36 protein-coding genes and 1 other RNA gene are annotated in these 46083 nt (G+C 42.2%); 12 read left to right on the forward strand and 25 right to left on the reverse strand.

Features of this window, described 5'->3' with window-relative positions:
* Window positions 1-161 precede the first annotated feature (161 nt).
* Window positions 162-1772: a cell envelope integrity protein CreD gene (gene creD / locus CXF60_RS09285; protein WP_102091709.1), complete on the forward strand. Its 1611-nt coding sequence runs from the start codon at window positions 162-164 to the stop codon at window positions 1770-1772.
* A 131-nt stretch (window positions 1773-1903) separates the two neighbouring features.
* Here creD and CXF60_RS09290 read toward each other — a convergent pair whose 3' ends face one another.
* Window positions 1904-2587, reverse strand: coding sequence for a DUF421 domain-containing protein (locus CXF60_RS09290; RefSeq protein ID WP_102091710.1), 684 nt, complete (start codon window positions 2585-2587; stop codon window positions 1904-1906).
* Window positions 2588-2907: 320 nt separating this feature from the next.
* On the opposite strand from CXF60_RS09290, the gene CXF60_RS09295 reads away from it, so the two are divergent.
* Window positions 2908-3825, forward strand: coding sequence for a DMT family transporter (locus CXF60_RS09295; protein WP_102091711.1), 918 nt, complete (start codon window positions 2908-2910; stop codon window positions 3823-3825).
* Window positions 3826-3996: 171 nt separating this feature from the next.
* On the opposite strand, the gene CXF60_RS09300 is transcribed toward CXF60_RS09295, so the two are convergent.
* Window positions 3997-4410 (reverse strand): organic hydroperoxide resistance protein, encoded by a 414-nt coding sequence (locus tag CXF60_RS09300; RefSeq protein ID WP_101204365.1) that lies wholly within the window; start codon window positions 4408-4410, stop codon window positions 3997-3999.
* Between the two features lie 166 nt (window positions 4411-4576).
* Here CXF60_RS09300 and CXF60_RS09305 point away from each other — a divergent pair, with 166 nt between their 5' ends.
* Window positions 4577-5428, forward strand: a complete 852-nt coding sequence (locus CXF60_RS09305) for an AraC family transcriptional regulator (protein ID WP_102091712.1) — start codon at window positions 4577-4579, stop codon at window positions 5426-5428.
* Between the two features lie 262 nt (window positions 5429-5690).
* Window positions 5691-6020 carry a hypothetical protein gene (locus CXF60_RS09310; protein ID WP_102091713.1) on the forward strand — a complete coding sequence of 110 codons (330 nt, stop codon included), beginning with the start codon at window positions 5691-5693 and terminating at the stop codon, window positions 6018-6020.
* 98 nt (window positions 6021-6118) lie between these two features.
* On the opposite strand, the gene CXF60_RS09315 is transcribed toward CXF60_RS09310, so the two are convergent.
* From CXF60_RS09315 to CXF60_RS09340, 6 genes are all read right to left on the reverse strand, one after another.
* Complete coding sequence (locus CXF60_RS09315) at window positions 6119-6559, reverse strand: hypothetical protein (RefSeq protein WP_057760321.1); 441 nt, start codon at window positions 6557-6559, stop codon at window positions 6119-6121.
* Between the two features lie 40 nt (window positions 6560-6599).
* Entirely contained in the window at window positions 6600-10832 is a 4233-nt protein-coding gene (gene hrpA / locus CXF60_RS09320) for an ATP-dependent RNA helicase HrpA (RefSeq protein ID WP_228707094.1), read from the reverse strand.
* 159 nt (window positions 10833-10991) lie between these two features.
* Complete coding sequence (locus CXF60_RS09325; protein WP_102091714.1) at window positions 10992-11582, reverse strand: DUF1543 domain-containing protein; 591 nt, start codon at window positions 11580-11582, stop codon at window positions 10992-10994.
* Window positions 11583-11667: 85 nt separating this feature from the next.
* Complete coding sequence (locus tag CXF60_RS09330; protein WP_102091715.1) at window positions 11668-12462, reverse strand: metallophosphoesterase family protein; 795 nt, start codon at window positions 12460-12462, stop codon at window positions 11668-11670.
* Entirely contained in the window at window positions 12455-13453 is a 999-nt protein-coding gene (locus tag CXF60_RS09335; protein ID WP_102091737.1) for an alpha/beta fold hydrolase, read from the reverse strand. The genes CXF60_RS09330 and CXF60_RS09335 overlap by 8 nt, the downstream gene beginning before the upstream one ends.
* A 158-nt stretch (window positions 13454-13611) precedes the next feature.
* On the reverse strand, window positions 13612-15033 hold the full coding sequence (locus CXF60_RS09340; RefSeq protein WP_102091716.1) for an SLC13 family permease: 1422 nt from the start codon (window positions 15031-15033) through the stop codon (window positions 13612-13614).
* A 390-nt stretch (window positions 15034-15423) separates the two neighbouring features.
* Here CXF60_RS09340 and CXF60_RS14460 point away from each other — a divergent pair, with 390 nt between their 5' ends.
* The gene (locus CXF60_RS14460; RefSeq protein ID WP_167669405.1) at window positions 15424-15588 is read left to right on the forward strand and encodes a hypothetical protein; all 165 of its coding nucleotides are present in this window, start codon (window positions 15424-15426) and stop codon (window positions 15586-15588) included.
* Between the two features lie 64 nt (window positions 15589-15652).
* On the opposite strand, the gene CXF60_RS09345 is transcribed toward CXF60_RS14460, so the two are convergent.
* Together CXF60_RS09345 and CXF60_RS09350 are read right to left on the reverse strand one after the other, a co-directional pair.
* Window positions 15653-16351 (reverse strand): YoaK family protein, encoded by a 699-nt coding sequence (locus CXF60_RS09345; protein WP_102091717.1) that lies wholly within the window; start codon window positions 16349-16351, stop codon window positions 15653-15655.
* A 134-nt stretch (window positions 16352-16485) separates the two neighbouring features.
* Entirely contained in the window at window positions 16486-17295 is an 810-nt protein-coding gene (locus tag CXF60_RS09350; protein ID WP_102091718.1) for an enoyl-ACP reductase FabI, read from the reverse strand.
* 445 nt (window positions 17296-17740) lie between these two features.
* Here CXF60_RS09350 and folE point away from each other — a divergent pair, with 445 nt between their 5' ends.
* Entirely contained in the window at window positions 17741-18337 is a 597-nt protein-coding gene (gene folE, locus CXF60_RS09355; RefSeq protein WP_180958127.1) for a GTP cyclohydrolase I FolE, read from the forward strand.
* Window positions 18338-18435: 98 nt separating this feature from the next.
* On the opposite strand, the gene msrB is transcribed toward folE, so the two are convergent.
* The 12 genes from msrB to ffs all read right to left on the reverse strand — a co-directional run bounded on the left by msrB (window position 18436) and on the right by ffs (window position 34903).
* On the reverse strand, window positions 18436-19650 hold the full coding sequence (gene msrB / locus CXF60_RS09360; RefSeq protein WP_102091720.1) for a peptide-methionine (R)-S-oxide reductase MsrB: 1215 nt from the start codon (window positions 19648-19650) through the stop codon (window positions 18436-18438).
* A 279-nt stretch (window positions 19651-19929) separates the two neighbouring features.
* Window positions 19930-21234 carry an iron-containing alcohol dehydrogenase gene (locus tag CXF60_RS09365; RefSeq protein ID WP_102091721.1) on the reverse strand — a complete coding sequence of 435 codons (1305 nt, stop codon included), beginning with the start codon at window positions 21232-21234 and terminating at the stop codon, window positions 19930-19932.
* A gap of 283 nt (window positions 21235-21517) precedes the next feature.
* Window positions 21518-23197 (reverse strand): ABC transporter ATP-binding protein, encoded by a 1680-nt coding sequence (locus tag CXF60_RS09370; protein ID WP_416376873.1) that lies wholly within the window; start codon window positions 23195-23197, stop codon window positions 21518-21520.
* A gap of 1 nt (window position 23198) precedes the next feature.
* Window positions 23199-24248, reverse strand: a complete 1050-nt coding sequence (locus CXF60_RS09375) for an ABC transporter permease (protein WP_102091738.1) — start codon at window positions 24246-24248, stop codon at window positions 23199-23201.
* Window positions 24249-24310: 62 nt separating this feature from the next.
* The gene (locus CXF60_RS09380) at window positions 24311-25381 is read right to left on the reverse strand and encodes a microcin C ABC transporter permease YejB (protein ID WP_102091723.1); all 1071 of its coding nucleotides are present in this window, start codon (window positions 25379-25381) and stop codon (window positions 24311-24313) included.
* A 103-nt stretch (window positions 25382-25484) separates the two neighbouring features.
* Window positions 25485-26264, reverse strand: coding sequence for a hydroxyacylglutathione hydrolase (gene gloB, locus CXF60_RS09385; RefSeq protein ID WP_057760343.1), 780 nt, complete (start codon window positions 26262-26264; stop codon window positions 25485-25487).
* Window positions 26265-26587: 323 nt separating this feature from the next.
* A complete protein-coding gene (locus CXF60_RS09390) occupies window positions 26588-28420 on the reverse strand; it encodes an extracellular solute-binding protein (protein WP_102091739.1) in 1833 nt (610 codons plus the stop codon).
* A gap of 292 nt (window positions 28421-28712) precedes the next feature.
* Window positions 28713-29840, reverse strand: a complete 1128-nt coding sequence (serC, locus tag CXF60_RS09395) for a 3-phosphoserine/phosphohydroxythreonine transaminase (RefSeq protein ID WP_102091724.1) — start codon at window positions 29838-29840, stop codon at window positions 28713-28715.
* 92 nt (window positions 29841-29932) lie between these two features.
* Window positions 29933-30841, reverse strand: coding sequence for a DNA polymerase III subunit psi (locus CXF60_RS09400; RefSeq protein ID WP_102091725.1), 909 nt, complete (start codon window positions 30839-30841; stop codon window positions 29933-29935).
* Window positions 30842-30955: 114 nt separating this feature from the next.
* Window positions 30956-33928, reverse strand: coding sequence for a M48 family metalloprotease (locus CXF60_RS09405; RefSeq protein ID WP_228707095.1), 2973 nt, complete (start codon window positions 33926-33928; stop codon window positions 30956-30958).
* 13 nt (window positions 33929-33941) lie between these two features.
* Window positions 33942-34538 carry a LemA family protein gene (locus tag CXF60_RS09410; protein ID WP_102091727.1) on the reverse strand — a complete coding sequence of 199 codons (597 nt, stop codon included), beginning with the start codon at window positions 34536-34538 and terminating at the stop codon, window positions 33942-33944.
* Window positions 34539-34806: 268 nt separating this feature from the next.
* Window positions 34807-34903, reverse strand: an RNA gene (gene ffs, locus CXF60_RS09415) — signal recognition particle sRNA small type.
* A 308-nt stretch (window positions 34904-35211) separates the two neighbouring features.
* Here ffs and CXF60_RS09420 point away from each other — a divergent pair.
* Window positions 35212-35928: an SIMPL domain-containing protein gene (locus CXF60_RS09420; protein WP_102091728.1), complete on the forward strand. Its 717-nt coding sequence runs from the start codon at window positions 35212-35214 to the stop codon at window positions 35926-35928.
* Window positions 35929-36051: 123 nt separating this feature from the next.
* Here the strand turns inward: CXF60_RS09420 and CXF60_RS09425 are convergent, their stop codons facing one another.
* Window positions 36052-36795, reverse strand: a complete 744-nt coding sequence (locus tag CXF60_RS09425) for a DUF4124 domain-containing protein (RefSeq protein ID WP_102091729.1) — start codon at window positions 36793-36795, stop codon at window positions 36052-36054.
* 201 nt (window positions 36796-36996) lie between these two features.
* The gene (gene glnA, locus CXF60_RS09430) at window positions 36997-38406 is read right to left on the reverse strand and encodes a type I glutamate--ammonia ligase (protein ID WP_057760355.1); all 1410 of its coding nucleotides are present in this window, start codon (window positions 38404-38406) and stop codon (window positions 36997-36999) included.
* An 828-nt stretch (window positions 38407-39234) separates the two neighbouring features.
* On the opposite strand from glnA, the gene CXF60_RS09435 reads away from it, so the two are divergent.
* The 5 genes from CXF60_RS09435 to CXF60_RS09455 all read left to right on the forward strand — a co-directional run bounded on the left by CXF60_RS09435 (window position 39235) and on the right by CXF60_RS09455 (window position 43797).
* Window positions 39235-39858: an anthranilate synthase component II gene (locus tag CXF60_RS09435; RefSeq protein WP_102091730.1), complete on the forward strand. Its 624-nt coding sequence runs from the start codon at window positions 39235-39237 to the stop codon at window positions 39856-39858.
* 98 nt (window positions 39859-39956) lie between these two features.
* Entirely contained in the window at window positions 39957-41078 is a 1122-nt protein-coding gene (gene trpD / locus CXF60_RS09440; protein ID WP_102091731.1) for an anthranilate phosphoribosyltransferase, read from the forward strand.
* Window positions 41079-41248: 170 nt separating this feature from the next.
* On the forward strand, window positions 41249-42118 hold the full coding sequence (trpC, locus tag CXF60_RS09445) for an indole-3-glycerol phosphate synthase TrpC (protein ID WP_102091732.1): 870 nt from the start codon (window positions 41249-41251) through the stop codon (window positions 42116-42118).
* A gap of 107 nt (window positions 42119-42225) precedes the next feature.
* Window positions 42226-42957 carry a Smr/MutS family protein gene (locus CXF60_RS09450; RefSeq protein ID WP_102091733.1) on the forward strand — a complete coding sequence of 244 codons (732 nt, stop codon included), beginning with the start codon at window positions 42226-42228 and terminating at the stop codon, window positions 42955-42957.
* 207 nt (window positions 42958-43164) lie between these two features.
* Entirely contained in the window at window positions 43165-43797 is a 633-nt protein-coding gene (locus CXF60_RS09455) for a DNA-3-methyladenine glycosylase family protein (RefSeq protein WP_102091734.1), read from the forward strand.
* A 61-nt stretch (window positions 43798-43858) separates the two neighbouring features.
* Here CXF60_RS09455 and CXF60_RS09460 read toward each other — a convergent pair whose 3' ends face one another.
* A complete protein-coding gene (locus tag CXF60_RS09460; protein ID WP_416376874.1) occupies window positions 43859-45784 on the reverse strand; it encodes a mechanosensitive ion channel family protein in 1926 nt (641 codons plus the stop codon).
* Window positions 45785-46083 lie beyond the last annotated feature (299 nt).

Raw genomic sequence — 46083 nt, forward strand, 5'->3', positions numbered from 1 at the left:
ATAATCGAAAAATAATTATCTGAGAATATCAACTCTCACCCTTTCACAGTTATTCCATATTTCCTGCACATCTTCTCGTTATGTCCTCTCTATGATGTCTTTTAAAGCCATGGTCTGCTATCTCGGCAGCTGTGGATTAAAGATACTTAGGAGGCGACCACATGCAAAAAACATTATTGACTAAGTTATCCATCATTATAGGACTGTGTATCGTTTTTTCGATTGGTCTCACCATGATTGGCGATATCATATATGAGAGGCAATACTACGCAGAGTCAGTGATAAAAGAAATCAGCGAGCAGCATGTCAATCCACAAGAAATCATTAACCCATTTATCGCCATCCCTACGACAATCACACCTGCATGTCAGTCAGATGCAACAGATACATCAAATATAAAGGGCAAATGCGAACCTTCATACTCGAAAACTGAGACGATATTTGCCACTCAGACGCAAGCTGCACAAACCCTAAAAGTAAACACAGACATTTATAAACGCGGTATCTATAGCGCGACTAGCTATGATGGTCAGCTGACATTCGATCAGAGTTATACGTTTGTAGAGTCTTTAGAAAACTTAGATCAGATTGGAACTACAATTGACAATGATGCAGATAAGACACAACTAGCCAAAACCATTACCCACTGGAATAAAGCAAAACTTATCATTCCTGTATCTGATTTGCGCGGTGTCGCTACCCTGCCTACTGTCACAATTAATCAAAAAACGATTGCAGCAAACTATCCGCAGATACCAATGATAGAGAACTTAACCTATGTCGAAGTAGATATTCCTAAAGACGTATTGGAGCAATTAAAAAATCCTACTAGCCAACATAATAAAGATAGCTTGGCTACCACAGGCTCAATAAATAAAAATCTAGATAAATCAGAAGTAAATAGCCAGTTATCTAATCCTAAAGACAATCAAGCGCTCAATATTGTGATCGACTTGCCATTAGCTGGCATTAGTAATTTAACGACTGTCCCAACTGGGCAGAACTTTACTCTGTCTATGCACAGTGACTGGCAGACACCAAACTTCATCGGTAAAGCATTACCAAATACCAAGAGCATTACCGCTAAAGGATTCAATGCCAGTTGGCAAAATCAGTATCTAACCGTCGCCAACAATCAATACCTCTCTCAATGTCTCAGCGCACCTAACCAGCAATGTACTGTCATAAGTGAATCAACGCTCAATACCGATAGTCATTCGTACAATCCTGATTCGTTTGAGTCATCAAGAGGTTTGACGGCAGACAGTATGGCAGTAGCTGGCAGCAATCAAAGTATTCTGCTAAACAGCTTTGGCGTTAGTTTTGCGAGCCCTAACGATGTCTATCTACAAACTGAAAGAGCCATGAAGTACGCCTTGCTATTAATTTTGGTATCTTTTGGCACTTTCTTTTTATTTGAAGTGCTCAAATCAAGTCGTATCCACCCTATTCAGTATCTGCTCGTCGGCTGCGCACTATTTGTCTTTTATGTCTTATTACTACCACTTGCAGAACAAATCGCATTTTGGCAAGCCTATATGGTAGCGGCCAGTGCTTGTGTTGGGCTTATTGGCTGGTATAGCTATTATGTATTTGGCGGTTTAAAACGGGCAGTAATCTTTACCGCGACACTTGCTGGGCTATATGCTGCGTTTTTCGGTATTTTAAGTACAGAAGATCTCAATCTATTACTGGGTGCGATATTCTGCTTTGTGATACTTGCCTGCGTGATGGTGATGACTCGCAAACTTGACTGGTATAAAGTGACATAAATGATGAGAGCCATGCGCTGTATAAAGCAAGTCAGACAAACTGTCAGTAAATGAGAGGTTTTTATCTGATAATTTGAAAAAAATTGGCTGCCTTAGCTTATTAACTGAGCTAAGGCAGCCAAGTAGTAATATTATTTGACGATATGATTGTTTAACGCCTTAGCCCAGTTATTGCAATTATCCTCACAGCGTGGGCAACAATGATTGGGGTCAGAGATTTCATCGACGTAACCGCAATACATACAAGCATAATAAACCCCTGCTTCTACTTGCTCGACCGGTCGGTATTGCTTAGGGAAAAGCGGCATACCGTAATCTGTCTTTTCAGAGGTATGCAATAAAATACTAAAATTGCCATCAGTCTCGAGCAAACCAGTACGCACTTGACCTAAATGCTCAACCCCTTGTTGGCGCATTTCAGCAAAAAACTCATCATGTGACATTTCACCTTTTTTGATTTTATCAAGCACCAGCATGCCATCTTCTACAATATAAAGTGACTTGCCTTCTAACAGGTCTTCAAAAGGCTGAAATTTCATCATCGCCCAAGTACAAAGCCTATAGAGCGAAATGACGGTACCCATGATTAATACCGCTTGAATGATGGGCAGGTCTTCGGTGAACATGGGATCACCTGCGATAGAGCCTAACGATAAAATGATGGTTAACTCAAAAATAGAAAGCTGACGAACGCCGCGCTTACCAGTGAATCGCAAAAATGTGATAATTAATACAAACATTACAGTGACACGTATTAAAATTTCTACGGCAAACCACCAAGTTGTGTCATAAATAAAAATACTTGCCCAATTCATACTATCTTTCCTATTTATTTATCTAATTATTGTGTTTCATGAGTGTTGTTCTAATAGTTCATTTGACGCGAAGCACATCATCCCTATTTTTAGACCTTATCGTCAATACAACTATCGTTATTCTGATTTAAAAGAGACTTTTTGCCATAAGTACGACAAAATATCCTGTCTTGTGAAACGGCTATAGATTAGATTAATCAGTTATAAATCTATTATCTTTGCTAAGAATAAACGTTCGTTATAACAGCGTATCTTAAGACCTAAAACTAAAATCCTATGTTTGCCTGTTTTGTGCCATTTATTCATTGTAGGAATTACTTTTGAAAGCCACGATTTATACTATTATTGCGTTAATCGCCTTTGCTGCAAATTCTCTGTTTTGCCGAATGGCATTGGCGGAAGGCTACATCGATGCTTGGAGCTTTACCATCATCAGGCTAGTGAGTGCGACGGCCTGTCTAGGTATTATCATGGCTATACATGCTTACAGACTGCGACGCCAAACGTCTAATCATGACGAATCTACTGTCCACGCTATATTAAATGACAAAGGCAGTTGGTTAAGTAGTCTCAGCTTGGTGATTTATGCGCTGTGCTTTTCAATTGCGTATGTAGAGCTGGATACTGGCACTGGGGCATTGATTTTGTTTTCAGCGGTTCAGCTGACGATGATTGGCTGGGGTATCTATAAAAAAGAACAGCTCAGCGCGCTACAATGGTTAGCGTTTGTCGTTGCAGTGGCGGGGTTTGTATATCTGATGTTGCCATCCGCTGCCATACCGTCACCATTGGCTGCAGCGTTAATGGCTATGAGCGGCATAGCTTGGGGAGTATATAGTATACGCGGCAAATCATGTGTCTCACCGCTGCGAGCGACAGGGTTTAATTTTGTGCGTAGTTTAGTCGCTGTGCCTATACTACTACTGGTAGGTATGACGTATCTAGATGACTTAGGTTTGAAAAATATCAATTTGGATGGTATTACCATTGAAGGTGTACTACTCGCCTGTGCATCCGGAGCGATCGCCTCAGGGTTGGGCTATAGTATCTGGTATACAGCGATGCCACTATTGAAAAACACACAAGCCGCTATCGTTCAGCTATGTGTCCCTGTGATTGCTGCGTTGCTAGGTGTGATATTTTTATCTGAGCAGTTAACTATGCCCTTTATTATCGCAAGTACGGTCATTTTGGGCGCGGTCTTGGTGTTTACCTTAAATAAAAAAGTACCGGTATAAAATAATGCTATTAACAACCTATCATTAGCTAAACTGCTCAGAAAAAGTTCCAGCTTATGATTCTACCAGACAACATAAAACGCCCCGACTCTTATAAATCGAGGCGTTTTATATTCGAGTTATTATTTTAATATTGCTAGTCTACGGTCAACAGTCGTTGAACAACAGCATTTAAGCAACAGTAACTTCTAGACGAGTATCGACATTGCCGCGAGTAGCATTAGAATACGGGCACACCTGATGCGTAGCTTCGATCAACTGCTGCGCCTGCGCTTCATCAATACCTGATACTTCTACAGACAGCTCTATCTCTAGGTTGTAGCTACCGTCAGCTTTCATACCGATACCTACTTGCGCAGAGGTTTTTGAAGCGGTAACAGGCAATTTCATGTGCTGTGCTGTCATGCTCAAAGCGCTATCAAAACAAGCCGCGTAACCCATGGCAAAAAGCTGTTCTGGGTTCACGCCTTCTTTATCTTGCTCTTGAAAAGATACCAAGTCAAATCCTAACGACCCATCGTCTAATCCAGTATGGCCAGAACGTCCACCAGTAGCGGTTGCGCGTGTTTTATAAAATATTTTCATGAGTAATTATTCCTTGTTTCATATTATTAGAGGTCGTACTTACGCTGTTGCGATGAAATTATTATAGATTCCTCTGCACTTATACGTTAGAACAAACCTCTATAACTCTTGCCTAATCCTACAAATATTTATACTATCAGGCAATCCTATAAAATAAGCACTCGTGATGAATCAAACGACTATTGCCCAACTTCTTACCGTACTACCTAGAAATAAAACCATTGAATCTGCCGTTTCAGGTTTGTTCTTTTACTGCGCGGACAAACCAAGCAAAGCCGTAAGCTATATTCAAGAGCCAAGTATTTGTATTGTATTGCAGGGAGAACGCGAGATTTATTTGGGTGCTGACTGTCAAAGGTTTGACAATAGTAACTTGATGTTCTGTCCAGTTAATATACCGCTAAGTATGCATATTAAACATGCTTCGATAAAAAACCCTGTCATTGTTTTATCAATGAAATTAGATTTAGCCATGATTAGAGATGTATTAGCGCAGCTACCGACCACACAACCAATGGCAGGCAGCCATTTAGGGATAAAGTGGCACCTAGATGACACCATAATGGACGCGTTTGAGCGATTGATACGCTTGCTTAATTATCCAAACGATATTGATTTTCTGTCTTCTCTAATTCAACAAGAAATATACTATCGCCTACTCTTGGCTGAGCAAGGCAACAAACTTAAACAATTGGTCGTTATCGGTAGCCATACACGCCGCATTGCCCAAGCGACTGACTGGATAAAGGCACATCTAGATGAACCTATCATGGTTGAGAGCTTGGCTAGTAGATGCGGCATGAGTGTCTCAGGGTTTCATCAGCACTTTAAAGAAATAACCCAGCTGAGTCCACTACAGTATCAGAAAAACTTACGTTTAATGGAAGCTAGGCGCTTAATTAAGATGCATGGTACGCAAATATCACAAATAGCGATGCAAGTAGGCTACGAAAGCCCTAGCCAGTTTAGCCGAGAATATAAGCGATTTTTTGGTCTAAGCCCAAGTAACGAGTTGTAGTTATAATTTTATTTTTTAATAAAAAAAATTTTTTGCTTAGGCTATTTACTATTATATTTACGAAAGCATTCCTTAAAAAATATCATTTTTAAGTTGAATAATTTGCGGAGTATTTTAAATAAATAGAAAAATTGGTTGACGTGACTATATATTCGTATTATAACATATTATTTATATTTAAAATAATGAATGTATAGGAGCAGCTTTACTCTGCGTACGATCGATGTAAAGCAATCAATAGAAAGCTTAGGGAGGAGATAACATGATTCGTTTAAGCTACACTCTCAAATGCTGGGCACTTGGCATTACTTTTTTTACAGTGTTCTACTTTATGGTAGTCATGAGTGACCCTGGATTTAGTAAGTACATTTATATGTTAGCTTTTAGCACCTTGCTATTCCCTATTGCTAAGCGTGCAGTCGATGTCATGACCGATTTTTTCGCACCAGATATTGAATTGTTCAATGGATTGCTACCATCACTTTTAATCAATATTGTGATTTGGATGCTTACTCCATTTATCGTCGCATTAACCGTGATTGCCTATGTACTTTATAGCATGGGTGTACTGACAGAAAAGATTAGCCATTAGATATTATACAAATAGAAAGGCTAGATTAGTGCTTGCTAACTTAAACTTTCTATTTGTGCATTAAAGTTCTAAACAAATACCTGATAAGATCTTTTATATCACGTCTCAATCCGCTCACTATATGTAATATGGATTTTTAAATGCTTACTTACTAACTTCATTTCCTCATATATTTCCCGTGTATGAGACTTTCTCTGTAATGTGTCTGAAGAATTTTTTATAACGAGATAAGAAATCAAATTCAAACTACGGCAACCTTCAATAAGATTTGATTCGCTTGGCATTCTCAATATTTTTGCAAAAACACTATAAAGTAAAATAGCTTGTTTCTTTGCCAAAATCATTGAAGATAATCTTATAACTTCATTTTGTACATCCTTATTGACATTATCATTTATAAAGCCCGATTGTTCTCGAAGAAATAGAGATGAAACTTCTCCAAGTGTTTCTTTTAACCCTACTATGGGTTCTAAAATCAACTTTAAAATAAACTGACCTATGACAAAAATTGTGACACCTGCAATTATAGTTAGAAACATTTTATAAACCTCACAATTAAAGAGAATTATATACAACCTTCTAACTCACCTTATCCCACATCTTGCTTAGACGCTTGGGCGATACTGCCATACGAGTTTTCATAGGCTGGGCAAACAGTTGAATACGGTATTCCTCCACCATCCAGCGATACTCACTGATGGCTTCTTTGTCCGCACGTCCTGCTAGCCGTTCCATATGCAAGTCAAGAGCATAAACACCATCGAGGTCGGCGTCGAGATTGTGCTCCAGACGCTCTAGTCGAATCTGTAGCGCTTCAAGATAGCGTGGGTACTGTTGCCAGTGGCTGTAATCCATCCGATAAACAAAATCAGCCAAATGTAAATCTTCTAACTGATCTTCGATATCATCGATAGACTCACCAAATATTTCACGATCTAACATCAGCAACCCTTGGCGAATACGTTGCCAACGAGTATAGACATTCTTAAGCGTTTTGATAACGCTTTGACCAGTTAATAAGAAATTACTCACTACCACTTCGAGAGTCTGAGTATACTCCTCAGAGGTAAACGGTAGCTCCTCGCTCAATCCGACTGCAATATCATCGGCGCTTTCTGGTAAATTTTCAGAATGATCAAATAAGATATAGTGCTCTTCGAGAGCCGCGTCTAACGCAGCATCTATAACGATCGTTTTGAGTTTATCCATATCGCCAAGTGGTGCAAATGCCAGTTTAAATATACTATCGATTTGGCTCGTTAGCTGCTTTTTCTTTGCACCAAGTTTGCCTTTGATTAAAGTCAGCACCCCGATACGATGTGCTTGAAGTGCTGCATTGACATCAGTGTATTGATGAATCGATACAGCTTCTCCCGCTTCATCAGCGACAAGCGCTGCAAACTGTTTCATCACCACACCTGCACTATGATGGTTTTTGCTAAAAGCAAAATGCTCAGGGAACTCAGTATGCACGCCTTGCTGCTCATTTACCGCTTGACTGGTTTCAGATGCATGACGAATCTGTAGGGTTTGTAGATCACGGCCTTTTTCGATGATACGGTTTTTCTCATCGACCACGCAGATTTGTGGCTGCAAATAACGATCAATCGTAGATGGATTGAAGTTCTCTGGCGTCACCGACATGATACCGCGACGATGTAATGCCTGACACAGCTGCTTCAGTAACCCTTGTCCACCCTTTGGTTGCAACTCATCAAACAAACTGTCTGCAGTATTGGGTATCGGTACGATTTGACGACGTATCTCTTTTGGTAGCGACTTGAGCAGCTGCAACACCAATTCATAGCGCCAACCGGGCACACCCCACAGTAGCTCAATCGCGTCGAGCTGCGGTAATGCGGCAAGCGGTACACGTATGGTCACACCATCATCATCGCTGGCCGGATCAAAGATATAGCGGAGCGGCAGTTTTAAATCGCCCAGCTTCCACACTTCTGGAAAGTCCCCTGTGGTCGGCGCTTGGCTATTAAGCACATCTTCATCGGTGAAGAATAGATGCTTGGCATCATGCTTTTCGACTTCTGCACGCCAATCCTCAAACGCTTTGCGACTGGCAACGTGCTCAGGGATTTTCTTATCATAGAACTGATAGAGAGTCTCTTCATCCACCAATAAATCACGGCGACGCAGCTTGTCCTCGATACGCTCAACATGAGCAATCTTATCCATGTTATGTTGCAAAAATGGTGCATTGCGACCAAAGTTACCCGTCACCAAGCCATCACGAATAAATATCTCTCGTGACTCGACCAGATTGACTTGCTCATAGTTGGTCAGCTGCTTACTAATAATAATCAGTCCAAACAGACTAATCTGTGCGTAGGCTTTGACGCGTCCTGTTTTCTTGGACCAATGTGGTTCGAAGTAATGATATTTCAGCAAATCACCTGCCGCTGAGATAATCCATTCTGGTTCGATTTTGGCAACAGTACGCATAAAGACTTGTGAAGTCTCCACCATTTCAAACGCCATTACCCAAGGTGGTATTTGTTTAAACACCGTACTGGCTGGAAATATCTTGGCCTTTTGCTGACGCGCAGCCAAATACTCACCGCGGCTTTCAGTCTTATGCGCGATGATAGACAATAAACCCGTCAATAACGCTCTATGCAGATTGGCATATTTGACCGCTTTTAGCTCTTCGTCTTCGATCGCTGTTGGATCATTAACAGCCATATTTTTATCAAAAGCTTTTGACTCATTGACATTAGTTAACTTCAGTTCAGTGACCATCTGCACCAATTGACGGTGTGTCTGATGCCATTCACGTACACGCGGGAAGCTCAGATAGTTTTTCTTAGCAAACTGCTTACGCTGATTGCCAGACAGTTTATTGCCGTCTTCATCTTTTTCAAACAGCGCCTTCCACAGACTTAAATAAAACAAAAAGTCAGAGTCGTCTTGACGGAAGACCGCATGCTTCTGATCCGCTTGCGTACGTTTATTGGCAGGACGCTCGCGTGGATCCTGTACAGCAAGCGCTGCCACAACGATTAGCATTTCACGAATACAATCAAAGTCGGAACCAGCCACCAGCATACGTGCCAGCCTTGGATCGATTGGCATACGCGCCATTTTCTGACCAGTTGCTGTCAAGCGCAGGTGATCAAGCCCTTTTCTCGCTTTTGGCTTGTTGGTTTTGTCCTGAGCAGCGGTATCTTTCTTGGAAGTAATAGCGCCCAACTCATTTAGCAATTTATGACCATCAGTGACCAATCGGCTATCAGGCGGCTCAATGAACTCAAAGTCATCCACACTACCTAGACGTAGATTGGCCATTTGCAGGATTACTGATGCTAAGTTAGTACGTAAAATCTCAGGCTCAGTAAATTCAGGACGACCACTAAAATCTTCTTCGCTATAAAGACGAATACAAATACCTGGAGCAACACGGCCACAGCGACCTTTACGCTGATTGGCCGCTGCTTGCGAAATTGCTTCAATCGGTAAACGCTGTACGCGCGAGCGATACGAGTAACGCGAAATCCGCGCAAAACCCAAGTCAATCACATAGCGAATACCTGGTACGGTCAATGCAGTCTCAGCAACGTTGGTCGCGATAACAATACGTCGACCTCGACCCGATGGTTGAAAGATACGCTGCTGCTCTTCATAAGTCTGCCGTGCAAACAATGGCAGTACTTCTGTATGGCGAGGGCCATGACGCTCAAGCACTTCCTGCGTCTCACGAATCTCAGCTTCAGTTGCAGCAAATATCAAAATATCAGCCTGATCGGCGTGACCTTTACTCTGCGCGTCGCTAAAGCACTCTTCGACCGCAGCAACCACAGCGCGCGGCAGGTTCTCTTCAAAATCATCGTAACTGTCATCTTCTGAGCTATTCACTGGCTCATCTGTCAACGGACGATAACGGACTTCTACTGGAAAACTACGCCCTTCTACATTAAAAATAGGCGCAGGAACTTGCCGTTTGAGCTTATTGTCATAACGGCTGAAGTATTCACTAAAGCGCTTAGTATCGAGGGTAGCTGACGTAATAATGACTTTTAAATCTGGGCGCTTGGGCAGCATCTTTTTGAGATAACCCATAATAAAATCGATATTTAAGCTACGCTCATGCGCCTCATCGATAATAATCGTATCGTACTTACTCAAAAACCGATCATGACCCAACTCAGCGAGCAGAATACCGTCCGTCATGAGCTTTACAATAGATTGCGCTGTCCCTTGCTCATTAAAGCGAATCTTAAAACTGACCGTATTACCTAATGGCTCACCCAGCTCTTCTGCGATACGGTTTGCCACACTACGAGCAGCCAATCGTCTCGGCTGTGTATGCCCTATCTGCCCTGTAATACCGCGCCCTGCTAGCATTGCAAGCTTAGGCAACTGCGTCGTTTTACCAGAACCCGTCTCACCAGCAACGATAATAACTTGATTATCGATAATCGCTTGTACTAAGTCTTCTGCGCGTTGGCTAACAGGCAGATCCAGATTTAGCTTGGCAGGTAAATCACTTGGAATACTATTGATACGTGCCTGCACAGCTTCTTGAGAACGCATTTTTATTTTCTCGTACTGAGCACGTTTTTTAGCGAGTACATCATCTAGCTTCTTTTCTTGCTCAGAATCATGATTAGATTTTTTATTCTTAGGCACAGCAGCACGTGCCAGCTCACGTTCAAGACGGCTTAAGTAATAGCTATCCTTGGCAAGTACTGGTAGATCCGCCAGTGGTACTGCTGGCTTCTTAGTATCTTGAGTTTCATTTACAGTAGATGTATCTGAATCGCTGTTTTCAGGAATATTGGGCTTAGAAGTATTGGGCATATTTGCTTAGGCTATTTATTATGTAGAATTGGTTAGATTATGGGGGTAATTGGGGTATGATTCAAGTTAGTCGAGTCCTGATTGCTCTCGTAAGCTGTCCATTAGGTTTATTTAATCAAGCGTGTATTGAGTTACTTTTATGAAATTTAGATAAATCTATTATAGCGCCAATTTCTTTAAATTCTTGATGCTTAGATAGCCGACGTACTCTTTGTCTTCTTTAGCATTCAGCTCATCTGTATCACTAATAGGCTCAATCGAAAGCTGAACATTGGAGATAAGATCATTTACGTTATATATGTCATCTATATCTACTGCAAACTTATCATCAATATGAGAAGCTGCATTGAAAGGTGACGTTTTATCTTTAAAAGTAGATTGCTTATAAAAATCACTTTTTTTTGCTTGTTTGATCGCGTCAGCTTGGTTAGGTGCAACGATGAGTAGCTTATAATGGAATTCTTCAAAACTGTCCTGCTGATAGCCACCTAGATTGATAAAGAATAACTTTAAGTCAGCAGCAGCCTTTAATTGCTGACTTGGTTCAATTAACTTAATGGCATAACTACCCACTTTGGCAATCGCTCGATACGAATCAATATGCCATTTATTTTTTACCTCAGGCCAATGTTCATTGATATCTCCTATCAAGTCACTCACTTGACTGGCTGCACCAAAGAAAATATCGTGTTGCTCAATCAGACGGCCTTTAGGACGGCCGCCCAATTGAACCATATATAGTGTTAGCATTTTACGTAATCTCTATTAAATAAAAACCCATAGTTAATCTAAAGGTAATGCTGTCATTGCTAGGATAGAACGTTTTTAAGTACTGTCATACTGGAATCACTCTACCCGTCTTCAATGCAAATGCCCAATCTTCACGTCCGTTTCTTAGAGCCATATTTGCTGCTGCGTCATGGTCATAAGCGACCCTGACATGCTCAGTTTGCCAATGTTTACCTTGTTGAGTCTCAATACATTTGATAAGAGCATAATTAGCATGAGGCGAATAAGTTTGCATCTTATGAATAATAGGCAAATCGTCTTCGTAAGCTGGATAGCCAACGCTACCACTATTCACAATAGTTTGTCCTGACGACAGTACTACTGTACGCGGGATGTGTGTATGACCACATAAGATAACATCATTATCAATACCATCAAGTAACGCCAATATAGTCGCATCATTACGCACTATTGGTTGACCCGTTTCGATATCCTCTAGTAAATATATCATGTCATCGGTCGGCGAACCATGGCAGAGGTATACATCCTCACTGACATGAAAATAAAATGGCAAAGACCGCATCCATTCAATCGCTTTTTTAGAGAGATCTTTGATAATAAAACCCATGGTTGGATTATTAGCAATTTCTGCCATAGTAGCTTCATAAATCTGCCTATCCTGATTACCTCTAATGGTAATAATATCATCTCGATTTGCCATTAATAGCTCATAGGTAGCATGAGGCGCTATTGGTCCGTATAAAATATCACCAAGATTGACAATCTGATCAACATCTCGATATCTTATATCGGCAAGCACAGCTTCAAGGGCGTAGACATTACTATGAATATCTGAAATCGCAGCGATGGTTGTTATCTGTTTCTTTTCTAAGTTATCCATTTTCTGACTCACTAATCAAAAACTGCTTTACAACGTCAACGGTTGCTAACGGATCTTCTTCGTGCGGTACATGACCTAAGTCATCAAATACCTTAAGCTGACTATTACGTATATCTCTATGAAATAACGCGGCGTTTTCTACAGGAATAAGATCATCTTTTGCACCCCATAAGATCAAAGTTGGTATATCCAGCTGCTTTATTTGAGCTTGATCACTGTCATCATCAGTCTCATTTAGGCGACAACTTAATGCTTGACGATTACCTTGGCGCAAGGTCAATTCATAGTATCTGTTAATCAACTCCTCATCGACTTTGCTGTCATCGGCATACACGCTTAAAACGCTTTTTTCGACGACACTTCTGGGTAGGATACGATTTAAAATTGGTGACATCATTGGATATTTAGCAAGTTTAAAACCAATAGGAATATGTTTGGGCGTTGCTGGATAACCAACTGAATCTACCAATATCAATCGATTGACACGCTCAGGATACAAAGCTGCAGTACGCCACGCTACCTTGCCTCCCAATGAATTACCGGCTAGCGTGACACGGTCCAGCTTCAAATGATTAAGTACTTCAATGACAAACGCCGCATAATTTTCGCTGCTATATTGTGTACTCTCGTCCACATAAGGACCTGTCAAACCAAACCCTGGCAAATCCATGCTCACGACACAGTATTGATCAGACAGCGCCTTGGTCCAGCCCTCCCATGTATGCAAACTTGCCGATGTACCATGCAATAAAACGATTGTTTCGGGTCGGTTTTTTTCGGCTGCATCGCCACGGTGTGTATGACAATTAGCTGACTGCACTACATGCGCCTGCATACCTTGTATGTCTATAAATTCGCTGTTGGGTAGTTGCCATTGTTTTAACTCAGCGATGGTACGATCAGGTGCCCAATATTTTGCTATAAATGCCATTAACACGGCAATTGCGCCTAGTAATATCAGAACAGTTGCTTTTAATAAGTACTGTGTCATGTGATCAAATCCATTTAATAAGATGACGTTAATAATAAACATTCTATACCGTTAGCTTATATGATAAGCCATAAAAAACCCCAACGTTCAATTTGTCTTGAACATCGGGGTTTCACTTATACTAAGCAGATATGACTAGGATTGTAATGACTACTTGATTATATCAAGAAAAAGTACGCCCATAGCCCGATAACGATAGTAGCAATGATATTTAATATGATACCTGTACGAATCATTTCTGTTTGCTTGATCAAACCTGTACCAAACACAATAGCATTTGGCGGTGTGGCAACTGGCAACATAAAAGCACACGATGCACCAATACCGATGACCAATACGAGCACCTCATGTGGCAAACCCATCTGCTCTGCAATAGCGGCAAATACAGGCACTAACAATGCTGCCGAGGCAGTATTGGAAGCAAATTCTGTCAAGAAAATAATAAATGCTGAGACTGCCATCATCACAATGATAAGTGGTGCAGAAGACAGCGCAGTTGCTACGGTTTCCCCTAGTACCAAAGACGCCCCAGATACTTTCAAAATTGTCGATAGCGCAATACCACCACCAAACAACATGAGCACACCCCAATCCGTATTGTCTGATACTTGCTTCCAAGATACCAATCCTAAGCTTACTACCGCTGCTGCTGCTGATAGTGCAACGATAGCATCAGTGTCCGTAATATCTAAAGCTGCACCAATCTTTTTGGAAAATATCCAGCTCAATGCCGTAACGATAAAGACGATGATAGTGACGATACGTGGCTTGTTCCAAGCAATCGGTGCATCATCAACTAGGACAATGGTACGATTTAGGTTCGGCTTTAGGAACACATACATCGCACCCAACAATAATGGTAACAGTACCAACATCATCGGAATACCAAACTTCATCCAGTCTACAAAGGCAATATCGAGCGCCTTTGCGGCAATAGCATTGGGCGGCGAACCAACAATCGTACCTAGACCACCAAGGCTGGCTGAATAAGCAATACCTAATAGTACAAAGACAAAAGTACCGCGATCTTCTTTACTATCAACTTGCGTTAAAATACCGAGTGCCAATGGGAGCATCATTGCCGTTGTCGCTGTATTCGATATCCACATGGACAAGAATGCCGTCACACCAAATATCAAAAATACTGCTGTACTGAGCTTGCCGCCCGACAACGATAGAATTTTTAGCGCAATCTTTCTATCAAGCTTTTGTACATGTAACGCGGCCGCCAAGGCAAAACCACCAAAGAAGAGATAAATAATGGGACTAGCAAAGCTTTGCAGACCGACTTCAGCATTAAAATCAGGAATGCCAATTAATGTCCCAACCACAACCACCAAGATCGCAGTGATTGTGACGTGTATCGCCTCAGTGAGCCATAGCACGCCGATAAAAAACAGCATTGCTAGCCCTTTGTTAGCACTGACCTCAAATGGCAATACACTATAAATAATAAAACTAATGATTGCCGCAATGGCGACCACGATCAATCCTTTTCCCGTTCCCTTTGGGAATGTATCCGTAAATAAATACTCGTTACCATCATCAGGAATATGGCTATCCAGCTTTTTCTCTGACATAAATTATCCTTATCGCATCCAAAGTGAGTATGAAGTCAAAATTATTGCAACACACACTTATTATAAGACATCATGATATTCATATAGCGAACATTACGCGCGAAAATATCATATCAGAATAACTTATATATGAATACATTTTGATTAATTTTGTTTTTTTAGGATATCTGTTTGATTCGTTAATGATAATCACCTCTCGACTTTGTGAGATTTTTCAATAGTAGCTCTCTCACTACTTTGTTCTCACTGCTTTGAATGGACGCCTTGGTTGATAAAAATTACATAAAGCATTCAAACATTCATCATTTGGGGCTATACAAGTAAAAACCGATACCACATAATTTTAGGGTTAGATAGATAATCATCAATAAAAACAAGAGGAATGACACTATGACAGATGCAAATAAAACCGATGCAACCACAAAAATGGCGCCAAAAGACATCAATCAAGATAGTCTGGCCAAAGAAGATCAACAGCGTACTGACGACTCAGCGCTAGATATGATGCAAGGTATGCATGAGCATGAAGATCATCAAGAAGAAGGCGCAAAATAAAAGATGGCAGAACGGCAGATAAAGCCAGTTATCTAGTATTAACAGCAAAAATAAGAAGCGCTTGTCATGATGATGAGCGCTTTTTTAGTTTTGTTTCTCTCACCTCTGGCAGATGATCTGAGACATAGTTATATATAAATGCTGCTGTTAGAACGATTGCGATGGGTACAAGCAGCGCATCATAGCTAACTTTGGCAAACAAAAAAGCCCCCACTGTACTGCCACCGCAGAAGCAATACCAAATAATGGCTTGAAAGCCCAATGTCGGCTTACTAATGGAGCGACCCGCAAGCCAGTTACCGATTGCTGCACCCATATCGGATGTCAGTCCTGTCAAATGAGTTGTGCGAATAACTGCTCCACTATAAGTGGCTACCATCGCGTTTTGTAATCCGCAGGCCATCGCTGCTGCCAATTGTCCGAGATAGTCATGCTGCTGATATAACCAGTAGGCAGCTATTAGTAATGCTGCTTCAAAATATAGCGCACGCCCGTAACGACGGCCTAGTGTTAAGGATGTCTGCCCAATGACAAAACCGCTTAATATTGCCCCTGACAAAAAAGACAATAGTAGCGCTCCGATATACAAAATACTGTGGGCGTCTGAATAAGCGATAGCTGCTGCAAACAAGCTTACATTGCCCGTGACATGCGACACTGATAAATTGGCAAACCCCATTAATGCTGTCGTATTCACGCAACCAGCACTAAATGCCAATACTGCCCCGCCCCATAGTATCCACTTTGGTAACTTGGTTATCATATCCCTCGTCCAAAGGCACGTAGCTAAAAAGGCGCATTGCTAAAAAAGCACGTAGCCAAAAAGACTCATAGTATAACTAGAAAAGACAGCCAATTGGCTGTCTTTTCTATTATCAAACGAATCATCTATAACAATTACTGTGCTGGCTCATCAAGCATCATCAACTGCTCGCTGATAGCTACTGTATTGAAGCCTGCATCAACGAACATAATCTCACCTGTGATACCAGATGCCCAAGGCGACAATAGGAACAATGCGGCATTGCCTACTTCTGTCTGTGTGATGTTGCGTTGTAGTGGCGCAATTTTTTCGCTGATATCAAGCATTTTACGGAAAGACTTAATGCCACTAGCCGCTAGCGTGCGGATAGGACCTGCAGATATTGCATTAACACGGATACCTTCACCGCCCATAGACGTTGCTAAATAACGAACGCTGGCTTCTAAACTGGCTTTTGCCATACCCATGACATTATAGTTTGGCAATACTGAAATGCTGCCTTCGTAGGTCAATGTCAACATAGAACCATGGCGCATCGCTAGTAACTCACGAGCCGCTTTAGCCAATGCAACGAAGCTATAGCTAGAGATATCATGCGCGATATGACTGCCTTCACGAGTCGTGGCATTGACAAAATCCCCATCCAACTGATCCATCGGTGCAAAACCAATGGCATGTACCACACCATCAATACCGTCACCCCAGTGAGCAGTCACTTGCTCAAAGCACGAAGCAATTGACTCATCAGAGGCGACATCACACTCTAATACCAAATCCGCTTCGAATTTTTCGGCGGCCATATCGACGCGTTTTTTGATTTTGTCATTCGGATAAGTCAGGATCAGTGAGGCGCCTTCGCGGTGTAGCGCTTCTGCAATAGCCCAAGCGATAGAGAGTTTACTTGCGATGCCAGTTACGACAAATCGTTGTCCTTGCAATAGCATAAGATTTCCTTTTGAATCAATCGAGATGATTTAGAGTATAGGTTTATTTAGAGTAATCAGAAAGTGACGCGTCATGAAATGATACAAATCAAAAGATGACTTATTATACACGAATTAGTTTAAGTAAACAGTCGTAAACTGTACTTGTCGACTCTCATTAACGTTGTATTAACCTCTCATTTAGTAAACCAATCAGATATCTGCCATCCATAACGGTCTTTATATAAACGTTCTAAACGGTATACACCGTTATAGTTATGACCCTATTGATTTGTCTGACGACTCTGAACAGATTAAACACTCAACTGCTTGCTACAGCAGTATGAAGTTCAGCAGATTTCGAGTATAATCACAGCCCTTCCCAGCTTGCACAATTTTATAAGAATCCTGACATGATAGGATTCAACGTTAAGCTACACCCACATTTTGGATGGCTGCCAAACTTATGAGTAACACCCCAATAATAACCCCAGATTATAAAGAAAGTACCGAATCCTATCGCCAACTGATTGGTTCAACTGGCGAAGACTTAGATCGTCCTGGTTTATTAGACACGCCTGTACGTGCGGCAAAGGCTTTTGCTCACTTAACCAAAGGCTATCATCAAAGCATTGAAGAGGTGGTCAATGATGCGGTTTTTCCATCGACCAATCGTGAGCTAGTACTGGTACAGAACATTGAGTTTTATTCACTGTGCGAGCATCATATGCTACCGTTCCATGGTGTGGCTCATATTGGCTACCTGCCTGATGGTCAAGTACTGGGGCTATCGAAGTTTGCCCGCATTGTCGATATGTTTGCCCGTCGTCTACAAATACAAGAAAACCTGAGTGAACAGATTGCACAAACCATCATGGATGTTACTGGCTGTCGCGGCGTGGCGGTAGTCATGGATGCCTCGCACATGTGTATGATGATGCGCGGTGTCAGCAAACAGCATTCAACCACGCGTAGTACCGCGATGCTTGGTGAGTATCAACACAACAATCAAGCCCGTAATGAATTTTTAGGTGCGGTACCTAAGCGTCAGCCAGCGTTTTAATTGGCTGTTAATTGATTAGGCTGTTGTGAATAACAACCAAATAAAAAGGACGCATCATATGCGTCCTTTTTGTTTGGCCGAGCGGTAGAAAAATAGTACTAACCAACTGGCTTTACATCGTCTACCCGATCACCATAACCAGCAGCTTCCATATCTGCAAGCGGAATAAAGCGGAGCGCTGCTGAATTCATGCAATAGCGTTTGCCTGTCGGTGCTGGACCGTCGTCAAATACATGTCCCACGTGTGAGTCCGCGTAACGGCTACGAATTTCAGTACGGGTTCCAAATATTCCTCGATCTGGCTTTTCAACCACTAAGCTCGTATCCAATGGGCGAGTAAAGCTCGGCCAGCCCGTACCAGACTTATATTTATCACGCGAAGAATACAGTGGCTCACCAGATACGACGTCTACATACAGTCCAGGCTCTTTGTTATCCCAGTACTCATTATCAAAGGCGCGCTCAGTACCTTCTTTTTGAGTGACTTTGTACTGAATATCACTAAGCGATTTCTTTAGCGCATCTTGTGAAGGTTTTACAAATGTATCTGGATTAAAACCTTTACTTACTTTGCTATCTGATGTGTTATTTGACATTGCTGGCTGCGTACTATCTGCTTCGGGCGTAAACTGACTAAAATCAAGCTCGTAGTTTTTACCATAGACACTCTCGATAAATTGATAGCGACCAGAATTGAAGGTATAAGCTTTATAGCGTATCGGGTTCTTTTTATAGTAATCTTGATGATACTCTTCAGCAGGATAAAAAGTGCTAGCAGGTACAATCTCAATCACTACTGGCTTGTCATATACACCAGAGGCTTGCAGTGACTGCTTGGCCGCTTCTGCGATTTGCTTTTCTTGCGCATTGTTATAAAAAATTGCTGGACGGTACTGTGTACCGCGATCAACATACTGCCCTTTATCATCAGTAGGATCAGCAATTCTCCATAACACTTGTACTATGCCATTGTAAGTAATCTTCTTAGGATCATAATACACTTGCGCCGCTTCTGTATGCCCAGTACCACCTGCTGACACCTGCTTGTAGGTTGGGTTTTCAGTGGTGCCACCCGTATAACCAGATACGACTTCTACCACGCCAGGGATTTTTTCATAACCTGCTTCAACACACCAAAAACACCCACCCGCTACCGTGGCTACTGCCAATCCTGGTGTAGTCGGTGCATATGGGTTAGCGGCAGTTGTACTCTTTACAGTAGAGCTGTTTTCAGTTGATGCGCAGCCTGCGTAAATCGCACTACTCGCTATGATAACTAACCCTATGATTTTAGATGGTAATATGCGATTCATAGAAATCTCCTAAGCGTAATGTCCTTTAAATATCCTAACGCCTTTGTATCACTGAAACATTCCTATACTGTTATATATTTACAGTTTATTAAGATAATTTTTATCAACTGAGTGTAATAACAAGATAAATTAAACGATTATTTGATAACGATTACATATTTTAGTATGACTTAACTATAGAAATAAGACGGAAACTTTATTATCTCAATGCATTAAAAAAGCCTATCCTCCAAAGAGTAATAGACTTTTTTATTTTAATATCACTAGCTCTATAAAAAACTATGACGCTGTTTCATTATTACTATCAGCACGTTCGTCGCTAGCTTGCTTAATCTTCGTTAGAATTTCCTTGATTTCAGCGGCTGATAGATAAGTTGGCACGGCATAAGTATCGCTGACCTCTTTTGCTGCTGCCTTTGCGATATCATTAAAGTCGCTGGTTTGCATACCATTGACAGTTGGATCAATATTTAGTTCTGCAATCAAGTCTCTAACTTGCGCAATCAGGTTATCTGCTATCTCACTATCGCCATTAGCTGCTTGACCATTCTGTACCATACCGGTTCTTTTAGCCAATGCAGCCAGTCTCTTTTTGCTCGCTTTGCGATTGATGTCAAGTACATAAGGCAACACGATGGCATTGGCACGACCATGAGGAATACTATAGTAAGCGCCTAACTGATGCGCGATAGCATGCACATAACCCAGACCTGCTTTGTTAAAGGCGATCCCGCCGTAATGAGCGGCGATACCCATCTCTTCTCTTGCTTTTAGATTGCCACCGTCTTTATAAGCTAGTGGTAAGTAATGCATAACAGATTTTACGGCAGAGGCTGCATAGTAATCTGTCTCTACGCTGGCATTAGCACTCATCCATGCTTCTAAGGCATGGGTCAATACATCAATACCAGTATCTGCTGTAATATGAGCTGGCATGCCTTTCATAATAACTGGGTCAATCGCAGCGGCTAGTGGTACCATTCTTGGGTCGATAGACAATGCTTTTTGATGCGTTTTGTCATCAGACACTACTGCACCAAGTGTCGCTTCTGAACCCGTGCCAGCTGTCGTTGGTACGCAGTATAGCGGCGTTGCAGGCTTTCTTGCTTTAAGAATACCGATTAGCTGCTTTGGCTTGCACTTATTGCCTTGAGACATGGCTATCATTTTGGCCGCATCGATCACTGAGCCGCCACCAATAGCTATGATAGAGTCACAATTGGCTTCTATAGACTGACGGAGCCCTTCTTCAACTACTTTAAAAGTAGGATCTGGCGTAATGCCATCATAGATGTGATAACTGATATTTTTCGCATCTAGATAATCGGTAACTTTTGCAGGTATGCCCAGTTTGTTGAGCACCGTATCCGTGACGATAAACACATTGGTATTGCCTTCATTGATAAGCATATCGCATAGCTCATCACAGGCAGTCTCACCGACAAAGAGCATAGGTCTTCTGATAGGTATCACATAAGACACTGCTTTTAACACCTTGGCCCGAGTTTTAGCGACAACCAAATAACCAGCATGCTGCAAGCTGTTGTTCTTTACCAATTTAGTAATACTATTTTGTGTTTTCATGAGCACAAAAATCCTTTTTAATGATGGTTTTAACTACAATAAAGACCGTTAAAGACCGTTTTTGCCAGCCAGTTAAATATTACTAATTTACGAGCGCCAGAATGTATAAAGATACGCATCACAGCATTATAAAATGGGCAGCTCTCTAAAATTATTGTACCACTGCTCTTTTCAATATGTCGCTATTATTATGAACTGTGATGTGTCAATTTTATACTAGGTCGCTTAATTTAGTCGCTTAATTTGATTGATCAGTCTGAGTGGCTACAGTAAGTCGTTTAAACTAGTCAGTACTTGCCTTTAACAGTTGCTGAGTGTAAGTATGTTGTGGATGATTGAAAAGATCTTCGGTACGTCCAGATTCTACGCAAGTGCCTTGTTTCAATACCATAATATGCTGACACAGTGCGCGTACTACTTTGAGATCATGACTGATAAAGACATAACTGATTTCTAGCCTTTCTTGAATTTCACGTAATAAACTAACTACTGTGACCTGTGTGGTACTGTCGAGTGCGGAGGTCGGCTCATCTAATATAAGTAAGCTTGGTTTCATAATGAGTGCACGCGCCAGTGCCACGCGTTGACGCTGGCCACCTGACAGCTCGTGTGGATAGCGCTGCGCAAATGCTAAAGGCAAATGTACCGTAGCAAGACTATCTAGCACCGCTTGCTGACGTGCAACTTTATCCACGCCTTGTACCAGCAGACCCTCTTCCACGATTTGCATGACCGTCATACGCGGATTAATACTAGCAAATGGATCTTGAAATACCATCTGAATTTGCGAGCGGAAGTTACGTAGCGCCTTTTTGGACAATGCTGAGATATCTTGATCATTGACCACTATCTGCCCATTCACACGTGCTTGGTTGCTCAGTAGTTGACTAAGCGCCAGTGCAATGGTGGTTTTACCAGAGCCAGATTCTCCAACGATACCCAATGCCTGACCTTTTTGCAGTGTCATATCGACACCTTTGACCGCATCGAACCAGCGCTTGGTACCTCCAAGCAGACCCTTTTCAATTGGGAATTGTACATTAAGACGCTTCACTTCTAGTACGATTGATTGTTTATCTGCGTTATCGTCTTCTATGATTAATGCTTGCCCAAAGTCTTGCTTGATAAGTGTGCGAGTATAATCGGCCTTAGGCTGATCAAATACCGAAGATGTTTTACCCTGTTCAATCGTTTGACCTTGGCGCATAACGATAACCTCATCACTATAGCGCTTGACCAGATTGAGATCGTGACTGATTAATATCATCGCCATATTGTGCTTACGTTTGAGATTATCTAATAACGCCAAAATCTCATGCTGCAAGGTAACATCGAGCGCAGTCGTTGGCTCATCAGCAATTAGAATATCAGGCTGCTGAGCCAATGCCATGGCAATCATCACTCGCTGGCGCTGACCACCTGATAACTCATGTGGGTAACGATTCAATTTGTCAGCAGGATCTGTAATATTGACATCATTTAGCAAAGCAATGCTGGTTTCTTGCCATTGCTTTTTAGGTACGCCGCTTAGACGCAACGATTCAGCAATTTGTTTAGCAACCGTATGTAACGGATTTAATGCGGTCATCGGTTCTTGAAATACCATACCGATACGCTGTCCACGAATAGACCGCAGTGCAGCATTACGCGCCTTATCATTCGCTATGGGCAAGGTAGACATACCTGCCGTATTTGCAAGCTGTACCACACCAGTGATGGTCAAACTATCTGGTAACAGCCCTAGTAGCGCAAGACTGGCAATTGACTTGCCAGAGCCTGACTCACCAACGATGGCCAAGGTTTGCCCTTGTCTTAACTCATAAGACAGCGCATCGACCAACTGGGTGCCTGTAGTCGTCGTGATAGTTAATCTATCTACAGTTAGCATGAGCTTATCTTGTGCACGATGAAGACTTTCATTTGGCGCATTGCTGTGCTTAGTGGCGACAATATTTTTAGTCATATTAAGAACGCCTCGGATCAAATGCATCACGCAGCGCTTCGCCGACGAAGATGAGCAATGACAAAATAAAGGTCAAGCTAAAGAATCCTGACAAGGCAAGCCAAGGTGCATCAAGGTTGTTCTTCCCTTGTACCATTAGCTCACCAAGAGACGGCGAGCCAGGTGGCAATCCATATCCCAAGAAATCCAGCGCAGTCAAAGCGATAATATTGGCCGTTAGAATAAATGGCAACTGCGACAAACTAGAAGCTAACGCATTGGGTAAGATATGTCTAAGCATGATTTGGCTGTCCGAAACACCTAAATTGCGTGCAGCTCGCACATAGTCAAAGTTGCGGGCTCGTAAGAACTCTGCCCGTACCAAACCGACCAAACCCATCCAACCGAACAGTAGCATCATGGCGAACAGCATAATAATGCTGGGACTAAACAGACTGACCAAAATAATAATCATAAACAGCTGAGGCATACCGCCCCATACTTCCATAAATCGCTGCCCTGCCAGATCTACCCAGCCGCCATAATAACCTTGTACCGCACCGACGATAATCCCAATCAGTGCACCCGCAAGCGTCAAGGCCAGACCAAACAGTAACGACACTCGCATACCATAAAGTATCCGTGCCAGCACATCACGTCCCATATCATCAGTACCAAGCCAGTTCTGAGCATTGGGTGCTGCTGGATAAGGCAGACCAAGCTCGACGTTGGGCGTCTGGTCGGCAAACGGAATAGGCGGCATTATATAAAACCCTTGCTCATCAATCAGCGACTGCACTGCAGGGTCTTTATAATTGGTTTCGGTCTCAAATACACCGCCAAACGTCGTTTCAGGATAGGCCTTTAATACCGGAAAGTAATAATCGCCTTGATATTGAACCAGTAAAGGTTTGTCATTGGCAATGACGTTAGCTGCCATACAAATAACAAATATCACTGCGAAAACAAACAGCGATATCACCCCAAGTCTATTTTGACGAAAGCGATTGAGTCGTGCTTGCCAGATAGGGTTCAAGCGTTGCTTTTTTGTGGCAGATAGCTGCTCAGGCATTGGCGCTTTATCTGGTTCGCTATTAATAGTACTGCGATTTGGTGAAGGTTGATTATTTGACATTAGCGCCCCTCAAAGTCAATACGAGGATCGATTAAGTGATAGCTCAAATCACTGATTAATTGCAGTAGCAACCCCATTAAGGTAAAGATAAATAGTGTGCCAAATATCACTGGATAATCACGTTGTTGAATGGCTTCAAACCCTAACAAGCCCAAGCCATCTAGTTTAAAGATAATCTCAATCAAAAAGTTACCCGCAAAGAAGATACCAACAATAGCGGCTGGAATACCTGCGATAATAATCAACATCGCATTGCGAAACACATGGCCATATAGCACCTGACGCTCACCTAAGCCTTTAGCACGTGCGGTCAGTACATACTGCTTGCCCAGTTCCTCTAAAAAGCTGAATTTGGTCAAATAGGTCAAGCCCGCGAAACCGCCTACGGTACTTGCCAGCAGCGGTAATGCCAAATGCCAAAAATAATCTTTTACTTTACCAAGCGCGCTTAGCTGATCAAAATTTTCGGACGTCAATCCCTGTAATGGAAAGATATTCCAATAGCTGCCACCTGCAAAGAAAACCAGTAAAATCACTGCAAAGACAAATACAGGTATCGCATGTCCGATCGCTAGCAGCATAGCAGTGGCTTTATCAATGCCTGAGCCATGATGCATCGCTTTATACACTCCCAATGGAATAGCTATCATATAGATGAGCAGCGTACTCCATAGTCCAAGCGATATCGAGACTGGCAGCTTCTCTATAATAAGGTCGGTCACCGACTGCCCTTTAAAAAACGACTCACCAAAATCTAACTGAGCGTAGTTCTTTAACATAAGCCAAAATCGCTCTGGAGCAGATTTATCAAAGCCATATTGAGCGTTGATTGCGGCGACCATCTCCTCAGAGAGACCACGCGTGCCTTGATAAGTGCTGTCGTTGCCACCTGCACTGCCCGCACCAATATTACCGCCAAGCGCATTGTCTTTTGCGCCCTGTTCGATAAGTGCCAGCTGCTGCTCAACAGGCCCGCCTGGTGCCGCCTGTACGATCACAAAGTTGGCAAGCAAGATCAAAAATAGTGTCGGCAATATCAGTAGTAGTCTTTTTAAGATATAACGACCCATAATGGCGACTTCCTAAATAAAGAGAGAGGGCAATGACGTTCAGCAGCGAATTGCGTTGTGTTAAAGAGATGCTTGAAAGCAAGCTACTTGTTAAAAACTTACTTTAAAAGTTGTTTTTCAGCTCACGTAACGCTGCAAATACCGTTAACGACTTCTCATCATCGATAGGCATTTTGGATTTAACTCCTGCGATTACACTCGGCTCTTGTGTACGTAAAAACACATTTACCGTGCGCTCATGCTCTAGTGTCACTGGTAGCGTTGCCATGCCTTGTTCAGTTTGTACCTCTGCTCGTGCTAAGGCTTGCTGCATCGATTCATTGTCAGGTTCAATAGATAGACCAAAACGTAGGTTACTGGCCGTATATTCATGCGCCGGATACAGTAGCGCCTCATGAGGCAAGCCGTTCAAACGCTTAAAGCTCTCATGCAGTTGCTCAATCGTACCAGTAAACACACGTCCACAACCTGCACTAAACAACGTATCACCGCAGAAGCAGTGCTTTTGCCCATCGATATCCAAAATATAGGCCATATGGCTAGCGGTATGCCCTGATACATCCCAGACTTGCGCAGAGCAGCCCCATGCGCTCACCGTGCTACCGTCTTTGATAGTTTGATCTTCATCGACGCCATGCTCACTATGCGCAACCAGATGAGTCATCGGATACGATTCCTGCAACTCTGCGACGCCGCCGATATGATCATGATGATGGTGAGTCGTCCAAATCGATGTTAGTTCGAGCTCATGCGTCTCTAGATAATCAATGACCGGCTGGGCTTGACCTGGATCAATGACAATCGCCTGCTTATTATTTTCATTAATCAATGTCCAGATATAGTTATCGCTAAATGCTTTGATTGGGTGAATACGAATACTCATATTAAATCCTTACCGGTAGTTATTTTTGTTACGTGTTATTTTGAGTTATCTAGGGCGTGTCCTCAATTCAAACGAGTGTCCTCTAAATGGGCTAAAAACAGCTAAATTTTGCCAAACATCGTCAAATAGTTGGTCAATATCTCGATATTATCTGCACTATTTTCCTCGTTTGACGGCAATTTATCTCATTTTTATCACCATTTTTAAAATGAGGACACGCCCTAATCTAACTGTTATTTGATAGCAACAGCATATATTTAATAAAACAGCATATATGCTCAGCTGTCCGTTGTTATCGGGTCAAACTTTATAGTAAATACTGTTTATTGTTTTAAATATTTATTGATACGCCCTTCTGCCTCTTTATCCACCCACCAGTAATCGATACCAACAGCATTGGTCGGTAGTTTTTCAGTATGGCGATACTGATCCCAATAGGCGACATTGGTGCCAGATTTGCCGTATAGCGGTACGACATAATGCCCTGCGCGTAACAACCGATCTAGCACCTGCGTATACAGTACGATCTCGTCACGATTTTTAGCATTACCAAGGGCAGCAACGACCTTATCGACGGCTGCATTCTTGATACCAGCACTGTTATGATTACCCGGCTCGTCAGCAGCAGCGCTACCCCAAAATGCCGCTTGCTCAGCACCAGGAGATAGACTTTGGGCAAACACGTCCACGACCATGTCATAGTCAAAACGGCGCATTCGCTCATAATATTGCGGCCCATCGACTTGGCGCAAAGTAGCATCAAATCCCAAGCGTTTTAGATTGCGAATATAAGGCAACAAGACACGGCCCATGGTCTCGCCTGTCATCAAAATCTCAATCTGAGCAAGCGATCCATCAGGTTGATATAGTTTCATATCCTCATAATAAAACCCAGCCTCTAACAATAGCTTACGCGCTTCTAATAACCCTTGACGATTAAAACCATTACCGTCGCTGGTGGGTAGCTGCCATTCTGCTAATGTTGCTTGGCGCTGAATTGGTTCAAGCTCAGACAATAAAGGCGTCAATACCTGCACCTCTGCATCAGATGGCGTACCCGTTGCGGCGAGCTCTGAGCCATGAAAAAAGCTTTGCAAGCGTTCATACTGCCCGTGGAATAGGGTTTTATTCATCCATTCAAAATCATAGGCAGCTGTCAGCGCTTGGCGAACTTTGATATCTTGAAAGATTGGACGGCGCAAATTCATCACCAATGCTTGCATCGGTACTGGATTTTGACTGGTTATCGTCTCTTTTTGGATAAGCCCTGCTTTCACTGCCGGGAAATTATACCCAGTTACCCAGTTAGATGCTTTATTTTCGGGACGAAAGCGGTATTGACCAGATTTAAAACCTTCAAAGGCAATTTCATCACTTTGATAATAAACAAACTTGATCATATCAAAATTGTAGCGGCCACGATTGACCATCAAATCACGCCCCCAATAATTGGGATCACGTATATAACTTACCGAACGCCCCGCATCAACTCGACCCAATTTATAAGGACCACTACCCATTAATGGTGACAGACTGATTTTCTCAAAATCGATGTCAATGGAAGACTTGGCAAAAATAGGAAACTGCCCAACGGTCAGTAAAATCTCTTTGTTTTCAGCAGATGCAAAGACAAACTTTACTTGTTGATCATTAATGATTTGAATGTCTTTGATATCGCTAAGATAACTGCGAATATACATGGGGCCTTTGTTCAATATCGCCTCAAAAGTCGCTTTTACATCACGGCTGGTCACACCCGACCCATCCCAAAAACGAGCATCAGGGTTGAGATGATAGATAATCCAGCTCGTATCATCTGGATCATATGTCACTTTACTTGCCAGCTGCGGATACATGGTAAATGCTTCATTTAATGAACCAGTCATCAAAGTATCATACAGATAGTCTGTGCCAATCATCGCGACGCCCGTGGTCATCCATTTGTTGGCGCTATTAAACGTACCGCGAGCATCTAGAGAGAGCGTGCCCCCTGATGGCGCTTTTGGATTGGCATAGGGCATGTATGGCGCGCTGATATACTCAGTAGAGCTATTGTGACCAAGCGCTGTCGTCGTGATGGGTGCAGCGATACTGCTCGGTATCCAGCTGACGGTAATGGTTAGCAACATGGCTTTTAACAGGGCGTTTTTTATTATCATGACGTTATAACAAACCTCTATGCTAAACAATATAAATATCAAAACGTAAAGCCTGACAGCAAAACAGCGTTATAGCAAAATTTTATCATAACAAACTTAGGTTTTTTAACCTAATGGTTTGCCGTGGATATCGTTTAATGGTGATAGCATTGCTCTATTATTACTACGCGCTAGCATAACCAAACTGTCTCTTTATAAATATAAAAAAGGCGCAACCATGACTAGTTACGCCCTTCTTGATGTGCAGTTTATATATGAAAATTTTATACGCTAGCGGTTACTCTTTTGCTTAGGCGTGCTTTTTTTCAAAAGCAATCATAAAGTCAACCAGCTGCTGTACCCACTCAATTGGTACGGCATTGTAGATGCTGGCTCGCATACCGCCTACGTCACGATGACCTTTTAGATTTAACAAGCCAGCTTTTTCTGACTCTTCTAAGAATACTTTATCAAGGCTGCTGTCTGCTAAAGTAAATGGCACGTTCATGATAGAACGATACTTAGAGTCTACTGGATTATTATAAAAACTGCTGTCATCGATTGTCTTATAAAGTAAGTCAGCTTTTTGCTGATTGATTTTACCGATAGCAGCCACACCGCCCTGCTCTTCCAACCAATCAAACACCAGCCCTGCTAAGTACCAAGAATACGTCGCTGGCGTGTTAGACATAGACTCTTTGTCAGCTTGATGCTCATAGTTCAGCAGCATAGGACACCATTCACTTGCTTGCCCCATCAAATCATCACGGATAATGACAATGACTAGACCTGCAGGACCGATGTTTTTCTGTGCGCCCGCGTAGATCATGCCAAATTTAGACACATCTATCGGCTGTGACAAGATACAAGATGACATATCAGCAATGATTGGCGCATCTACTTGTGGCGGCTCAAATATCTGTAGGCCATGAATTGTTTCATTAGCACAGTAATGAAAATAAGCGGCGTCTTTACTGATATTCCAATCGCTTTGCGCTGGTACGTCAGTAAAGTTATTCTCTTTGCCAGTTGCAACTAGGTTAATTTCGCCCAGACCCAACGCTTCATAGCGCTTGGCTTCTTTGATCGCTTTACCTGACCATGCACCAGTCGTCAAATAGTCACCGCGTCCACCATTTAACAGATTCAATGGAATCGCAGAAAACTGCAAACTTGCGCCGCCTTGCAAAAACAGCACTTTATAGTTATCTGGTATTTCCATAAGCGTGCGTAGCTTAGCTTCCGCTTTGTCAGTAATGGCCATATACTCTTTGCTACGATGGCTGACTTCCATGACCGACAGGCCGCGACCTTGCCAATCAAGCAGTTCGCTCTGTGCGCGCTCTAATACGGCTGTTGGCATGGTAGCAGGGCCAGCACAAAAATTTGGCAGGCGATGCGGGGTGGCAGTTGCTGTAGACGTTGGGGTTGTAGGCATAATCACAGTCCTAGGTATGATGAAATAAAAGGATGTTTTTTATTTCAGTTTGTTGATAAAGGCATTGGTATCGATGTTAGTTTTTATACAACTCAATGAGATATCTGCTCCCACAGCTGACGTTTAGCATCACTGTCTGCGAGCATTTCTTCTAATGTCGGCACAGTGGTCAGATTGGGATGTTGAAGGCCATCAGGCAGCGCGGTCAGTGCAGCAACTTGTATTTCTTCGCTTCGGCCAATTCGAAAAATATATCCTGCAAGACTGGCATTGGCAAGCTCAGCAGTATCCATACCATCACAAATCGGGAATGAGGTGGTCTCACAGGTGATTGATAGCGCTTGGGTGATGTTTTGCCATAGTTTTTGACTGTCACTATTTAGCGCTTTGATATCAACCAATATCACCCAGTCACCATAGCGGCCACCTTGCAGGTCAAATGGTGCTACTTTTTTTAAGCTATCATCATTTATGCTGTCATCACTAGTACTCTGTGGAAAACTACTTTGCGGAAAATTACTCTGCGCAGATTGAGGTTGCTCAATAGGTGCATTCGTAGAGGTTACAGCAGTTTGGTTCGATGTAGTACTTGGGATGTCATGATAGATAGACCCAGTACTTGAACTAACCGTAGTTGAATCAACGGAATCAAAACTATAAATAACAGGGCTTTGCTCGCTAGCCGTCTGCTCAGCGGTAGCTTGCAAATCAGGATCATACTCATCGGCAACATAGCCCTTAGCATTGTAATCATTGATATCATAACCATCAGTCGATCGATCAACTGTGCCTAAAATTCCAACGCTCACTACTTCATTGTTACTAGACTCAATATCAGTGGAAACAATATTTGACTGCTCAACCGAAGCTGTCGCAATGTCAGCCATATTGATGGTTTCTGACTCAGGTTGTACCCACTGATTGATACCTATCATCGCTAGAATTTGGCGTTGCTGCACACGGCGCTGTAATACAGTTAGCGGGTCTTGGGTATCACTCATTCGACTCTACTATCCTACTCATTTTGTTTATATCATTTATAGATGTTTTTATGGTTTTGGCAGCTCTCATTAAGCATGCGCTATACTATCAATTAAGTAATAAATACATGCCCATCAAAACAGCTGTCGAATACCGAGCCAACGCTCTGATATTGCCAACAAACAATCGTATTCATCTTGGCTGATTATCGTATCGTGTAACATCACCGTATGCAACGTACTTAGCCATTGGCGATACTCATTATGAGTAGGCTGGCTCATTTCACTTTCATTATAATCTATTTGACTACCATCCTGTTGCTTCTCTCGATAATTATCAGCATTCGGATCACCTACCAAGCGCTTGATAAAGTGATTGGCAGAGACAGGAACCGCAGAAATAATCGCCAATAACTGAATGCTATTCAAGTGCTGTGCGGTCAATAATAGCCACTGTAAATTAACATCGCTTACTGTCATAAGATCAATATCAATCAAGCGCGCATGCCGTCTCAAATCTACAATATAATGCGCCACACTGTCAGTACCCTCACTCAATAGCGGTTGGTCATGCAGTGAGATCATCTGGCCTTTGGCATCTTTTGATAGTCGATAAGCCAATAAGACAACAACTGATACTTCTGATTTACTAAGTCCTGTAAACACCTGACTTGAAGGATCTAGTTGCGCCCTTACGTCTTCCATACCAGTCTTCAGTATTTGCGGCCATAGAGACTGCGCGTCTGTATCTTGTAAAACTTTAGACAATATCGGTAGTAACTGCTGCAAATATAGCGCTTGCCATAATGATAATATTGGCGATTTTTGATTTGCTAAAGCTAATGGGTTATTCAGAGCCATAGCATTGGAGTTATCACTAGATATATTTTGATCTGACGAATCAGAAGCTAAGCTTTTGGTTAAGTCAGATGTCAGCTGTTGGTTAAATAACTCAAATATGCCCTGCTGATAACGCAACAACATCGTACGGCATTTCTCTTGTTTTTTATAGTACTGATGACTGTCGTGACTATGATCGTCTTTACTTTTGAGCTTCAGATCTTCGATACATAGTTCAGATAAATTCTTTTGATGCAATTGATTTAAGGCGAGCTCAATCAAAGCGCTGTCTAAACGCCTGTCCAAACTGGCTACTACTGTCATCAGCTTAGCATCTACCGTATGTGACAATACTTGCTCATAGGAAGTCGAGTCAGTCGCAACAGGGAAGCCATCATTCCAAATATCATTCAAACTATACATGACAGTCGTTGATAATGGTTGATGCTGATGACAAAGCAAGACAGCTTCGACTAATGCTAGCGCACCTAAAGGATGATGACTATGATTGAGTATATACTGAGGTAGTGATACCTTTTTAATATCATTAAATCCAATTAATGTGTTTTCTGGTAGGTCAGCGTCAGGTTTGGACTGCCACGGTTTTAATAGCTGGTGAACGCCAACGTCTTTGGCCTGTACTTGAAGCCTCCCATCGACCACGACATCAGCTTCTACGGCAAACTCTAAACCGTCATCAATCTCTGATTCGCCATTATCTTTATTACGATTTTCGCTTATAGACTCAGCAAGAACTTTTCCATCACTTATCTGTTTAGTGTCACCTGTATTAATCGTTGCAGCTGTTTGAGATCCAAGTAACGACGACTGCTGCAAGTTTTTGTCTGGTAAATCTTCACTTAGGCTATTTTCTTTTTTTGCTCCCCAATCACCTAAGCGTCGTTGCCTATATATTTCTTTGACCTTTTGCTGATTTATTCGCTTTTCTTTGGCGACTTGTACTGCGAATTGATGATAAGCATCCGCATTAATAGCGCTCATACGCTCAGTCAAGCTTGGATGGGTGGCAAACCACGATACATCACCCAAGTCTGCACCACTACTAGCAAAGAAAAAATGGCTGAGTCCATTGATATCGGCGATACCAGACAAACGCGAGCCGAGCGAGTCTTGATGAATGGCTTTTAAGGTTTCGATAATCGCAGGTGTACGTGTCAATTGAACACTGGTGGCATCAGCAAGTAGCTCACGCTCACGATTAAAACTGTGCTTAATCAACTGTGCGCTTGCCATACTAGAGAAGCTTAAACCATGCAGTAGCAATGTCCAGACACTACGCGGGGCTTGACGATCTATTGTAGGTGGCGTTTGTACCCATTTAGACTGACGCTTGGCTGAGGATTGCTGTTGTTGTGATTGCTGCTGCCAGTAGGCGACCCATTCACTATGAGTGGTGAAATTGGCCGTTTGCGCTTCTGTATTGCGTGCTAGCATATCAACCTGTCTCTGTGATAGAGACTTTTGGGAGATACTATCGCTATCAAAGTGACTATAATTAGAGAGACGATTAGAGATATGATTGGATATTGGGTCACTCCAGTCATATAGTATCTGTAAGCCTGCTAATACCACCATTAGCTGTAGATTGAACGTAGCATCGCCGTGCAATATATGACCATATTCATGACCGATGAGTCCGTATAGCGCCTCATCAGACAGTTTATCTAGCGCACCTTGGGTAACGACGAGTACCATATCTGAGCTATGGCGACCAGCGACGAAACCATTGATACCCTGCTCGTCAGGTAGCACGTACAAAATAGGGGTTTGCAAACCTGAAGCAATGGCCAGTTGTTGAGCGATTTCATAGTAGCGACGATAAACGGGCGGAAAATCGCGCTCGTCACGTACTGCTATATGACGTGAACTATAGCGAACCTTTTCTTCAGCTTCGTGTTGATGAGCGACTCCTTGACTGTGCTCCCATGCTTCTTGGCTGTTATCAATGAATAGCCTAACCGCCCCTACTCGCTGAGCAATAGCGCGGCCACCTGCTCGCAGGCGTCGATACTCTAAAAAACTACCACCAACGAAACTGCCTAACGTCAAGACAATGACCAGAACCAATACCCAGTAGTATATACCGCCTGTAAATACTGTCAGCAGTATAGACATGACAGCCAGTCCCACTGCCATATGAGCAAGTACAATCAGGAAAAACAGTCCATAAAGTAATAGACTGCGCCGCGTACGTATCCGCTGTTCACCAAAAAAATCCATCAGATTAGGCTGCCTAGAGTTCGCCAAAATTGTCTAAACCTTAGCCCATGTTTACAATCGGTGCCTGAGCAATCGCCTCTCTATCTTCGAATACCAACTGACTGAGTGGACGAAAGCCAAAAGTCGTACTAACGAGGTTATTCGGGAATACTTCGCGATCATTATTATAAAACATTACGCTGTCATTATAATGCTGACGGGCAAATCCGATGCGATTTTCCGTATTGGTTAGTTCGTCCATGAGTTCCTTGATCATACTATCGGCTTTGAGCTCTGGGTAGGCTTCGACGACAGCGGAAAATTGACCCAACGCTTTAGACAGCATACCTTCTGCTTTTGCAAACAGTGCCATATGCTCTAGCGAGTCTGGCTGATGCTTATTAGAGTCTTGTAGATCTTGAGCATGATTACGCGCGCTAATGACGCGAGTGAGTGTTTCTTCTTCATGACTCAAATAACGCTTGGCAGTTTCGACCAAGTTTGGAATCAGATCATGACGACGCTTTAGTTGCACATCTATTTGAGCAAAGCCGTTCTTTGCTTGGTTACGTGCGCGTACCAATCTATTAAAAATAGATACCCCAAACACAACTACCAACACCAAAAATGCAATGAATAGCCAAACAAACATCTTCATAATCAAACTCCAAGGTGTCTAGAATGTTAATAAAAAGTTAATACATTGTATTTTAACTCATATTAATCAATAAAACCTTAGAACTAGATCGGAACTATAAAGGAAATCGAACAGGAAATTAAATTGAAAACTACATAAGCAATTAGCTAACCATCAGACAAAAATTTGACCCAAAAAAAGCCCTTTACAATGAAGGGCTTAATACATTACAAATATGTCTTTGATACTTTATAAATATAATTATCAAATTTTAGGCAAAAAAAAGCGACTCCATCAGCACATCCTCGGCACACACTATAACTATTACCGTTGCTACCTTCCGGTCCTGGCGGGATTCATAGAACAATGTTGCGAGGCTACCAATGGAGCCACCAGTCGCAAATTATACAAGAAATTTTTAATTTTACAACCCCTATCTTAAAACTGTTTGCTTTAGGCCCTAAATAGCACTGTCATTTAGTTCATTAGCTCAGGTCCGCAATGTATGAGCACAAATTATATCAGTAACTTAGGTCACAAAATTCTCACAGCAACTTATATGAATTTTGCTATTTTAGTGAATGAAGTTGCACCCATGTCGATTTCTAGAGAACAATAGGGACAACTTTTCATGTATGAATGAGCGTTGATAATTGTCATTTATATATTATTAGAATCAACTTAGGAGATAATAATGAAAAATACTTTATTGAATAAAGCAGCACTAGCTTCTGGTACGGTTTGTCTCATGACAGCGATGATGGGTAGCGCCCATGCAGAGCCAACAGGCTATGATCAACTGACATTTCAGACAGAAATAAAAGAAGAGATTCAGAACGATGAAGTACGAGCCAGCTTGTACAAGAAAGCACAAGCAACTGACTCTAAGACTTTAGCTACAATGCTTAACACCTCAATCAACAATGCCATGAAAATCGCCAAGCGCTACCCTAGCGTGACCGTGAGCACAGGGCAACAGCGTACCTATCCACGCTACGACAAGAACGATAAAATCATTGGCTGGACAGGTCAAGCAAACATAGACTTAAAAAGCACAGACTTTTCAGCGACTAGCCAACTAATTGCTGATTTGCAAGAAACCTTGGTGATGGACAATCTTAATTTTGGTGTATCAGATACCAAAAAAGATGCTCTAGAGCAAAAATTAATGACCGAAGCTTCTCGCGCTTTTCAGCAGCAAGCTAAGAGCCTTACCCGCGCGTGGGATGCTCGTGGCTATCGCGTCGTCAATGTTAACCTAAACACAGGTAGCAACTATCCACGTCCAATGTATAGCGCTATGAGCATGAAATCAGGAATGGCAGACGAGTCAGTACCAAGCCAAAGCTTTGAGTCTGGCAACAGTACTATTTCGGTGACTGCTAACGGTACCATCGAGCTAACTAAATAAGACAGCTTATAGTTCAAATAAAATAAGTGATTCACATTAAAAAAGGCAAGCATCGTTAACGGTGCTTGCCTTTTTATTTTGCTAGCGATGTCTATTCATTATATTCAATCATTATTGAGACCATCATTGTGACTGAGCAACTTCCTGTTGACGCAGCTTTAGCATCAATTTTTGATACCAAGCTAGCTTTTGGTAAGCCAATAGCTGCGCAGCCTTTCTTTTGTTGTCTTGCAATGTGGTTGTATTTTGAATCACATATACAGTACGTGTGATTTGCTCAAGTGTTTGGCCAGTTTCGCTTTGTATAATGGCCTTAATTGTATGAGTACCTGGCAAAACATCAACAGTAGCAATAGACGCGCTCAAACCTTGTGCAACCTCTTTATCATCAAAATAAATACGGGCATTATCACCTGCCTGTAACGCAGGCTTAATCTGCACATTGACATCGATATTCTGTACGGGACGACGATAGGCTCTCTCTTCGCTAGGTTCAGTAATGGCTAACTGATAGTTTACTGGCGTGGTCACCTTAGTATTTATCGCAGGCGACTCAGTAGCAGTCACTGTCTGCGACGCATTTGATGATTGGCGACTTGTATTAGGATTGGTTGTCGTATTCAGACTAGTTGATCTGCTCGTCTCATTACCCGTCGTAATAGCCATTTGACTGACTTGTTTGCCAACTTGCTGCTCATAATCCTGTGGACGGTCGGTAAAGGTGACTTGACCGGTTTGCTCATCGACCACTTTGTAAATAGGTGCAGCATTCGTGAGAGATGTACAAAGACTAGCGAGAGCAACCGTAGTCCATAACCCAACTCTAATCCTACTCTTCAAGAAACTCGGTTTTGCTAATAAAGTCATAATCCATCAACCTAGATAGTGTCTACTATTAATATAATTTTATAAAACTATTATGCGTGAGTTTTGACATGAAATCAGTAGCGATTTCAAAGAAAATTCAGCAATTGGACTGATACACTTTATTAATACGCATAAAAAAACCAGCCAAGTTAACCTTAGCTGGTTTTGTGACTCAAAATAAATGAGTGTTTTAGCGACTAATTAGCAGCTGTAGTACATGTCAAATTCGACAGGGTGTACAGTTACGTTCAAACGTTGTACTTCTTCTTCTTTCAAAGCAATAAACGCTTCTAGCATGTCTTCAGTGAAGACATCACCTTTTAATAAGAAGTCATGATCGTCACGCAATGCTTGTAGTGCAACGTCTAAGCTCTCTGCAACCGTTGGGATTTGTGCTTCTTCTTCTGGTGGCAAGTCATACAAGTTTTTGTCCGCAGCTTCGCCTGGATGCATTTTGTTTTGGATACCGTCAAGGCCGGCCATCAACAATGCAGCAAACGCTAGGTATGGGTTAGCCGTTGGATCAGGGAAACGTGCTTCTACACGTACCGCTTTCGGACTGCTTACGTGTGGAATACGGATAGATGCTGAACGGTTAGATGCTGAATAAGCAAGTTTGATAGGCGCTTCATAATGTGGTACTAGGCGCTTATAGCTGTTCGTTGATGGGTTAGTAATCGCGTTCAACGCACGAGCATGCTTGATAATACCGCCAATGAAATACAATGCTGTTTCAGACAGACCAGCATACTCATCACCAGAGAATGTGTTTACACCGTCTTTTGAGATTGACATATGTACGTGCATACCTGAACCGTTATCACCAACGATTGGCTTAGGCATAAAGGTCGCTGTTTTGCCAAACTGATGCGCAACGTTATGAACAACATATTTCAATTGCTGAACTTCATCCGCTTTACGTACCATCGTGTTGAATGCAACACCGATTTCAGACTGGCAAGAAGCCACTTCATGGTGATGAACTTCAACCGAACCTTCACCAACGATTTCTTCGATACGTTCACACATAACAGCACGCATATCATGTGAGCTATCGATTGGTGGTACTGGGAAATAGCCGCCTTTCACACGTGGGCGATGCGCCATGTTGCCCCACTCGTAAGTCTCGTTAGTCGACCATGCTGCTTCTTCAGCCGTGATTTTATGACTAACGCCAGACATATCAACTGACCATTTAACATCATCAAATACAAAGAACTCAGGCTCTGGACCGAAGTAAGCAGTATCACCGATACCAGTAGACTTTAAATACTCTTCAGCGCGGCGTGCGATAGAGCGTGGGTCACGGTCATAACCTTGTAGCGTTGATGGCTCGATGATATCGCAAGTCACGACCACAGTCACCGCGTCAAAGAACGGGTCAACAAAAGCAGTTTCTGGATCAGGACGCAAGATCATATCTGACGCTTCGATACCTTTCCAACCAGCGATTGATGAGCCATCAAACATTTTGCCATCTTCCATAACATCTTCATCAACGGTATGCGCTGGAAAGCTGATGTGCTGCTCTTTGCCGCGTGTATCAGTAAAGCGAAAATCAACCCATTTAGCATTAGAGGATTGGATAAGATCTAATAGTTTATTCGACATGAATAGTCTCCGTTGTGTTGATCACGTAATTGCGATTTAAAATTATTAATATGATGTTCTTGTCCAAGAATGTCAGATGTGCTCTCAATACTAAAATAGCGCATTCGATATTATGCTTATTATCAGCACTATTTTGCGTATTAGTCAAGATGCTCATCTAAAGCGTTTACTCAATCAGACCAATATTTGTGCACATGGTCTAACATACGCCAATTCAATCCTAACGACATTCTAGCAATATACAACTCATAATGCTGAACTCTTCGGGCTCTTGTTAATAATTATTTTTAGACCAATTTCTTGGCTTTAAAAATAATCATAACAGCAATAATGCAAAGGCTATGCCAATGTATTGCCACTCTGATAACAGATATAGTTATAGATAGATTTAATTATCAATATTTACAGTGATTTATACGATTAATATCGTTATATATTCATTAATTCCCATCAAATTAATTTTTAGAATAGCACTTAATTAGAGCACCAGTTGAGAACCAAAGGCACTTAATTGGTGCAAATACAAATATATTTATTATTGAAATGCTATTTTATAGTGCAATGTTAATAGCTGAATTTATAACATTGTCTCTGACTACATTATTTTATGCGTCAAAAAAATAATAAAAAATATGTTTTTACTTGGTGCTTACTTAGATAGCCCGTACCCTACATTTGATAGAAAACAAAATAGTGGTAAGATAACCGCGCGCAATAACCTCCTCTGTTATAGTCAGAGCTGCTTGTGTTCGGCAATCAAGTGACTCGATAACAGTGAGAACAAATTTCATGTTAAAAATATAATAAAACTGATAAGTTGAAGACTTAATGATTTTGATGATCGATAATTACGATAGCTTTACGTACAATATCGTACAGTACTTCGGCGAGCTAAAGCAGGACATCACTGTCTGGCGTAATGATCAGGTCAGCATTGAGCAGATTAAAACCCTCGCACCTGATGTCATTGTGATTGGCCCAGGTCCGTGCGATCCTGACCGTGCGGGTATTTCGCTGCAAGCCATTGAGGCATTTAAAGGGATTATTCCTATACTGGGTATTTGTTTGGGTCATCAAGCGATCGGTCAAGCCTTTGGCGGTCAAGTGGTCAAAGCCGGCGAAGTCATGCATGGCCGCTTATCAGCTATCTATCACAACGAGCAAGGTGTGTTTGCTGGATTACCTAACCCGTCACAAGTTACGCGCTATCATTCACTCGTCATTGACAAGACAAGCCTACCAGACTGCCTTGAACTCACCGCATGGACACAAAATGCCGATGGTAGTATTGAGGAAATCATGGGTATTCGCCATAAGGCGTTTACTGTAGAAGGTGTTCAGTTTCATCCTGAGTCGATATTGAGCGAAGCAGGTTACCAATTGCTCAATAACTTTTTACAGACTCATGGCTTGGCTACCCTGACATCCGATGAGCTACCGCAAGTTGGTTAAACTTGACTAAAAACACCTTGGTAAAAAATACTGCTTTCATAAGCCCATGCCAAATTTCATACAGATTCACATAAAAAATAATAGTAAGTGAGACTACAATGAGTACAACAAAAATAGAAGAAACGCACACGCCAGAGAGTATTGCAAAATTGTCTGACGAGCAAACGCATCAATTGCTAACCACAGCTTTGGGTAGAATATTTCAACACATTGACTTAACCTTTGATGAGATGTATCAAGTGATGCTGATTATCATGCAAGGTAGATGTAGCGACGCTATGATGGGCGCTATCTTGACGGGATTACGTATGAAGGGCGAATCCATTGATGAGATTACTGCATCTGCCAGTGCCATGCGTGCACTAGCCGCCAATATTGAACCAAAGAACTGTGATTACTTGGTAGATATCGTTGGTACTGGCGGTGATGGTGCTAACTTGTTTAATGTCTCGACTGCATCGGCATTGGTTGTTGCGGCAGCTGGTGCACAAGTTGCTAAGCACGGCAATCGCGGCGTCTCGACCAAATCGGGTAGCTCAGACTTACTTGAGCAAGCAGGTATCAGTCTTGCATTAACTCCAGATCAGGCAAAAGACTGTATCGAAAACCAAGGTATCGGGTTTTTATTTGCACCCAATCATCACAGCGCCATGCGTTATGCCAACCCTGTACGCCGTGAATTAAAAGCACGTACCATCTTTAATATTTTGGGCCCATTGACCAACCCTGCTGGCACGCCAAACTTAGTCATCGGTGTATTTACCGCGCAGTTATGTGAGCCGATTGCTAAGGTGATGAAAAACTTAGGCGCACGTCATGTCATGGTAGTAGGCGCAAAAGATGGTCTTGATGAAATCAGTCTTGCGACTTCGACCACAGTCGCTGAGCTAAAAGATGGCGAGATATCAGTCTATGATATGATGCCAGAAGATGCGGGTATCGAGTCCCAAACTCTTATCGGCCTAGATGTCGACTCTCCAGCACAAAGTTTAGATCTGATTCGTGCTGCGCTATCTGGAGCCGACACTCATGACCGTGCTGTACTTAAAGCACGTGACATGATTGCGCTAAATGCAGGTGCCGCGATATACACCGCAGGGCTTGCCAGCAACTACCCTAACGGTGTTAGCCGAGCACAAAAAATCATTCAAAATGGCGATGCTTTACTCAAACTTGAGTCTTTAGCCAACTATACCCAACAGCTAGTCGCTCAAGGTTAATCTATACGCATTTATATACTGTCTATAGTCAAAGAAATTTAAAAAAAATAACAGGCAGCCGACCGCAGATTGTACAAGTCGTACATCTAAGAAGGACAACGTCGTAGCCATTTAGTAGTTATTAACAGCTTGCTGACTATATTTACATTTAACGATATTCGGATACCAGTATGACCACAACTCATTCAGACATACCATCAGTGCTACAGCGCATTGTCGCCACCAAAGTAGAAGAAGTAAAAGCCGCTCGCGAAGCATTGTCTCTAGAGGACTTGAAAGCACAGGTCGCAGCTGATGATAAACCGCGTCGAGGTTTTGCCGCGGCATTACGTGCTGCTGGCACTAAAGAAAATGGTATCGGTATCATTGCTGAGATTAAAAAAGCCTCGCCGTCTAAAGGCATTATCAATCATAACTTTACCCCTGCTCTATTTGCGCAGCAGTATGAGCAAGCGGGCGCTGGTTGTCTGTCTGTATTGACCGATCGTGATTACTTTCAGGGCGATGACATCTATCTTGTTCAGGCGGCTAATACCTCAAGCTTACCGATATTACGTAAAGACTTTATGATTGATGTCTATCAAATCTATCAATCTTACCTAATGGGCGCTGACTGCATCCTCCTCATTATGGCTTGCCTAGATGATGCGCAAGTACAAGAGCTACATGCACTCAGTATTGAGCTTGGTATGGACGTATTGATAGAAGTGCATACCCAATCTGAGCTTGAGCGTGCGCTACAATTGCCACGTTCAGTACACAATATCTACGGTATCAATAACCGTGATTTGAATACCTTCGATGTTGACCTGCAAACCACGCTTGATCTCAAGAAAATTTTAAACGATGCCCTCGCTGCTGATAGCGCTGAACAAAAACCACTTATCGTGACCGAGAGTGGTATTCATAGCAGTGATGATATTCGTCTTATGCTAAATAACGAGATTCAGCACTTTTTGATCGGTGAGCAATTTATGAAAACTGATCATCCAGGGCAAGCGTTACAATCATTACTTGCGGGCGTCGTAGCAGACGGGTAAAGTAACTCAATAATTTATGCTTAAATATATGCTAATAGCTTCAACAATGTCTATGCTATATACATAGTTCAATCAACCATTCATCAATCAACGATACGTTAACTTTTATGTCAAACTCTCTGTTTTCAAAAGAAATGCAAGACCAGCTCAAAGAACTCAAAGGCCAGCTGAGCAAGGGCCGTGATACCAATTCACCTGAAGGTGAGAATCAAAAGCCGACTGAGCCAGTGTCGCTACCGACTCAAAAGCAAGTAAAAAAGACAGTCAAGCAGCTAGATAGTGAACATATCGATGACGATAAAGTTCTGTTTATGCAAGCCATGCATGGTGTCAATCAGCTAGAAGACAAAAATGTCCGCTCACCTGCCAGCGCAACTAAAGCAGGTAAGCCTGATGCAGCGACACTATCAAAACGTGCTGCGGCTCAAGGTAGTGAAGCCAGGGATCTAGGTGCAGGCTTGTCAGATATGCAAGCACTACTGAACCCTGTTGCTGCTGAAGCTTATTTGTCTTATAAGCAACCAACACTGCAAAATAAAATCTTTGATCAGCTCAAAAAAGGCAAGCTGCGTTGGTATGACGCGGTAGATATCCATGGCTGTACGATAGAAGAAGCTCGCGAAGCGATGACTCAACTGTTGAGCCAAGCCAAGCAGAAAAACGAAACTATGGTAAAAATCGTCCATGGTAAAGGTAGCGAAGCGATTCTAAAAACCTGTATCAATGGCTGGTTACGTCAATTGCCAGAAGTACTAGCGTTTTGTTCTGCACCACCAAAAGATGGTGGTAACGGTGCTGTACTAGTACTACTTAAAAAACCTAAAGCAGATGGCGAATAGGTCTATTGTTAGTGATACGGTACTACATAAAAAGGACTGCTTATTTGCAGTCCTTTTTCTATCAATCATTTATGGTCTAGACGTAGACTGCAACGATGTTTCCTTCAATGAACGCTCTCTTTAATGTACATTCCATTTAATGTTAGCTTCTCATTCTGCATTAATATCTTGACTTGAGCTCCTTCTAATTAGCAAAGCGAAATCACTATGAATATACAGACTATTGAAAATACCAACGAGCTAGAACAGCAAATTGCTGCACTGATTACCATTGAACCAAGGTTTGCTCCTGTCCATAAGCAGGTCGGTACACCTAATCTTAGGCATAATGCAGGTGGGTTTGAGCAGTTGATGAGAGCGATGGTTGGTCAGCAGTTATCAGTTGCCGCCGCTGCCAGCATTTGGAAACGGTTGGTTGATGCAGAATTAATCACTCCGCAAGCGATACGCGAAGCGACAGATGATACTTTGAAGACACAAGGATTGTCTAAGCAAAAAACTCGTTATGTACGCTCTTTAGTGGATCATAATATAGACTTTGCAGCCTTAGAAACTTTACCAAATGAAGATGTCATAACAACCTTGACAGCTGTGACAGGCATTGGGCGCTGGACAGCTGAGATGTATTTACTATTTTCGCTAAAACGTGCAGACATACTCGCTGTCGATGATTTGGCCATTAAAGTTGCAGCCATGGAGTTATTAGGCTTAGCAGAGCGCCCAACACCCAAGCAGCTAAAGGACTTAACTCTGCACTGGTCACCTTATCGCAGCGCTGCCAGTCTATTGCTTTGGTCGTACTACGGCTCATTACGTGATAAAACTGCAGTACCTTTATAACTAATAGAGCAAAAAACATAGCTAGTGTTATTCACTACCATTCGTGAGCAAAGAGTCTCTTTTAAGGCTGGTTCCATATAGAAAAGCCAGACTTGTTTTTAGTGTGCTTAAACTTACTTTTTCTTAGCATATGACTTTTATGCTTTAGTGCCTTAAGCGCACCACTTCTGCAGACGGTCGCCATAGAGAATTTGTGGTGACTTGCAACATCATTTTTAGCCTTGTCGCTATCTTTACGAATATTAACGCCATCGTCGTTGTAATCTTTCCTGTATACGCTTGTGTTTACTTCCTTGTTATCAGACACTTCATTATTAGCAGAGTTACTACTGTTATCTGATTCATTTCCTTCTGCTGATTCATCAGTGCTACTTCCCACATGATGTTCAAGCTCCGTTTGATTAACAATCAACTGCTGAGTCGGCAATGCATGTTCTACTTTATATTTCGCGACTTTCTTTAATATATCGACAAACAAAGCGTTTTGTTTGTCATAGAACTCAATGATACCAATAGCATTCACATAAGCTTGCAACTGAATAACATAGCAATCTTGGCGCAGCTCCAAAATATTGACCTGATTCCATTCTTGATTGGTCAAATCATGCTCTTTTATAAATTCATCCAAGTCATTAACCATTTTGAATATTACGTCAAGATCAGCGGTACGCTTAATATATAAGTAATGGAAAAAACGAAACATATCGCGAGAGGTAAAGTTTTCGATTTGCATCGATGAAAAATCACCATTTGGTACCGTAACAATCGTCCGCGACAAGGTCCGTACACGCGATGAGCGAATACCAATGTCGATAACTGTGCCTTCATAAGTACCGAATTTACAGTAGTCACCGATACGCACAGGTGAATCTGCCACCACTACAACACTACCAACTAGGTTTTCGATCGTCTTTTGCGCACCAAGAGCTAACGCCAAACCACCCACACCCAGTGCCGCAATACCAGTGGTCAAATCAAAACCCAAATTGCCAAAAATAACAATCACTGCAAATATCAGTAATAGCGCTTTGACAACCTTGCGCAGCAGTCCCAAAATTGAGACACGCTCAGTATAGTTTTTCTTGTAGCTTAGATTTACCGCTCGAGTAAATATCGCATCGATCACTCGTAATAGTAGCCAAGTCAGCGCCAACCAAGAGGCTATATCCGTAAAGCGATTGACTGGCTCACGTAGTGTCACCGATACGCCTGCATAAACCATCACCTCTGATAGTATCAGCGCCATGATCACGACAGATAATGGCAATATTACCTTGTTAGGTAATGGCAATGGCGTACCACGCAAGTACGGATAAACAATCCTTAATAAATGGTACAGCAACCATACCGCGACATAAGTGAGTACAAAGCTGGTCACAATCATAGTAAGCGCGGCGACCAAATCAGCTAGTTGATAGCCGAAAAGCTTTTTGCCATCTAAAGAATCAACCGTATAGCGAGAGACTAAGGTCGGCTCAGTATTTTCTATCACTTCTGGTACTGAGGTCAGCGTATCGCTAGAGAACTGCCAATATTGTTCGTTTTGTTTTGAGACCACCCTTTCTAGCAATAGCGGGACGCTTCGCTCCCCGATATTAATTACACCGACATTTTCTTGGCTGGGTGGCAGTTGGTCTGTTAGATTACCCTCAGGTGAATTGCTAATCTGTAGATCCGGCTGAAAACGCCCTCCTGCATCCAGTGCCTGTTTAAACTGTCTCACAACGGTCGTTGGGTTATCGGACTTAGATAAGTTGAGATAATTACTTGCCAGCAAATAATCATTTTCGCCCAGCGCACTGATAAACCCTTGTACCGTATGACGCGGCGTATCTCGGCCAAACGAATCAGGCAATGGTGTACTTACGGTCTCTCCACTACTGTCATTACCCACTCCAAGCGCACCAGCCTCGACAGCATAAGCATTATTTGGCAAGGCAATGCTCAACAGCATAGTCAATAATAACATTGCGACTATAAATGGCATTTTAGTAATAGCAGAGAATAAATTAGGCGAAGGACTGGGAGTCAGATTATGCTTGATAGACAAAACAAACCTCTTAGTTTAAAAATGGCATGATAGATTGACAGGTGACGTCCATACTATAGTAACAATTATTTATAACAGCAGTACTTTTGATTACGCAATTTTGTAGCTAACTGTATTGGTATTTGATTTTTTACTCTATGTGCATTTCTAATAATAAGTATTTATTAAGACAGCTTTCTCTTATAAAACTAAGAAGATGCTCATAAAATATTTAGGTAAATTAATTTTTAATAGAC

Origin of the sequence: Psychrobacter sp. 4Bb (assembly GCF_002836735.1) — a bacterium.
Lineage (GTDB): Bacteria > Pseudomonadota > Gammaproteobacteria > Pseudomonadales > Moraxellaceae > Psychrobacter.

What these genes read in the sequence shown, in the direction of transcription:
- creD (WP_102091709.1), top strand. Translation starts at nt 162, where the DNA reads ATGCAAAAAACATTATTGACTAAGTTATCCATCATTATAGGACTGTGT.
- CXF60_RS09290 (WP_102091710.1), bottom strand. Translation starts at nt 2,587, where the DNA reads ATGAATTGGGCAAGTATTTTTATTTATGACACAACTTGGTGGTTTGCC.
- CXF60_RS09300 (WP_101204365.1), bottom strand. Translation starts at nt 4,410, where the DNA reads ATGAAAATATTTTATAAAACACGCGCAACCGCTACTGGTGGACGTTCT.
- CXF60_RS09305 (WP_102091712.1), top strand. Translation starts at nt 4,577, where the DNA reads ATGAATCAAACGACTATTGCCCAACTTCTTACCGTACTACCTAGAAAT.
- CXF60_RS09310 (WP_102091713.1), top strand. Translation starts at nt 5,691, where the DNA reads ATGATTCGTTTAAGCTACACTCTCAAATGCTGGGCACTTGGCATTACT.
- CXF60_RS09315 (WP_057760321.1), bottom strand. Translation starts at nt 6,559, where the DNA reads ATGTTTCTAACTATAATTGCAGGTGTCACAATTTTTGTCATAGGTCAG.
- hrpA (WP_228707094.1), bottom strand. Translation starts at nt 10,832, where the DNA reads ATGCCCAATACTTCTAAGCCCAATATTCCTGAAAACAGCGATTCAGAT.
- CXF60_RS09325 (WP_102091714.1), bottom strand. Translation starts at nt 11,582, where the DNA reads ATGCTAACACTATATATGGTTCAATTGGGCGGCCGTCCTAAAGGCCGT.
- CXF60_RS09330 (WP_102091715.1), bottom strand. Translation starts at nt 12,462, where the DNA reads ATGGATAACTTAGAAAAGAAACAGATAACAACCATCGCTGCGATTTCA.
- CXF60_RS09335 (WP_102091737.1), bottom strand. Translation starts at nt 13,453, where the DNA reads ATGACACAGTACTTATTAAAAGCAACTGTTCTGATATTACTAGGCGCA.
- CXF60_RS09340 (WP_102091716.1), bottom strand. Translation starts at nt 15,033, where the DNA reads ATGTCAGAGAAAAAGCTGGATAGCCATATTCCTGATGATGGTAACGAG.
- CXF60_RS14460 (WP_167669405.1), top strand. Translation starts at nt 15,424, where the DNA reads ATGACAGATGCAAATAAAACCGATGCAACCACAAAAATGGCGCCAAAA.
- CXF60_RS09345 (WP_102091717.1), bottom strand. Translation starts at nt 16,351, where the DNA reads ATGATAACCAAGTTACCAAAGTGGATACTATGGGGCGGGGCAGTATTG.
- CXF60_RS09350 (WP_102091718.1), bottom strand. Translation starts at nt 17,295, where the DNA reads ATGCTATTGCAAGGACAACGATTTGTCGTAACTGGCATCGCAAGTAAA.
- folE (WP_180958127.1), top strand. Translation starts at nt 17,741, where the DNA reads ATGAGTAACACCCCAATAATAACCCCAGATTATAAAGAAAGTACCGAA.
- msrB (WP_102091720.1), bottom strand. Translation starts at nt 19,650, where the DNA reads ATGAATCGCATATTACCATCTAAAATCATAGGGTTAGTTATCATAGCG.
- CXF60_RS09365 (WP_102091721.1), bottom strand. Translation starts at nt 21,234, where the DNA reads ATGAAAACACAAAATAGTATTACTAAATTGGTAAAGAACAACAGCTTG.
- CXF60_RS09370 (WP_416376873.1), bottom strand. Translation starts at nt 23,197, where the DNA reads ATGACTAAAAATATTGTCGCCACTAAGCACAGCAATGCGCCAAATGAA.
- CXF60_RS09375 (WP_102091738.1), bottom strand. Translation starts at nt 24,248, where the DNA reads ATGCCTGAGCAGCTATCTGCCACAAAAAAGCAACGCTTGAACCCTATC.
- CXF60_RS09380 (WP_102091723.1), bottom strand. Translation starts at nt 25,381, where the DNA reads ATGGGTCGTTATATCTTAAAAAGACTACTACTGATATTGCCGACACTA.
- gloB (WP_057760343.1), bottom strand. Translation starts at nt 26,264, where the DNA reads ATGAGTATTCGTATTCACCCAATCAAAGCATTTAGCGATAACTATATC.
- serC (WP_102091724.1), bottom strand. Translation starts at nt 29,840, where the DNA reads ATGCCTACAACCCCAACGTCTACAGCAACTGCCACCCCGCATCGCCTG.
- CXF60_RS09400 (WP_102091725.1), bottom strand. Translation starts at nt 30,841, where the DNA reads ATGAGTGATACCCAAGACCCGCTAACTGTATTACAGCGCCGTGTGCAG.
- CXF60_RS09410 (WP_102091727.1), bottom strand. Translation starts at nt 34,538, where the DNA reads ATGAAGATGTTTGTTTGGCTATTCATTGCATTTTTGGTGTTGGTAGTT.
- CXF60_RS09420 (WP_102091728.1), top strand. Translation starts at nt 35,212, where the DNA reads ATGAAAAATACTTTATTGAATAAAGCAGCACTAGCTTCTGGTACGGTT.
- CXF60_RS09425 (WP_102091729.1), bottom strand. Translation starts at nt 36,795, where the DNA reads ATGACTTTATTAGCAAAACCGAGTTTCTTGAAGAGTAGGATTAGAGTT.
- glnA (WP_057760355.1), bottom strand. Translation starts at nt 38,406, where the DNA reads ATGTCGAATAAACTATTAGATCTTATCCAATCCTCTAATGCTAAATGG.
- CXF60_RS09435 (WP_102091730.1), top strand. Translation starts at nt 39,235, where the DNA reads ATGATTTTGATGATCGATAATTACGATAGCTTTACGTACAATATCGTA.
- trpD (WP_102091731.1), top strand. Translation starts at nt 39,957, where the DNA reads ATGAGTACAACAAAAATAGAAGAAACGCACACGCCAGAGAGTATTGCA.
- trpC (WP_102091732.1), top strand. Translation starts at nt 41,249, where the DNA reads ATGACCACAACTCATTCAGACATACCATCAGTGCTACAGCGCATTGTC.
- CXF60_RS09450 (WP_102091733.1), top strand. Translation starts at nt 42,226, where the DNA reads ATGTCAAACTCTCTGTTTTCAAAAGAAATGCAAGACCAGCTCAAAGAA.
- CXF60_RS09455 (WP_102091734.1), top strand. Translation starts at nt 43,165, where the DNA reads ATGAATATACAGACTATTGAAAATACCAACGAGCTAGAACAGCAAATT.
- CXF60_RS09460 (WP_416376874.1), bottom strand. Translation starts at nt 45,784, where the DNA reads ATGCCATTTATAGTCGCAATGTTATTATTGACTATGCTGTTGAGCATT.